This window comes from Geomicrobium sp. JCM 19037 (genome assembly GCF_000698105.1).
Taxonomy (GTDB): Bacteria; Bacillota; Bacilli; order Bacillales; family Marinococcaceae; genus Geomicrobium_A.
Window position 1 is genome coordinate 1 of record NZ_BAWZ01000006.1, and the last position, 57,671, is coordinate 57,671.

51 protein-coding genes, 10 pseudogenes and 1 other annotated feature (1 of these 62 running past the window's edge) are annotated in these 57,671 nt (G+C 44.3%); of the genes and pseudogenes, 45 read left to right on the top strand and 16 right to left on the bottom strand.

Going from position 1 to position 57,671, the window contains the following annotated elements:
- Positions 1–557: 557 nt before the first annotated feature.
- A pseudogene (locus tag JCM19037_RS29885) lies at positions 558–1,759 on the bottom strand (NAD(P)/FAD-dependent oxidoreductase).
- Positions 1,659–2,247 (bottom strand): annotated as a pseudogene (locus JCM19037_RS04755) (class I SAM-dependent methyltransferase). Before JCM19037_RS04755 ends, JCM19037_RS29885 begins: the two co-directional pseudogenes overlap by 101 nt.
- A gap of 104 nt (positions 2,248–2,351) precedes the next feature.
- Between JCM19037_RS04755 and JCM19037_RS04760 the strand changes: the two are divergent.
- A complete protein-coding gene (locus JCM19037_RS04760; RefSeq protein WP_307189729.1) occupies positions 2,352–3,521 on the top strand; it encodes an MFS transporter in 1,170 nt (389 codons plus the stop codon).
- A gap of 40 nt (positions 3,522–3,561) precedes the next feature.
- Here the strand turns inward: JCM19037_RS04760 and JCM19037_RS25510 are convergent, their stop codons facing one another.
- Entirely contained in the window at positions 3,562–3,699 is a 138-nt protein-coding gene (locus JCM19037_RS25510; protein ID WP_193744234.1) for a hypothetical protein, read from the bottom strand.
- 297 nt (positions 3,700–3,996) lie between these two features.
- Between JCM19037_RS25510 and leuS the strand changes: the two are divergent.
- From leuS to JCM19037_RS04780, 4 genes and pseudogenes are all read left to right on the top strand, one after another.
- Positions 3,997–6,413, top strand: a pseudogene (gene leuS / locus JCM19037_RS04765) (leucine--tRNA ligase).
- Between the two features lie 64 nt (positions 6,414–6,477).
- Entirely contained in the window at positions 6,478–7,023 is a 546-nt protein-coding gene (locus JCM19037_RS04770; protein WP_238544547.1) for a shikimate kinase, read from the top strand.
- A gap of 64 nt (positions 7,024–7,087) precedes the next feature.
- Positions 7,088–7,384 carry a hypothetical protein gene (locus JCM19037_RS04775; protein ID WP_238544548.1) on the top strand — a complete coding sequence of 99 codons (297 nt, stop codon included), beginning with the start codon at positions 7,088–7,090 and terminating at the stop codon, positions 7,382–7,384.
- Positions 7,385–7,506: 122 nt separating this feature from the next.
- Entirely contained in the window at positions 7,507–7,701 is a 195-nt protein-coding gene (locus JCM19037_RS04780; RefSeq protein ID WP_042398432.1) for a helix-turn-helix transcriptional regulator, read from the top strand.
- 1,632 nt (positions 7,702–9,333) lie between these two features.
- Here the strand turns inward: JCM19037_RS04780 and JCM19037_RS04785 are convergent.
- Positions 9,334–10,599 (bottom strand): annotated as a pseudogene (locus JCM19037_RS04785) (NAD(P)/FAD-dependent oxidoreductase).
- A 154-nt stretch (positions 10,600–10,753) separates the two neighbouring features.
- Between JCM19037_RS04785 and JCM19037_RS04790 the strand changes: the two are divergent.
- The 7 genes and pseudogenes from JCM19037_RS04790 to JCM19037_RS04810 all read left to right on the top strand — a co-directional run bounded on the left by JCM19037_RS04790 (position 10,754) and on the right by JCM19037_RS04810 (position 15,858).
- Positions 10,754–11,157: pseudogene (locus JCM19037_RS04790) on the top strand (secondary thiamine-phosphate synthase enzyme YjbQ).
- Positions 11,158–11,180: 23 nt separating this feature from the next.
- The gene (locus tag JCM19037_RS26725; RefSeq protein ID WP_152548945.1) at positions 11,181–11,531 is read left to right on the top strand and encodes a hypothetical protein; all 351 of its coding nucleotides are present in this window, start codon (positions 11,181–11,183) and stop codon (positions 11,529–11,531) included.
- 200 nt (positions 11,532–11,731) lie between these two features.
- Positions 11,732–12,934 carry a polysaccharide biosynthesis protein gene (locus JCM19037_RS04795; RefSeq protein WP_238544549.1) on the top strand — a complete coding sequence of 401 codons (1,203 nt, stop codon included), beginning with the start codon at positions 11,732–11,734 and terminating at the stop codon, positions 12,932–12,934.
- Positions 12,935–12,983: 49 nt separating this feature from the next.
- Entirely contained in the window at positions 12,984–13,349 is a 366-nt protein-coding gene (locus JCM19037_RS26730; RefSeq protein ID WP_238544550.1) for a polysaccharide biosynthesis C-terminal domain-containing protein, read from the top strand.
- 67 nt (positions 13,350–13,416) lie between these two features.
- Positions 13,417–14,583, top strand: coding sequence for a putative lipid II flippase FtsW (ftsW, locus tag JCM19037_RS04800; protein ID WP_042398433.1), 1,167 nt, complete (start codon positions 13,417–13,419; stop codon positions 14,581–14,583).
- An 11-nt stretch (positions 14,584–14,594) separates the two neighbouring features.
- Positions 14,595–15,257 (top strand): hypothetical protein, encoded by a 663-nt coding sequence (locus JCM19037_RS04805; protein WP_042398434.1) that lies wholly within the window; start codon positions 14,595–14,597, stop codon positions 15,255–15,257.
- Positions 15,244–15,858 carry a pseudouridine synthase gene (locus JCM19037_RS04810; protein ID WP_307189730.1) on the top strand — a complete coding sequence of 205 codons (615 nt, stop codon included), beginning with the start codon at positions 15,244–15,246 and terminating at the stop codon, positions 15,856–15,858. Before JCM19037_RS04805 ends, JCM19037_RS04810 begins: the two co-directional genes overlap by 14 nt.
- Before the next feature lie 171 nt (positions 15,859–16,029).
- On the opposite strand, the gene JCM19037_RS04815 is transcribed toward JCM19037_RS04810, so the two are convergent.
- Positions 16,030–16,245: a DeoR family transcriptional regulator gene (locus tag JCM19037_RS04815; RefSeq protein WP_042398435.1), complete on the bottom strand. Its 216-nt coding sequence runs from the start codon at positions 16,243–16,245 to the stop codon at positions 16,030–16,032.
- 195 nt (positions 16,246–16,440) lie between these two features.
- Positions 16,441–17,376: a cysteine synthase A gene (cysK, locus tag JCM19037_RS04820; RefSeq protein WP_042398436.1), complete on the bottom strand. Its 936-nt coding sequence runs from the start codon at positions 17,374–17,376 to the stop codon at positions 16,441–16,443.
- 303 nt (positions 17,377–17,679) lie between these two features.
- On the opposite strand from cysK, the gene thpR reads away from it, so the two are divergent.
- The 7 genes from thpR (at position 17,680) to trmB (ending at position 22,051) form a co-directional block, all read left to right on the top strand.
- The gene (thpR, locus tag JCM19037_RS04825; RefSeq protein ID WP_042398438.1) at positions 17,680–18,075 is read left to right on the top strand and encodes an RNA 2',3'-cyclic phosphodiesterase; all 396 of its coding nucleotides are present in this window, start codon (positions 17,680–17,682) and stop codon (positions 18,073–18,075) included.
- A gap of 132 nt (positions 18,076–18,207) precedes the next feature.
- Complete coding sequence (locus tag JCM19037_RS04830; protein WP_052363555.1) at positions 18,208–18,465, top strand: CidA/LrgA family protein; 258 nt, start codon at positions 18,208–18,210, stop codon at positions 18,463–18,465.
- Entirely contained in the window at positions 18,458–19,147 is a 690-nt protein-coding gene (locus JCM19037_RS04835) for an LrgB family protein (protein WP_042398443.1), read from the top strand. The genes JCM19037_RS04830 and JCM19037_RS04835 overlap by 8 nt, the downstream gene beginning before the upstream one ends.
- A 16-nt stretch (positions 19,148–19,163) precedes the next feature.
- Complete coding sequence (locus JCM19037_RS04840; protein ID WP_042398446.1) at positions 19,164–20,084, top strand: NERD domain-containing protein; 921 nt, start codon at positions 19,164–19,166, stop codon at positions 20,082–20,084.
- 305 nt (positions 20,085–20,389) lie between these two features.
- Positions 20,390–21,073, top strand: a complete 684-nt coding sequence (locus tag JCM19037_RS04845) for a phosphotransferase family protein (RefSeq protein WP_238544551.1) — start codon at positions 20,390–20,392, stop codon at positions 21,071–21,073.
- Positions 21,074–21,099: 26 nt separating this feature from the next.
- Entirely contained in the window at positions 21,100–21,225 is a 126-nt protein-coding gene (locus JCM19037_RS28210; protein WP_255357846.1) for a hypothetical protein, read from the top strand.
- 178 nt (positions 21,226–21,403) lie between these two features.
- On the top strand, positions 21,404–22,051 hold the full coding sequence (gene trmB / locus JCM19037_RS04850; protein WP_042398449.1) for a tRNA (guanosine(46)-N7)-methyltransferase TrmB: 648 nt from the start codon (positions 21,404–21,406) through the stop codon (positions 22,049–22,051).
- 56 nt (positions 22,052–22,107) lie between these two features.
- On the opposite strand, the gene JCM19037_RS04855 is transcribed toward trmB, so the two are convergent.
- Positions 22,108–22,416, bottom strand: coding sequence for a PepSY domain-containing protein (locus JCM19037_RS04855; protein WP_042398452.1), 309 nt, complete (start codon positions 22,414–22,416; stop codon positions 22,108–22,110).
- 209 nt (positions 22,417–22,625) lie between these two features.
- Between JCM19037_RS04855 and JCM19037_RS04860 the strand changes: the two genes are divergently transcribed.
- On the top strand, positions 22,626–23,699 hold the full coding sequence (locus JCM19037_RS04860; RefSeq protein WP_042398660.1) for a M42 family metallopeptidase: 1,074 nt from the start codon (positions 22,626–22,628) through the stop codon (positions 23,697–23,699).
- Here the strand turns inward: JCM19037_RS04860 and JCM19037_RS04865 are convergent, their stop codons facing one another.
- Positions 23,700–24,146: a YtoQ family protein gene (locus JCM19037_RS04865; RefSeq protein WP_042398455.1), complete on the bottom strand. Its 447-nt coding sequence runs from the start codon at positions 24,144–24,146 to the stop codon at positions 23,700–23,702. It abuts the gene before it with no gap.
- Between the two features lie 116 nt (positions 24,147–24,262).
- Between JCM19037_RS04865 and JCM19037_RS04870 the strand changes: the two genes are divergently transcribed.
- From JCM19037_RS04870 to JCM19037_RS04915, 11 genes and pseudogenes are all read left to right on the top strand, one after another.
- Positions 24,263–24,583: a thioredoxin family protein gene (locus JCM19037_RS04870; RefSeq protein ID WP_042398459.1), complete on the top strand. Its 321-nt coding sequence runs from the start codon at positions 24,263–24,265 to the stop codon at positions 24,581–24,583.
- A gap of 17 nt (positions 24,584–24,600) precedes the next feature.
- Positions 24,601–25,400, top strand: a pseudogene (locus tag JCM19037_RS24000) (DUF1444 family protein).
- 11 nt (positions 25,401–25,411) lie between these two features.
- Complete coding sequence (ytpR, locus tag JCM19037_RS04880) at positions 25,412–26,035, top strand: YtpR family tRNA-binding protein (protein ID WP_042398462.1); 624 nt, start codon at positions 25,412–25,414, stop codon at positions 26,033–26,035.
- A 787-nt stretch (positions 26,036–26,822) separates the two neighbouring features.
- Complete coding sequence (locus JCM19037_RS29145; RefSeq protein WP_052363558.1) at positions 26,823–28,628, top strand: DNA translocase FtsK; 1,806 nt, start codon at positions 26,823–26,825, stop codon at positions 28,626–28,628.
- Entirely contained in the window at positions 28,625–28,867 is a 243-nt protein-coding gene (locus JCM19037_RS29150; protein ID WP_052363559.1) for a DNA translocase FtsK, read from the top strand. The genes JCM19037_RS29145 and JCM19037_RS29150 overlap by 4 nt, the downstream gene beginning before the upstream one ends.
- Positions 28,868–28,983: 116 nt before the next feature.
- A pseudogene (locus JCM19037_RS04890) lies at positions 28,984–30,080 on the top strand (nicotinate phosphoribosyltransferase).
- Positions 30,081–30,297: 217 nt separating this feature from the next.
- The gene (murC, locus tag JCM19037_RS04895; protein ID WP_042398464.1) at positions 30,298–31,602 is read left to right on the top strand and encodes a UDP-N-acetylmuramate--L-alanine ligase; all 1,305 of its coding nucleotides are present in this window, start codon (positions 30,298–30,300) and stop codon (positions 31,600–31,602) included.
- A 152-nt stretch (positions 31,603–31,754) separates the two neighbouring features.
- Positions 31,755–32,177, top strand: coding sequence for a DUF948 domain-containing protein (locus JCM19037_RS04900; RefSeq protein WP_042398467.1), 423 nt, complete (start codon positions 31,755–31,757; stop codon positions 32,175–32,177).
- A gap of 31 nt (positions 32,178–32,208) precedes the next feature.
- Positions 32,209–32,640, top strand: a complete 432-nt coding sequence (locus tag JCM19037_RS04905) for a YtxH domain-containing protein (RefSeq protein WP_052363560.1) — start codon at positions 32,209–32,211, stop codon at positions 32,638–32,640.
- Between the two features lie 26 nt (positions 32,641–32,666).
- Positions 32,667–32,909 (top strand): monothiol bacilliredoxin BrxC family protein, encoded by a 243-nt coding sequence (locus JCM19037_RS04910; RefSeq protein WP_052363561.1) that lies wholly within the window; start codon positions 32,667–32,669, stop codon positions 32,907–32,909.
- Positions 32,910–33,223: 314 nt separating this feature from the next.
- Positions 33,224–34,321: a bifunctional 3-deoxy-7-phosphoheptulonate synthase/chorismate mutase gene (locus JCM19037_RS04915; RefSeq protein ID WP_042398472.1), complete on the top strand. Its 1,098-nt coding sequence runs from the start codon at positions 33,224–33,226 to the stop codon at positions 34,319–34,321.
- A gap of 42 nt (positions 34,322–34,363) precedes the next feature.
- On the opposite strand, the gene JCM19037_RS04920 is transcribed toward JCM19037_RS04915, so the two are convergent.
- On the bottom strand, positions 34,364–34,633 hold the full coding sequence (locus tag JCM19037_RS04920) for a hypothetical protein (protein WP_042398475.1): 270 nt from the start codon (positions 34,631–34,633) through the stop codon (positions 34,364–34,366).
- A 321-nt stretch (positions 34,634–34,954) separates the two neighbouring features.
- Here JCM19037_RS04920 and ccpA point away from each other — a divergent pair.
- The 3 genes and pseudogenes from ccpA to motS all read left to right on the top strand — a co-directional run bounded on the left by ccpA (position 34,955) and on the right by motS (position 37,519).
- Positions 34,955–35,951: pseudogene (gene ccpA, locus JCM19037_RS04925) on the top strand (catabolite control protein A).
- Between the two features lie 29 nt (positions 35,952–35,980).
- Positions 35,981–36,796, top strand: coding sequence for a flagellar motor protein MotP (gene motP, locus JCM19037_RS04930; RefSeq protein ID WP_042398478.1), 816 nt, complete (start codon positions 35,981–35,983; stop codon positions 36,794–36,796).
- Between the two features lie 30 nt (positions 36,797–36,826).
- The gene (gene motS / locus JCM19037_RS04935; RefSeq protein WP_238544552.1) at positions 36,827–37,519 is read left to right on the top strand and encodes a flagellar motor protein MotS; all 693 of its coding nucleotides are present in this window, start codon (positions 36,827–36,829) and stop codon (positions 37,517–37,519) included.
- Between the two features lie 11 nt (positions 37,520–37,530).
- Here the strand turns inward: motS and JCM19037_RS04940 are convergent, their stop codons facing one another.
- Genes JCM19037_RS04940 through JCM19037_RS04950 form a run of 3 tightly spaced genes read right to left on the bottom strand, consistent with a single transcriptional unit; the run spans position 37,531 to position 39,990 of the window.
- Complete coding sequence (locus JCM19037_RS04940) at positions 37,531–38,697, bottom strand: acetoin utilization protein AcuC (RefSeq protein WP_042398481.1); 1,167 nt, start codon at positions 38,695–38,697, stop codon at positions 37,531–37,533.
- Positions 38,645–39,337 (bottom strand): acetoin utilization AcuB family protein, encoded by a 693-nt coding sequence (locus JCM19037_RS04945; protein WP_042398484.1) that lies wholly within the window; start codon positions 39,335–39,337, stop codon positions 38,645–38,647. Before JCM19037_RS04945 ends, JCM19037_RS04940 begins: the two co-directional genes overlap by 53 nt.
- Before the next feature lie 20 nt (positions 39,338–39,357).
- Positions 39,358–39,990 (bottom strand): GNAT family N-acetyltransferase, encoded by a 633-nt coding sequence (locus tag JCM19037_RS04950; protein WP_042398485.1) that lies wholly within the window; start codon positions 39,988–39,990, stop codon positions 39,358–39,360.
- A 276-nt stretch (positions 39,991–40,266) separates the two neighbouring features.
- Between JCM19037_RS04950 and acsA the strand changes: the two are divergent.
- Positions 40,267–41,985: pseudogene (acsA, locus tag JCM19037_RS04955) on the top strand (acetate--CoA ligase).
- A 1,034-nt stretch (positions 41,986–43,019) separates the two neighbouring features.
- On the opposite strand, the gene JCM19037_RS04960 reads toward acsA, so the two are convergent.
- Together JCM19037_RS04960 and JCM19037_RS04965 are read right to left on the bottom strand one after the other, a co-directional pair.
- Positions 43,020–43,685 carry a hypothetical protein gene (locus JCM19037_RS04960; protein ID WP_042398487.1) on the bottom strand — a complete coding sequence of 222 codons (666 nt, stop codon included), beginning with the start codon at positions 43,683–43,685 and terminating at the stop codon, positions 43,020–43,022.
- A gap of 14 nt (positions 43,686–43,699) precedes the next feature.
- Complete coding sequence (locus JCM19037_RS04965) at positions 43,700–44,410, bottom strand: DUF5058 family protein (RefSeq protein WP_042398489.1); 711 nt, start codon at positions 44,408–44,410, stop codon at positions 43,700–43,702.
- 684 nt (positions 44,411–45,094) lie between these two features.
- Here JCM19037_RS04965 and sipW point away from each other — a divergent pair.
- The 6 genes from sipW (at position 45,095) to JCM19037_RS04985 (ending at position 50,729) form a co-directional block, all read left to right on the top strand.
- Positions 45,095–45,694, top strand: coding sequence for a signal peptidase I SipW (gene sipW, locus JCM19037_RS04970; protein WP_373900392.1), 600 nt, complete (start codon positions 45,095–45,097; stop codon positions 45,692–45,694).
- A 20-nt stretch (positions 45,695–45,714) separates the two neighbouring features.
- The gene (locus tag JCM19037_RS04975; protein WP_042398495.1) at positions 45,715–46,308 is read left to right on the top strand and encodes a CalY family protein; all 594 of its coding nucleotides are present in this window, start codon (positions 45,715–45,717) and stop codon (positions 46,306–46,308) included.
- 83 nt (positions 46,309–46,391) lie between these two features.
- A complete protein-coding gene (locus JCM19037_RS24915) occupies positions 46,392–47,132 on the top strand; it encodes a hypothetical protein (RefSeq protein ID WP_152548946.1) in 741 nt (246 codons plus the stop codon).
- A gap of 117 nt (positions 47,133–47,249) precedes the next feature.
- Complete coding sequence (locus JCM19037_RS24920; protein WP_152548947.1) at positions 47,250–48,272, top strand: hypothetical protein; 1,023 nt, start codon at positions 47,250–47,252, stop codon at positions 48,270–48,272.
- Between the two features lie 71 nt (positions 48,273–48,343).
- Entirely contained in the window at positions 48,344–48,589 is a 246-nt protein-coding gene (locus JCM19037_RS25515; RefSeq protein WP_373900418.1) for a hypothetical protein, read from the top strand.
- Between the two features lie 22 nt (positions 48,590–48,611).
- Positions 48,612–50,729 (top strand): Xaa-Pro dipeptidyl-peptidase, encoded by a 2,118-nt coding sequence (locus JCM19037_RS04985; protein ID WP_042398498.1) that lies wholly within the window; start codon positions 48,612–48,614, stop codon positions 50,727–50,729.
- A gap of 346 nt (positions 50,730–51,075) precedes the next feature.
- On the opposite strand, the gene JCM19037_RS04990 is transcribed toward JCM19037_RS04985, so the two are convergent.
- Positions 51,076–53,823: a transglycosylase domain-containing protein gene (locus JCM19037_RS04990; protein WP_052363563.1), complete on the bottom strand. Its 2,748-nt coding sequence runs from the start codon at positions 53,821–53,823 to the stop codon at positions 51,076–51,078.
- A gap of 293 nt (positions 53,824–54,116) precedes the next feature.
- Positions 54,117–54,311, top strand: a binding site (T-box leader).
- 47 nt (positions 54,312–54,358) lie between these two features.
- Between JCM19037_RS04990 and tyrS the strand changes: the two genes are divergently transcribed.
- The 4 genes from tyrS (at position 54,359) to JCM19037_RS28220 (ending at position 57,364) form a co-directional block, all read left to right on the top strand.
- Positions 54,359–55,600, top strand: coding sequence for a tyrosine--tRNA ligase (gene tyrS, locus JCM19037_RS04995; protein WP_042398501.1), 1,242 nt, complete (start codon positions 54,359–54,361; stop codon positions 55,598–55,600).
- Between the two features lie 91 nt (positions 55,601–55,691).
- Positions 55,692–56,333 (top strand): carboxymuconolactone decarboxylase family protein, encoded by a 642-nt coding sequence (locus JCM19037_RS05000; protein WP_042398503.1) that lies wholly within the window; start codon positions 55,692–55,694, stop codon positions 56,331–56,333.
- 108 nt (positions 56,334–56,441) lie between these two features.
- The gene (locus tag JCM19037_RS28215) at positions 56,442–56,792 is read left to right on the top strand and encodes a serine hydrolase (protein ID WP_255357847.1); all 351 of its coding nucleotides are present in this window, start codon (positions 56,442–56,444) and stop codon (positions 56,790–56,792) included.
- A 35-nt stretch (positions 56,793–56,827) separates the two neighbouring features.
- Entirely contained in the window at positions 56,828–57,364 is a 537-nt protein-coding gene (locus JCM19037_RS28220; protein ID WP_255357848.1) for a serine hydrolase, read from the top strand.
- A 104-nt stretch (positions 57,365–57,468) separates the two neighbouring features.
- Here the strand turns inward: JCM19037_RS28220 and rpsD are convergent.
- Positions 57,469–57,671: pseudogene (gene rpsD / locus JCM19037_RS05010) on the bottom strand (30S ribosomal protein S4); it runs 399 nt beyond the window's last position.

The following is a 57,671-nucleotide window of genomic DNA, read 5'->3' on the forward strand; positions in this document are numbered from 1 at the left end:
CGCGGAGGACCGGCCGAGCCTCCTCGGTCTTACGACCTGCGGGGTCTCGTCTCGGCCCTTCTTCCGCAGGCGTCACCGCCTTTCGTTCCAATCAACGGCACTGAATAGGCTACGTTTCTGAACTGGGGTTGCTCAATTTTGGCATTCAACTAAATCCATACACTTTGGAGGTCAATAGCAGTAGATGCCCATCATTGCTACGTCTATTGTAAACGATTAAGATCGATCTCAAAGCCGATGAACGTTAGGCTTTAACGGTTGGTCTACCATTCGTTCGTGAAGAAATTCTTTCGTTCAACTTATATAGATAGTGTGAACTTTAGGTTTTCCTGATTGCGTTATTAATAGTTGCTTTCCTCTACAGGCGGATGCTCATGGGGTGAATGTGATCACTCATAATCACTCTGCTTATTGTAGGTTGTGCACGTATTTGACATCGAAGTGCACACATTCGACAAAGACCCCCCCTAAGCCCCGATGAAAGAGAACTACCATGCCCTTGAGCAGTACTCTACGTTCTTCGTCTCCGGTAGCAAGGCTTGCTGCAGGAGATTGTATTATTGGCTCATCGTAGGCTTGAAATTGGGTGCGTACCGACTTGTATCAAGATCAGGAGCGTGACCTAATGCCATACTACTGAGTACAGTGCCTAAGTAAGGACCCATCGTTAGGCCTGTGGACCCGAGACCGTTTGCAAAAAGAATATGGGGGAAACTTGGAAACGGGCCAAACGCAGGCAAGAAGTTTTCTGTGTACGGGCGAAATCCTACACGCGTACCAACGACTTCAGTATCTGTCAAACTAGGAAACGATTCATAGCACTGTTCGAGAATGGTTTCAATTCCCTCACGTGTAGGCGTAGGATCGAATTGTTCGGTATCCGTATGTGTCGTCCCGACGATAATTTTCTTATTGCTAAACGGAACGATATATTGTGTTCCTTGTGGGATGAGCACCGGACTGTCTTTAGTAAACACGGGTGATGCCAAATGAATGATTTCAGCTTTTTGGTGAGAGACGACGGGTTGAAGGTTCAAGGTGTGTAACCATTCATTCGCCCACGCACCTGCTGTTAATACGATTTGGTCAGCTTCCAAACGCTCCCCATCGACAAATAATTCTCCAGACTCATTGATGGTTGCATTGGCATGAAGCATTGTGACGCCATTTGCTTCTGCTGTATTCTGAGATTGTTGACGAGTTTTTCGCCATCAACTCGCGCGCCGCCTTCGACATATAAGCCGTATGGTTCAACTGGTGTGACGGTTGTATAATCAGCAAAGTTATCACGGTCGAGAGGGATGAGCTCTCCGATTTCTGGTGCATCGAGACGTTTCTTCTTTGCACGCTCGAGCATTTGATCTCGTTTTTCTTTAGAGGGACTGAGGGCGATGGCGCCGCTACGATAAAACCCGGTGTCATCGTTACGAATCGAAGATAATTCTGCGACGAGTTTCGGATAATAGGCAGCGCCGTTTTTCACTAACGTGTACCAATCTTTATTTCGTCGTTGTGATAGCCAAGGACAAATGATGCCAGCCGCCGCTCGGGTTGCTTGTCCAGCATCTTGACGGTCAACAACGACAACATTTGCATCTGACTTTGACAACTCATAAGCAGTGCTCATGCCAAGTATGCCTCCACCAACGATGACAATTTTACGCATCGTTCTCTGCCCCTTTTCTTTTTTCAATCGCCAAAATAAACGGAGGGTCATTCGTGTGATTGATGAATTCGTATCGGGCGACAAGTGCTTCATGATGCGAGAGGGAGCATGTGAACTTCACCAATGCATCCCGTTCTTTCTTTCCTTCCTCATGACCGTAATAGACTACGATGATAATGACCGCGCCTCTTGGCATGACACTGAGCAACTGCCTGACGGACGTAATCGTAGATGATGGTGAAGTGACGATGGTTTTATCGCCGCCCGGCAAGTAACCGAGATTGAATATTGCTGCTTTTGGGCTGTGTCCATTTAGATAGGTCATTACATTGGCATGACTGTCCTGGATCAGTTCAACATTGCTATGATCAATCTGCCTGTCCTCAAGGCGTTTTTTTCGTGTGTTGGAGTGCTTCTTTTTGTATATCAAAACTGAGGACATACCCAGTATGTCCAACGACTTCTCGTAAAAATAATGTATCGTGACCGTTGCCGGCAGTGGCATCCATTGCCGTATCGCCTTCTGACAACGATTCTTCGAGTAGTGTGCGTACAAACGGTAAAATCTTAGGTACAGACAAAGTTTTTTTCCTCATTTCCTTATCATTGTTCGTCAATTAGTTTACCATGCGAGCATTGCCAGCTGCATTGAATTCGGTGTACACTGATGTTCGGTAGAAGGCAGGTGAGAACATTGCCAAAAATCATATGGCTATTAATTATCGGAATGAGTACGAACGTGATTGCCTCGTCATTTCTTTGGCCACTCAACACGATATACATTCATCAGCAATTAGGAGAGCCGCTCTCTGCAGCCGGGGTCGTTCTCATGATGTATGCAGGTGCTGGCGTCATTGGGAATATTATTGGCGGACGTTTGTTTGATCAGTTGGGTGGGTATAGGACACTCATCCTTGGGATGACGATCGCGTTAGTGAGCGCAGTTTGTTTAGCTTTTTTTCATGAATATTATCAATATATGGCCTTTTTAACAGGGATTGGTCTTGGGCACGGCATGATTGTTCCCGCCTTTTATTCTTTAGCAGGATCGTTATGGCCTGAGGGAGGTCGACGGCCGTTTAATGCGATGTACGTCGCCCAAAATGTAGGGGTTTCAGCAGGAACGGCTTTGGCAGGTGTTGTGGCTGCCTTTAATATTGAACTTATCTTTGCCGCGAACAGTTTTACATACTTGTTGTTGTTTTTATTTGCCGCGATCGCCTATCGAAATATTCAAGAGCGTTCCACGCAAGTGAAGTCACGAGAAAAAACGCCAGCTTTCAATGAGAAAAATATGAGAGCGCTAGTCATTTTGTCGGCAGGGTTCTTTATTTGTTGGCTTGCGTATGTTCAATGGTTATCAAACATCTCTGTACATATGCAAGACTTGAACATTGACTTGCGCAGCTACAGCATATTATGGACCATTAACGGGTTTTTAATCGTGCTCATGCAGCCATTAATGGCGATTGTCGTGAAAAAATGGGTGAAGACGTTAAAAGCTCAGTTGCTCGTAGGTGTAACGGTTTTTGCAGCTGCCTTTGCTGTACTGACAGGTGCAGAAGTATTTACCGGTTTTCTCGTTGCGATGCTTATTTTGACTGTTGGTGAACTTTTTGTTTGGCCTGCTGTGCCTACGATTGCCAATAAGATGGCACCAAAAGGTAGAGAAGGGTTTTATCAAGGAATTGTGAACAGTGTTGCGACCGGTGGACGAATGATCGGGCCGTTGTTCGGAGGAATCATTGCTGATTTGTATTCGATGCATATGGTGTTTGTAACGATCCTTTGCTTGTTTGTATTTGCGTTTATTGCATTCGCACTCTTTGATCGAAGCGTTGAGAAAGAGGGATGAAAAAGCGGCACCTTCGCTCTTAGTGAAGGTGCCGCAAACATTACTCATAGCGTGGCACTGGCTGTTTTCTTAAATAATCACGAATCGATTTTTTAAGCTTCCCAGTGAGTTTCTTTCGTTTATTCTGCTTTTTAGAATGAACGGCAGGTTCTCTGTCGTTTAAGATCTCGTGTACCACGTTGCACCCTCCTTCCAAGATCATGATTGCTTACGTATAGTATACGCTTATTTTCAATTTCATGCTCGTGGAATTTAAGAGCGGGTAACAAATGGCTAAACTGCCTGTCAGCCTTGACATTGACGAATTTCGAGCCTACAATGGCAATATCAAGAAATATGCAAAAGTAGCGATTTACCTGCTCAACAGTTGGAGCGGTGTATGCAAAATGTCTCCGAAGAGGGAGGCATTTTTCATTAAATCGAAAATGAAACCAAACATAAGTATTAATTGTTGTTTAAAAAGGAGGCGTCCTTTATGGCCTTTCCACATGACAAGATTGAGCAGAAGTGGCAAGCATATTGGGAGAATAACAAAACATTTAAAGCGGATACATCAAAAACGGATCAACCGAAATTTTACGCATTGGACATGTTTCCGTACCCATCCGGTGCAGGGTTGCACGTCGGTCATCCTGAAGGATATACAGCGACAGACATTCTTTCAAGAATGAAACGGATGCAAGGATACAATGTGCTTCATCCTATGGGCTGGGATGCATTTGGTCTTCCAGCAGAGCAATACGCATTGGATACGAACCAACACCCAAACACGTTTACCGAAAAAAACATCGGAACGTTCAAGCGTCAAATTAAAGAACTTGGGTTCTCTTATGATTGGGATCGCGAAATTAGCACGACCGATCCAGATTACTATAAATGGACACAATGGATCTTCATTCAACTGTACAAGCAAGGTCTTGCGTATGTCGATGAAGTAGCGGTGAATTGGTGTCCGGCATTAGGCACTGTTTTAGCGAACGAAGAAGTGATTGATGGGGTCAGTGAGCGCGGCGGACATCCTGTGGAAAGACGCCCGATGAAACAGTGGATGCTTCGGATTACAGAATATGCAGACCGGTTGCTTGACGATCTTGATGAGTTGGATTGGCCTGAGAGCATTAAAGATATGCAACGCAATTGGATTGGTAAATCAACGGGAGCAGAAGTGTCTTTTCATATTGAAGGTCATGAAGTGAACGTATTTACGACACGTCCAGATACACTATTTGGTGCAACGTACATGGTATTAGCACCGGAACATCCACTTGTAGATCAGGTGACGACAGCTGAGAAACGAGAAGCGGTGCAAAAGTATCAAAAACAAGTCGGAACGAAAAGTGATCTTGAACGTACAGATCTGGCAAAAGAGAAGTCTGGTGCGTTTACTGGAGCGTACGCAACAAACCCTGTGAATGGGGAGCGTATCCCTGTCTGGATTGCGGATTATGTGCTCATTAGTTACGGGACGGGAGCGGTAATGGCAGTTCCTGGCCACGATGAGAGGGATTTTGAGTTTGCAAAGACGTTCGACTTGCCGATTCGAGAAGTCGTTTCCGGAGGAGATCTCTCCGAGGAGGCATTTACCGGAGATGGTGAACATGTGAACTCTGAGTTTCTGAACGGACTCATGAAAGAAGAGGCGATTGAACAGATCGTCGCTTGGCTTGACGACAATGGTAAAGGTAAGAAACAAACGACGTATCGCCTTCGCGATTGGTTGTTCAGCCGCCAACGTTACTGGGGTGAGCCAATTCCAATGATTCATTGGGAAGATGGCAGTTTAACACCTGTCGCTGAGGAAGAACTGCCACTTACTTTGCCAGATTTGGATGAGTTCAAACCGTCAGGCACGGGTGAATCCCCGCTTGCCAATGCAAACGATTGGCTCGAAGTGACCGATCCGAATACCGGAATGAAAGGTCGTCGGGAAACGAACACGATGCCACAATGGGCAGGGAGCTGCTGGTATTATTTACGGTTCATCGACGCACATAATGAAGAAGCACTTGCTGACCCAGAATTGTTAAAACAATGGTTGCCTGTTGATATTTATATCGGCGGAGCAGAACACGCCGTTCTTCACTTGTTGTACGCTCGTTTTTGGCATAAAGTACTTTACGATATTGGGGTCGTGCCGACGAAGGAGCCTTTTCAAAGGCTTTACAACCAAGGATGATTCTTGGTATGAACAACGAGAAGATGAGTAAATCAAAAGGCAACGTCGTCAATCCAGATGATATCGTTGCTTCACATGGAGCAGATACATTACGTACGTACGAAATGTTTATGGGTCCGCTTGACGCATCCATCGCTTGGTCGACAAATGGCTTGGATGCATCACGCCGCTTCCTTGACCGGGTTTGGCGTTTACTCATTGAAGAAGATGGCACACTTACAAGTAAAGTTGTAGACGATGCGGGTACGGACCATCCGTTACTCACAACGTACCATCAAACGATCGATAAAGTGACTGTCGACATGACGCATTTGCGCTTTAACACAGCGATTAGTCAGCTCATGGTATTCATTAATGCGGCGTACAAAGAAGAGGCACTACCTCGAGTGGCGATTGAAGGCTTTGTGAAAATGCTCTCGCCAATTGCTCCGCACATTGCTGAAGAGTTATGGGAGAAGCTTGGGGGAACGACGACGATTACGTATGAAGCGTGGCCAGTTCTCGATGAGCGTTACCTCGTCCAAGATGAAGTAGAAATTGTCGTTCAAGTGAACGGCAAAGTAAGAGCGAAGCTCGTGATGGCTAAAGATGCGACGAAAGAACAAATGGAAGAGATTGCGCTGTCTGACGAGAAAGTAGCAGCGAATATTGAAGGAAAAACGATTCGAAAAGTCGTTGCGGTTCCTGGTAAACTCGTCAACGTTGTTGCAACGTAACGAAAAACCTGGTTGTCATTGTGACAGCCAGGTTTTTGTATACACGTAAGAAAGGGGGATAACGATGCAAAGAATCATACTCATCGGGCCGATCTGTAGTGGCAAAAGTTCGGTTGCAGATGAACTAACCAAACGATTAAACATGCCCCGGTGTGCCCTTGATGACGTTCGCTTCACGTATTACAAAGAGATGGGTTTTCGTGAAGATAAGCAAAAGCAGATCCATGAGCAAAAAGGATTTGCCGGAGTGCATGACTATTGGAAACCATTCGAAGCTCACGCTGTCGTAAGGACGCTCGATGACTACCCGTCTCACATTATTGATTTCGGAGCAGGACATTCTGTGTACGAGGACCGGAATTTGTTTAAGAAAGTACGTGAAGCTATGAAAGACGAGGCCCATGTCTTTTTACTACTTCCAAGTGCTGATGAGAATGAGTCGGTCGATGTGTTGAACGAAAGAGTGATGAATTTGACAACGGAGCAAGCCGTTCTGAACATCAATCGCCATTTCGTCCGCCATCCGTCCAACCGTAGGTTGCGACGCACACGGTGTATACGAAGTACAAAACGATTGCACAAGTGGCAGAGGAGATTACCGAGCTCATGAATATGAAATAACATGCTATACTAAAGTCTGTATAGTAGGATTGAACAATATAAGGGGGAAAACATTGCGATACGCACTTCATTTTCTCGTTGCTGTATTACTCACTGCATTTTCATACTATTCAGGTAGTCTGATCGTTACAGATGAGCATTTCGTTTGGCAGTCTCTCGTCATCGGTTTCACTGTTGTTTCTATGGGTGCATTGACTGAGAAGCTCGGTGCACCGATCTGGCTCATCGTCTTGATGCCATTCCCGATTGGTATGAGCTTGCTATTTATGTTTTTAGGAGAGTTGGTCGGGGTTTGGCCATTGCATATGCCGTTACGCTCACGATTTATACGATCCTTCATATGTTCGTAAGTTACTTGTTTCACTTTCATTCGCTCATCCCCGCTTGGAAGTTATCTAAACGTACGGTAAAGCCCGTTTGACAAAGAGCCCGTTATCTTATACGGTTTTTACAAAAAAGTAGGACTGAAACGATGGAAAACCGAATGAAAGAACTCCGGAAAGCGCAACGACTATCACAAGAAGGCGCCGCTAGTCTTCTCGGTGTATCTAGACAAACGATTATTTCTATTGAAAAAGGGGTGTATAACCCGTCGTTACCTCTTGCGTTTCAAATTGCTAAGCTGTTCGATAAGAAAATTGAAGAAGTGTTTCTATTTGAAGAATAGCCGCCAACGTGCGGGGATTGAAAGCCGATCATGATGTGGAAGATTACGATAATTTTTTGAGACGATAGTATAAGCGTATTAAACGATCGATAAATGGTTTCTTGATTTTGAGATTAAGGGGAGTAAAACGCGTAGCTAAAGGTCATAGAGAAATGGGTGTGACGATCATTTGTACTCACACATAGTCAAAAGCCATGTTGATACCCCTTAACAGGTGTTTAAGGTGATTTTGTTTCCAATCGATGGACGTTTCATTCCAAACAGACGTTTATGGAAGCAGATCGAGCGTTTTAAAGAAAATGAACGACAGTCTACTTCCATAGTTTTCTTCATTCTCACAATCATTCAGACGCTTTGCCGCGCTCACAATGAAAACGATGTCTGGGTATCATCATACGGTATAAAATTGCGAGACAGTCACTTAGCTATAGTCGAGGCAGTTTTTTGATTCAACATATGTAGATTGTTACGTCCGCAATCTAGATAGAATGAACTTAAGATTTTCCTGATTTGCGCTGTTGGGTGTTGGGTTGGAAGGGTAGCGCGGTGCTGGGTGCCATTTTGCTCGCAGTATGTTCCAACTGGAGCGCAGATTCAATGCCCATAAGCGAGCAACCTGTCGGCCCAGCAGGGCCGAAGCCAAATCCGACTCGGTTCGGCACGGTTCGCGCCGACGTCTTGTGGGTACTTCGGGGCGAGGGTGTACACATGACCCGGTGATCTGTTACCGAGTTTGCTCATTCTGTTACCTAGTTTAGGAGAATAAATCGCTTTTTCTGCGATTTTCGCCAACTTGAGAACAGTTCGGGCGCAACTCGAGCACAGTTTGTTTTCGCTTTCCACTGCAGGCGGATGCTTGCAGTCCAGACTATAAGTGCAACATCACCTCTCACTGCGCTCCGCTTGTGCTCGCTGTGTTTACTTTACAGTCCAGACTACAAGTGCAACATCGGTGATCAAAGTACGCCCACCGTGTTTTCTATGCACTCCAGAGCACAAGGGCAACATTACCTCGCCGCTTCGGTATGTGGAAAAGTCCAAATGCCTCATAAGTTCATATTTGTGACATTTGAGAAAGAAAAATCATGATTTTAAACGTGAATGTGCACATAAATGGTGTCAACTGTCACAAATATTGCGATTTGTGACAGTTGCGTGCCGAAAGTGCCCGGTTTGAAGGCTGGATTGTCACATACGTGACCAGCCGTCACATGCTTGTGCCAGGTGGTAAGCCTCGGTCACGACTTTTTACCCTTCGGCAAACGTTTCTCGTGTTGCCCGCAACCTTTGCAGTGACGAACAACGATCGACAACGAAGTTGTCGATGTGCAATGAGAAGAATTTCAACACGCACTATGCAAGCACTCACCCGCAAAGGCCCAACTCGGTCATCTGATTCAATGAATTTCTTTAGTTCACCCTATCTAGATCGCCAAAAACCAATATACCCCAATTTCCCGGTGCGTAGAATGTGGACTTTTCCTCGCTACACCGTCACGCTCGCAAAATGGGAGGTTTACTGAAAAACCGGATGTGTGTAAGAGCTCATCCGGTTTTTCAGTCGTCTCGGAGCTTCCCGTACGTGCCAAAGATGGTCATAACACTTCCTCGCCTAATTTGTTGTTAAATGGCTTAACTCGGTGTTTCATCATCTAATGCAGCGTTTTTACCTGCTGTATACCCTGTAGAGAATGCTACAGTAATATTAAAGCCACCTGTGTAGCCGTGAATGTCGAGTACCTCACCACAAAAGTATAAGCCTCGTTTCTTTTTGGAGGCCATCGTTTTCGGAACGATTTCTTTTATGGATACCCCTCCACCGGTGACAAAGGCTTTCTCGATGGAAAGTGTTCCGTTTGCTCGTAATGGAAATGCTTTAAATAGACGGGCAAGCTCTTCAAGCTGCACAGTCGTTACGTTGCGCAAAGGCATATCTTTGTCGACATTTCCATGCTCTAGAAGCAGTGCTAAGTAACGTTCAGGTGCGACGTTGCTCAGCGCATTTTTAATACTTTTTGCTCCGTCATCGCTTTTTCTTTGCTCAAAATGTTGTACGAGTTTGTGTACGCTCGTTTCTGGATACAAGTCAATCGTTAGTGTGACCGGGTTTTCGGGATGTTTCTTTCGTTCTTTCACGACGTATTGGCTACAGCGGAGTGCAATCGGTCCAGAGAGACCGAAGTGGGTGAAGAGCACGTCGCCTTCGTGCGTCACGATTGTTTTCTTCTTTTTGTTCCAAACCGTCATTTGAACATCTCGCAAAGATAAGCCTTGTACGGTCTTACTCTTAATGAACGGTTCGTTTAATGTAATCGGAACTTCAGTAGGATAGAGATCGGTGACGGTATGACCTGCAGCCTTCGCCCACGGGTAAGCATCACCTGTGCTTCCGGTGTGTGGCACACTTGTCCCCCCTGTAGCGACGATGACGGCATCGGCGTTGCTCTTGGCCGTTTTCTAACCGAATACCAGCAATTTGATCTGCTTGAATGATCAAACTTTTGACGCGTTGGTTCGTTTGAATCGTGACACCGAGCCGTTTAATCTCCCGAAGCAACGTTTCTACAACAGTTTGAGCTTTATCTGTAACCGGGAACATGCGCCCCATATCTTCCTCTTTTAAGCGGATGCCGAGGTTTTCAAAGTAAGCGATAATGTCCTCATTATTAAAGACGGAAAAGGGACTGTGCATAAATTTTCCGTTGCCGGGGATGAAAGATATGAGCTGCCCTAATTCCATACGGTTTGTCACATTGCACCTGCCACCTCCAGAGATGGCTAACTTGCGCCCGAGCTTCGTTCCTTTATCAACAATTGTTACATGTGCACCTTCAGTTGCAGCGGAGACTGCAGCCATTAATCCTGAAGCCCACCGCCGATAATGATGATTCTTTTCATACGTTTTCTCCTTTTTTATCTTGTCCTTCGTCATCATATCACAGCCGTTTTCCAATTCGCTACACAGCCTCACCCCGTACAATTGTTGAAAGTAGATACGTTTTTCACTTATTGTGGATGTAGATACGAACTGAAGAAGAGGTGAGAGAGGACGATGAAACGATTCTCCTATCAAACAGATAAGCATAGTGATATGATTGAAATTACCGATGATTTGCACGAATGGGTGCAATCCGAAGGATTTACAAACGGTGTGCTCACCGTATTTAACCTTCACACAACCGCTGGCATAACCATTAATGAAAATGCGACCCGGATGTAAAAACCGACTTTCTTCGCAGAATGAACGAAACGTTCCCTTGGCATGACGACAATGATCGTCACGGTGAAGGAAACAGCGCTGCCCATATGAAAGCGAGCACGGTCGGTGCGAGCGAGACCCTTCTTGTCGAAGGTGGCAAACTCGTTTTAGGGACGTGGCAAGGTGTTTATTTCTGTGAATTTGATGGACCGAGACGAGCACGAACAGTCGTCGCCTCGTTCCAAGCTGAACGCTAAATAATCGTAAGGAGAGGGATGACATGAGCAGGAGAGGTAGAGGTGGAGGTCGACCGAGAGCATCTTCAAGAAGACCGGGAGGAGCTAGAACAAACCGGCCATCTGGGAGAAATCGACCGAGAGCATCTAGTTCAGGTGGCGGTAATTTTAGAAAACAGAGCAACTCTTCAAGTGGAGGAGGTCGCGGAGGTTCGTTTCTCGGCGGCATGGCTGTAGGATCGATGATGGGAAGAAGACGAAGACGTGGTGGTGGCTATGGATACGGCAGAGGTCATGCCGGTGGATCTGGCGGACTAATGGGCATGATCGGTTGTTTCGGTATGCTTTTAGTCATCGGCGTTATCGCATTTATTTTGTATCTGTTACTCGGCTAATGGGAGAATAATCACAAGCAAAGTAGCAGTTCGGATAATGTTTCTAAAAATACTTGGTAACGTATTACGGAGAGGTTCAAGTAAGGGCAATAAGCTCTGTGGGGGACCTTGCCACGAATTTGGCAAGGTTCTTTTTTGTGAACGCTTCTACATATGGTAAAATGCGAGAGATGAGTAGGTGAAGGGTGCGTTGAAAAGGTATGGCAGAAAATAAACTCGTGCGCGGGACGATGATGTTAACAGGTGCAACTTTATTTTCCCGTGTGCTTGGACTTTTATACATATTTCCGTTTACGGCGATGGTCGGACAACAAGGGAATGCATTGTATTCCTATGGATATTTACCGTATACACTTTTATTAAGTCTCTCCACTTTAGGCATTCCGATGGCAGTGTCTAAATTTGTGGCGAAGTATCATGCGATGGGGGATTATAAGACAGGTCATCGGCTATTTCGGTCATCGCTTTTGGTGATGGCAATCACCGGCTTTTTATCATTTTTATTGTTATTTTTCTTAGCACCTTGGATTGCTGAAGGGGTATTGCCTAATAATGACCCGACGGGGAATCGGACCGAAGATGTGGTGTTCACAATCCGTATGGTGAGTATCGCGCTTATTATTATACCGATCATGGGTGTCATACGAGGGTACTTTCAAGGGTTTCAGTCGATGGGTCCTACAGCAATTTCTCAAGTCGTTGAACAGATCTTTAGAGTTAGTTTTATTCTTATCATTACGTTTCTTATTTTACAAGTTGGGGATGGCTCGATTGGGACGGCGGTAGGTTGGGCGACCTTTGGAGCATTTATTGGCGGGCTTGGTTCATTTCTCGTGCTCTTCTACTTTTGGCAGAAAAGAAAAGCAGGAATCTATGCCCAAATCAGCGAATCTAACACAGGAGCCGAGGAGCTTCCGCTACGAGGGATGTATAAGGAACTTATACGTTATGCGTTGCCTCTTTCGTTTGTAGGACTAGCGATTCCTCTTTATCAGCTTATAGACATGGCAACATTTAGCTCAGCGATGACGAATGGTTTTGGCGTGAGCGATGGGGAAGCTGAAACAGCCTTCGGGATCTTCGTAAGGACGAGCCATTCGGTAATTCTTATACCTGTAGCCGTCGCAACAGCGATGAGTGTGAATATCATCCCTGCGATTACCCGCTCGAATACAAAGGGCGCAATCGATGAAATGAAGTCCTACATTACGAAGAGTTTGCAACTCATTTTGTTTTTTACTGTTCCAGCAATGGTCGGTCTCATTCTTCTTTCCGAACCGGCGTTTGCGGCACTGTTCGGGATGGAAGACTACGTGCTCGGTGGCCACATTCTTGGAATGTATGCGCCAGCTGCTGTATTGTTCTCGTTGTTTGCCGTGACAGCTGCAATGCTTCAAGCATGAATCGGCAAAAGCAAGCCATTACAGGCTATTAATCGGCCTTGTACTGAAGTTGTCGTTAAACTATATACTCATTTCGTTATTTGGTCCCGGTGGGGCGGTATTTGCGACGTTAATCGGATATACAAGTGCGATTGTTTATAATATCATTGCGATCATTCGCCACACTGGTTATTCCATCATACCATTAGGAAAACCAGCACTACTCACAGTGGGAATCTCCTTTGTGATGGGGCTATCGGTATGGATTGTTCGTGAAGGAGGACTCGTTCTTTTTGATGCAACAACGCAACTTGGTCTCACATCTGTGTTGTTCTTCGGCGTTCTTACGGGTGGATTAGTGTTTATGATTCTCACGATTCGTTTAGGTTTAGCGGGTTCCGTACTTGGAGATCGTTTTAAGATGTTAAGAAACTGACATAACTGTGGTAGAAAAAGCATGCTAGAATGAAAGAATCATTTCCAAATATTAGGCAGGTGAGGATATGCTAGCACGGTTTCGAGCGTTTGACTGGATTTTTATTTGCACGGTTTTGGCACTTTCGGTATTCGGACTGCTCATGGTATATAGTGCTAGTTATCCTGCGGCAATAAACAGTGGCAGTCCGGCGACTTCTGTAGTCAGTCGGCAAGTTGTGTTTTTCTTTATCGGTATCGCGCTGTTTCTCATCGTCATGAATTTCCGTTATCAATTTTTCAAGCAATTAAGCCCGATTATTATTGTCGGTTCGTTAATTTTGCTTGTGCTTGTGCCGTTTATCGGTATTGAAGATAAAGGAGCAACCCGGTGGATATCCATTGCTGGCTTTACAATCCAGCCTTCGGAGTTCGTAAAGCTAGGTGTGGTGATTTACTTAGCAGCGGTGTATTCCAAAAAGCATCAATACATTAATCGTTTTGTAACCGGCGTACTGCCACCACTCGTCCTTGTCGTTTTCGTATTTACCCTCATTCTTGCGCAACCCGACCTCGGTACCGCAGTTACGATTTTACTCGTAACCGGAGTGATTATCTTTTTGTCGGGGGCAAGATTACGACACTTAATAATGCTTGGTACCTTATCGGCAGGTTCAGTTGCTTTTCTTGTGACCCAAGAGGAGTACAGAATGAACCGGATCCTTGCGTTCATGGACCCGTTTGCACACCAAGAAACTCATGGACATCAACTCATTCAATCGTACTATGCGATTGCCAACGGGGGTGTGACAGGGACGGGTTTTGGACAAAGTATACAAAAGCTCGGTTACTTACCAGAACCACATAATGACTTTATCTTGGCAATTATTGCTGAAGAAACCGGCATTTTTGGTGTAGGTTTTGTTATTCTTTGCTTCTTAATCATCGGTTTTCGAGGAGTCATTATCGGCAGTCGGTGTAAGACGATGTTTGGCTCATTGCTCGCGTATGGTTTTGTGTTCATGTTTATGTTCCAATTCATTTTTAACGCAGGCGCGGTTAGCGGCACGATGCCAATCACAGGAATTACGTTGCCATTTGTCAGTGCAGGAGGGTCATCCCTCATCGTTTCCTTTGTTGCAGCGGCAATTGTAGCGAACATATCAAGGCAAAATGCGAAAGAACGAGAACAAAGCATGGATGATGAAGTTCAACAAGACGATTCACAAGTGACGATGGCGAGTGGCCAACGTTAGGAGGGATCACAATGCTCGTCGTAGGTTTCGGAAAGCTAGGGCAGGCGATCGTTTCGGCACTTCACAATCACGGGGTCGAGGAAGTGAAGGTGTACAATCGGACGGTAAGCAAAGCAGCAGAAGTAGCGGGAGTTGCCGTCGTTAAACCCGAGCAGTTCTCTTACGAAAACCAAGTCATCATCGCCCTTCCGGCTCATGTATATGAGCCGTTTTTTTTGAAATATGCCAAAGCCTTCCCGGAGGATTGTCAGTTTTTTTATACGGCAACGAATCTAGATTTTAACGACGTCTCAGCTCTGTTAACAAAACAACAGCGGGCGACTTCAGTGAAGTTGCTGGGGCACGCGTATACGTTAGAGAGGGCGGGGACATTTGTCGTTTCGACGGAGGAGGATCGTCGATTATTCTCAAGCGTGACAAGCGGGGCGTTTTCAACCATCGTTGGTACAGAGTCGTCAGTTACAATGGCAAATACGATCGTGACGACAGAGACTTTGCGAGCCATTGTTTCAATTGAACAGCAATTAAAAGCGAAACATTTCGATGAACAAATGATCGAGCGAGCGATCAAGAGCATGATTCCAGGGATCGTTGAAGCCCATGTCACCGATACTCACGGTGGGTTTGCCCGTTCAATCATGGAACGTTGGGAGAATGAGAATGATGGAAAGTGAATGGCGACTAGATCGATGGTTGGCAAAAGCAGGCGTCGGCTCACGAAAAGATGTAAAAAAGCTGTTAAAGAAGAAACGTGTGAAACAAAATGGTCAGGTTGTGACTGATGCCTCGGCAAAAGTCCACATCGAACAAGATACGATTACTTTAGATGGGAACCCGATTACAGCGAACACGGGCCCGATTTATTTACTAATGAACAAGCAAAAAAATCGCGTGAGTGCGACGACAGACGCGGAGAATGTGACCGTACTAGCAGATGTGGAAGAACAGTTTCGTGCGGATTTATTTCCAGTCGGAAGGCTCGATAAAGATACGGAAGGGTTATTGTTGTTGACGAATGATGGAGACTTTGCTCATCGGCTTACATCACCGAAATATGAGATTGAAAAAGAATACGAAGTGACATTGGATGAGCTACCTGCAGATGAGGAATTACAAGCGTTGGAAAAAGGCATTCAGTTAAAAGATGGCACAGTTACAAAGCCAGCCAAACTCCAGCGGGATAACAAGTCCGATAAGCCGACAGTTACAATTACCCTTACCGAAGGGAAATATCATCAAGTGAAGCGGATGTTTGGGGCACTTGGGCGCGAGTAACGGAATTAAAGAGAATTCGAATCGGTTCGTTATCATTGGACGAAGACCTTAAACCAGGGGAGTACCGAGAGTTAACTACCGATGAACTCAAAAACCTATTTCGTTATATCCATTAAAAAAGACCAGCTCTTCGTCGAGGAGCTGGATTTTGTATGTTTACGTGTATGGTTTCTATGAGGCTTGACTTTTGCGACTTGAAGTCCATTTACCGCGACTCGGACTGTGAACAAGATTGTTATATTCCAAAACATTCAAGTCACGTTGTATCGTTCGCTGCGTAATTCCGAATTCATCAACCAGTTCTTGAGTTGTTACCGTGCCTTCTTTACGAATAAACAAGTAAATTGACTTAATTCTAATAAGCATCCGGTCGGTTGAAGATCGCAAATAACCACTCCCTCGATCAAGATGGAACCGGGGAAACGATGGATAATCTCTCTATATAATCCGTCGCAGGCACTAGACAATCGACTAGACCAATCTAAGCTTGTTGTATTCGTGTTGTGACAGGTCCGCGCAATGTCTGGTGTCCCTGATTCCTCCTCATTGTACTACACCCGTAAAGTAAGATCAAAAGAACTTTTACGCATCAAATTGAAACAAGTCGGTAGATAAATACCGCTCGCCTGTGTCGCAAGCAATGGCAACAACGACATCGCCTGGTAGCAAACGTTTCGCTAGTTCAATTGCCGCAAAACAAGCAGCACCAGACGACGGTCCAACAAGAATGCCTTCTTCTCGTGCCAGTTTGCGTACTGTATCGTAGGCATCTTCATCAGAAATGCGATCGATATCATTGTATACAGACTGATTTAAAATCGGAGGGACAAACCCAGGGGACGTTCCTACTAATTTGTGGGGTCCTGGTTTTCCACCAGAAAGTACCGGTGAGCCTTTCGGTTCGACAACACGTACAGTAAGGTCTGGATAGTATTCACGTAATGCTTCGCCCGTGCCCGTAATCGTGCCACCTGTTCCAGATGCCGCAACAAAACCTGCAAGCGGTTGGTTTAGTGAAGAAATCGCTTTATGAATTTCTTGAGCTGTCGTTTTACGGTGGGCATCAGGGTTTGCTTCATTTTCAAATTGCATCGGCATAAAGCTATTTGGAATTTCTTTCGTTAGTTCGTGCGCACGATCAATGGCTCCTGGCATCTTTTTGTCGCCAGGCGTGAGTACCACTTCAGCGCCGTATGCTTTAAGAAGGTTAATTCTCTCTTGGGACATCGTATCTGGCATCGTTAAAATGCAACGGTAGCCTCTCACAGCCGCATTCATCGCTAACCCGATTCCTGTATTTCCAGAAGTAGGTTCAATAATTGTTGTTTCAGATGTAATCTTGCCTGCTTGTTCGCCTTGGACAATCATCTCTCTTGCCGCTCGGTCCTTTACACTACCGCTTGGGTTTTGGTACTCAAGCTTTAAATACACATCTGCAGCAGCTTCTGGAACAATGCGGTTGAGCTTCACAAGGGGTGTATTGCCGACGAGTTCGTCAATTTGGTTATATACATGCATGATCTTCACTCCATATTCTAGTTAATGCTTATTAATCAGATCGTCTTTCTATTATAACGAAGAAGCCGAGTTCTTAAAAGAAGCACCTATTTCTAAATGCCAGGTTTTGAGATACGATAATGAAGAGAAGAGGGTTAAAACGGAGTGAACAAAAATGGAAACTCATTATTTTTTTGCAATCCCTATACCAAGGCCAATCGGTCAGAAAATCCAAACCGTGAGTGAGCAGCTAAACGTTGCGAAGTACTATCGCCAAGTTACCCACTGCCAAGATTATCATATTACCCTAAAGTTTTTAGGGGGATGACCGATACTCAGTTTAGAGATCTTCAAACCTTCACACAAAAAATCGCTGAAGAGGTGGCACCGTTTGACATCACGCTTTCACGAGTAGAGGCATTCGGAAACCGTGAAACACCACGTGTGTTATATGTCGGTGTTGATGGAGGATTGCCGCTCGTCAATTTGCAAAAAAACGTTGAGGCGCTTTCTGTTCAAGCAGGATTTCGAGCAGAGCAGCGGGCGTATACCCCGCATGTTACACTCGCCAAAAGATCCAACGGGTGCGCAAGCGATACACATTTGCATGACGAAACGGTTGCAGAACGTTGGACGGTGCCGGGGTTTTGTCTATATCGAGTAAATCACGGGCAAACCCCTCGTTATGAACAACTTCGTCAGTTTATCTTCACGGGATGAGGGAAGCACCATGAAGCGACATACAAAATTTATCGTGTTCTTGGCTCAACTCGTAGGGTTTTACGGCTTCATTTACTTGGAACGTGGGCAAGTCATTTTTTACCGTTACCCGTTCCAGGCAGTGTGATTGGCATGATTTTATTGCTACTTCTATTGTACACAGGAATCATCAAACTTCACTGGGTTGAACAAGGAGCAAGGATTTTAATTATGCATTTGCCGTTATTATTTTTGCCGATCATGGCTGGGCTTATCCAACATCAAGACTTGTTACAGCCGACCGGGTTCTTTATGTTACTTGCAACAGTTGTGAGCACATGGCTCGTTATGATTATCGCTGGGTTACTGAGCCGCAAAATGATGAAAAAAGGCGGCGAACAGTATGAATGAATGGCTAATCGCGATTATTTTTATACTGCTTACTGTCGGTATTTATATGCTAGCTAGAAAATTGCATGAAATGCATAGAGCGTTATACACGATGCCATTTATAACAGGTACAGTTTTTCTCGTCGTGTTACTCATTGTTTTTCAAATCCCATATGAAACCTATCAGATCGGTGGAGAGTGGCTAGAAATGTGGCTCGGACCAGCAATTGTAGCGTTAGCCGTGCCACTTTATAAAGAGAGACACACATTAAAGAAATACTTCCTGCCGATTATGGTTCCGGTGCTAACAGGTGCGGCTACAGGCGTTGTCAGCGTGTATGCATTTGCGGCAGTTGCCAGTATAGATCGATCGAGTATACATGCACTCGTGCCCAAGTCAGTCACCGCTCCGGTTGCGATGGACATCGCTGAGGCGCTACAAGCAGAGCCTTCTGTTGCTGCATTGTTTGTGCTTGTTGCCGGAGTGAGTGGTGTGTTGCTCTCTTCTGTAACCTTTCGAATGTTTAACATTGATCACCCGTTAGCTCGTGGAATTGCTTTAGGCGCTTCTGCACATGCCATCGGCACAGCAATTGCCATGGAAAAAGACTCACTTGAAGGGGCAGCAAGTTCCGTATCAATGACGATTAGTGCACTTCTTCTTTCAATGCTCACCCCCTTACTTGCTTTTATACTGATTTAAGACAGGAGAAATGGATATGGTTCACCTCATAAAGGTTCATGACTATGTCTCGCGGTATGAAAATGACATTCATCGATATCCCAATCAATTTACGCGACTGAAACGGGAAAAGTGGGAGAAGATGAAAAAGAATTGGCAGCAAGCAAATGCAGGAGGAAATGTGGAAGAAGACTGGTTTGAAGACACAAGCCCAAAGTTCTTTCGCCACCCATTCCAACGGTTGAGAAAATCAAATAAAGACAAACAGGCTGGGCGAGTGGTCACAGAGGACCCGGATCAATTGTATGCAAATAAAACCATCGAACAGCTGAAGAAGATGTTTCACTATGACGTCTTTCAAACGCAATTGAATTGGGCATCGTCTTCACTGTTCGGGGAATCTTACCTAGAAAGCAAATATCGTTTTGATACGCGGCTGCGCCAACTCATTCAAGATGTTCCCGACAATTTCTTGCTTTTGTATCATCCTGTATTGCGAGTGCAACGTGCAGAAGTTCAGCTCGATGTGATCTTACTTTCACCGACAGAGGTGTACGTTGTAAATTTCTTAGAGATGGAGAACAATGCGGTTGTTCGCGCCTCAAATGAGCGGTTTTGGCCAGTCGTGGGCAAGTATGCAAAAGCACAGCTGTTAAACCCAATGATTGCTCAGGAAAGGTCATTTTCAATCATTCGCTCGATCTTACAAAAAGAAGAGATTCAACCGAATATATCCATGCTATTAATCGCCCCAGATGGGTATATTGATGATCATCATGCACGTGCGGATTTAAAGAAAGTGGATCGGGCGAATTACAGCAGATGGTTATCGACACTACAAGCGCATCGCTCACCACTAAAAAAACAACAAATTGACGTTGCGCGCGCTTTGTTGAAGTATAGCAAAACGTCGCACATGCCGTACTCGAGACCGAGTGCAGAAGACGACGGTGAATAAGCTCCTATCGTGATAAACACAATTGACTGCCCTTTCGTTCATCTGCTATGATATACGTTGATTATCCTAACCGTAAAACGGTTAAGCGACCATGTGAATGCACACTGTTTGTCTAGTTCAGCAGTGTAATTGCTCTTGAATGCGCCACTGTAGAAAAATGTCGGCGCCTTATTTTTTCCCTTGTATGACCGGACATTTAACGTTCAAGTGTGTAATGACCATTACATCCTTCATACTTAGTAGATTTCTGATGACAAATGCTGAGCGTATTTAACAATGCTCAAATATTTAAAAGGATACCCGCCATGACACATTTCGATATGCAGACAAGAGTGAAAAGGAAAAAGTGGTTGGAAATGCTATTAGGCGCGGATTGGAATCTCGAGCCTGCTGGCGGTTCAACAGGGGAAGCATTTATTGCTCACGACGGTAGTCGTAAGCTTTTTTTGAAGTGCAACTCTTCACCGTTTTTAGCGGTTTTGTCGGCAGAGGGAATTGTTCCGAAACTGCTTTGGACAAAGCGCTTGGCAAACGGCGACGTGATTACTGCGCAACGCTGGGTTTACGGTCGCGAATTGTCAAGCACAGAGATGCAAAAACGAGAAGTTGCGGAACTTCTGCAACAAATCCATGCATCTTCGGATTTATTAGAGATGTTAAAACGGATTGAGAATCAAGTATCGACACCTGATGTATTACTCGGTAACCTAAAGAGAAAGGCCATCTTCCAAAACAACACACCATCTAGTTGGTTGCAAGACGCCTTTTTGTTTCTAGAAGAAAACAAGCATAAGATTGAACATGACGAGTTTGTCGTTTGTCACTGCGACTTGAATCATAACAATTGGATTATGGAAAAGGACGATTCGTTATTTCTAATTGACTGGGACGGAGCTTCTGTCGCCGACCCTGCACTTGATCTTAGTGTTCTTTTGCATTGGTACGTGCCAAAGAACAAATGGCTTGACTGGTTAAGTCACTATGGATAGAACTTGATGATTCGATAAAGAAACGAATGCATTGGTACATTGTGATGCATACGGTTGAGTATATTCTCGACTTGAACGAGAACGACCATGATGAAGTGAACAGCTGGAAGCGCTATTTAGCATCACTGCTCACACCCATTACGAATAAATAATACGAGAAGATAAATGTGTAAGAACTTTGGTAGAACAACCTAAAGCCCCGGGGGTGCTCTCGCTCTGCTGAGCTAGCATACCTCGGGGATCTTTCGTCATGAAGCCTACGACGAAACTGTTTGACGTGTGTTCCTCGAGAATATGAAATAACAGTAAGAAAAAGGGTGAAAGAAAGTCATGAGATTAAGAAAAAAGCCTGGGGCACTTGAGAAGCTAAGTGAACATCCTAGCATTGTCATTCCTGACCCAAAACAATACAAAGGGCGCTGGTTTGAGGCGTTTGAAGGAAGGAACGACCGAGAATTGCATGTGGAATTTGGCACAGGGAAAGGCCAATTTCTTCGCGACATGTCGGACCACTTTCCGGATGTCAATTATATCGGTGTAGAAAAGTATGAAAGTGTACTCGTCACAGCACTTGAGAAGAACATCGAAAATCATCGTGGTAAAGTGTGCTTTATTCATGGAGATGTTCGAGATGCAACAACCATTTTTGCGCCAGGTGAAATTGATCGAATCTACTTAAACTTTATGGATCCATGGCCAAAAGCTCGCCACAGTAAACGTCGGCTTACGCATAAGGATTTTTTGGAAATGTATCAAACGTTGCTGCATGAGAATGGAGAAATCCACCTCAAAACAGATAATGAAGGATTGTTTGAGTACTCGTTGCAGTCGTTTAGTGAGAACGGCTACCAATTAAAAAATATTCGAGTAAATTTACATCGAAACGAGCCTGAAGATAATGTTCGTACCGAATATGAGGAGAAGTTTTCAACGAAGGGACAACCGATTTTTCGAACAGAAGCTTTTCTTCCTAAATGAATAAAAATGGGCGGACTGTCACTTGTACCGTGACCGTCCGCCCATTTTTTCGTTCGTTATTGTTTTTCTAATTCAAGGATCGTACCCGTTTTAGCATCAACGACGAAATCCATTTGTTTCGTTTCACCTGCAGCTGTACTGGAGATTCCACCGCGATAAACATTATAGTCCAGCTCATTCTTCTCATAATGTTCTGGATTCATATGAATCCACGAACCGCTAATTGGAATGCGATGAGAGACGCTTTCCTTCACTTGTTTGAGTGCTTTTTCTGGAGAGACGGATTTGGCTGCGCAGGCTTCTTTCACTGCATATCCAGCGGCAAAACCTATCGCTGCTCCAACTAGTAGATCTTTCACCTTCATCTTCATCAACCGCCTTTTTACTTCATGATTAGTCTTAGTATATCGAGATCTCTTCGATTTGTCCAAGCGAACAAAATGTCCACGACTAGAATTTATCCGATCTTTTCGATACAATGAAACACGGATAAGTGTAGAGTGCATAAACACGGTTTGTGATTACATATGGAAAGGATGTGAAGGTCGGATCATTCGATGACCGGCTGAAAAAAATGAATAATGAGACGAAACAGATGTTTAAAACTTTGACTGAGATGGCAGGCCCTCCAGGCTTTGAGCATGACATTAGAAATTACATGAAAACGGAACTGTCTAAATACGCAGATGACGTCATTCAGGATAAACTGGGAAGCGTTTTTGGCGTGAAAAATGGAGAGAAAGACGCTCCGAAAGTAATGGTCGCGGGCCACATGGATGAAGTAGGTTTTATGGTGACTTCGATCTCAGAAAATGGCCTCATTCGCTTTCAAACGCTTGGTGGATGGTGGAGCCAAGTATTGCTCGCACAACAAGTACAAGTCATGACAGACAACGGACCGATTCCTGGTGTGATCGGTTCAACACCTCCACACCTTCTTGATGACCAAACGCGAAACAAACCGATGCCAATTAAAGAAATGTACATTGATATTGGTGCAGATGACCGTGACGACGCCAAACAGATTGGGGTTCGTCCAGGACAAGCAATCGTACCTGTTTGTGAATTTACGCCGATGGCAAACCCGAATAAAATTATGGCAAAAGCATGGGATAATCGCTACGGTGTTGGTTTGGCTCTCGAATTGATGAAAGAAGTGCAAAACGAGTCGTTGCCAAATACGTTATATTCTGGTGCAACCGTTCAAGAAGAAGTGGGACTCCGAGGGGCAGAGACTGCTGCAAATATGATTCAACCTGACCTCTTTTTTGCGTTAGATGCAAGCCCTGCCAACGATACATCCGGAAAGAAAGATCAGTTCGGTAAATTAGGTGAGGGAGCGCTGCTCCGGATCTATGACCGAACGATGATTACACACCGAGGGATGCGCGAGTGGATTTTAGATACGGCAGAAACTGAAAGCATCCCATATCAGTACTTTATTTCTCCAGGTGGGACGGACGCCGGGAAAGTGCATACGTCAAATGAAGGTGTACCGTCAGCCGTTGTTGGGGTATGTTCACGCTACATTCATACGGGTGCATCAATCTTAAACGTGAAAGATTATGAAGCCGCGAAGGCACTCATTACTACGCTCGTAAGAAAAGCGGATCGCTCCACAGTGAAGACCATCCGCTCAAATGTATAACTATTCCGTTTCAAAAATATAAGTCAACGCTTGCAATGCTTGATCGATCGTCTCAACAACGAGTTGCGATTGATTTGCCATCTCTTTTGATGGATGGTGCAAAGACTCTGGTCGGACAAGAATGACAGGCAGATTCATGGCGGCAGCTTGTCCGACGTCCATCGCAGCATTCCATTGTTTATAGTCTTCACCAAACAAGGCAATGACAACGTCAGACTTGTTTAAGAGAACTCTCGTACGCAAGTTATTTACTGCTGATGCGGCTTCATCTTTTAACACAGGGTTTGGCTGCTCACCGAGAATTTCTTCTCCGATGTTATCGGAGCGATCGTGGTGGGTCATCGGTTCAAAGAATGTGAGCGGAAGATTCTTTTCGATTGCCTTTTTCTTCACTTGTTCACGCCAGTCATCATGAATCTGACCGGCTAGGTATACATTTAGTTCCATTGCAATTCACCTCTTGTCTATAATCATCGGCTTACATGTTATACTATATCCCCGACTTTTAAAAGAAATAAACGATCATCCAACAATCGAATGAAAGCCATTAAGGAGGCAATACTATGAGAAAAGTCGATCAGAAAGAAACGTTTGAACAAGCGATTCAAGGAGAACGAGTGATCGTGATGTTTAGTGCGGATTGGTGTCCGGATTGCCATGTCATTGAGCCCGCATTGCCTCGGATTGAAGCGGACTATCCCGAAATTGACTTTATTCATGCCGACCGAGACGCATTAATTGACGTGTGTCAGCAATATGATATCTTTGGAATTCCGAGCTTTATCGGGTTTAAACACGGAAAAGAAGTCGATCGGTTTGTGGATAAAAACCGTAAAACCGAAGAAGAAGTGACAAACTTTATCGACGGTTATTTGGAGAAGTAAAAGCAGGAGGAATACCGATGTCAAACGCTCAGTCGAAATTGATCAAACAACTAAAAAACCGCTTTGAGACATTTGATGTGTCTGTCGATGAGGAAAACGAACAGATGCGCATCACTCATCCACGTTTAGATTCAGGCCTAAACCTCGATCTCGCTCGTCTTGAAACGAAATTTAACCAAAAAGGCGTTTCGGGACTCGAAGAGACGTTCAACTTTGTGGAAACTTCATTTCAAGCTATGGAGAAGAAAAAGGAGCTCAGAGGCAGTTACAATCAATCTATCCAGTCATTCGCTCCACGTCTTTTCCAGTAGAAACGAAAGAAGGTAAGACGCTCGTCTACGATGACCACACAGCGGAAACAAGAGTCTATTACGCACTTGACCAAGGCAATACGTATGCGCTTATCGATGACGGTCTCCTTGAGGAACAAGCCATTCAAAAGCAAGAAATAAAAGAAGCGGCAACGTTTAACCTTCGCGCTTTGCCAACGAGTGTGAAAGTGGATGAAGTCGCAGGCAATCGCTTTTATTTCATGAATACGAATGATGGGTATGATGCGAGCCGAATCCTTAATGAGGCATGGCTAAAACAGATAGCGAGTGAAATGACAGGAGAAGCCGTTTTTAGTGTTCCACATCAAGATGTGTTAATTGCTGGAGACATACAGAATGATCAAGGCTATGACGTACTCGGGCAGATGACGTTTCAATTTTTTAATGATGGAAGAGTACCGGTGACAGCACTTCCTTTTGCGTATCGGGATGGTGTGTTGGAGCCGATCTTTATATTGGCACGTAAAAAACCAAAAGGTGACTAAAGGAGTTCATGATGAACGTATTTTATAATGAGAAGGGCATGGGAGATGTTCTGCTCGTCACGCTAAAAGAGATTGCAATGGAGCAACGTGAAGTTGAGCGTAAAGGAGACATTGCGCGCTTATTTCATGTTGAGAGCGGCGAAACCGTCGGCTACCACTTATTTAACGTCAATCAATATGGTGGATATAAAAAGACAGGGATGCTCTCCGTTGATGATGAGCTGATCGAGCTAATGAACCGTATCTTTAAGGAGAATGATTGGGACCATGAATTTCGTGCACCCACGTCATCTTCTTTCGTCGTAGGGCATGTGGATGAGATTGATCGTCACCCTAACGCCGATAAACTGAACGTATGCCAAGTGAATGTCGGTCATGAACAGCTTCAAATCGTATGTGGCGCTAAAAATGTTGACGAAGGACAGCGAGTCGTCGTTGCGCTTCCAGGTGCATACATGCCGAGTGGCATGAAGATCCGCCCGTCAAAACTTCGTGGAGAACCGTCAAATGGTATGATCTGCTCAATTAAAGAGCTTGCCATACCGATGCCTCAAGAAGAGCCAGGTATTCTCGTCTTATCCGATGAGTACGAGATTGGTGAAGACTTTTTGGCGAAATATCATCAAAATGTTTAAGCTTGAGCACAATGTTTGAATACGAATCGTACGACACTCCAAACGGTACCGTTTGGAGTGTTTTTTTCGGCAATTTTCACGCCTAGGCGAATGTTGCTTTAAAGTGGCCGTTAAATAAGCTCGAAAGAGTGATTGCATGATCACGGCATGACGTAAGGCGAGATTATGTCGGCGTTTATCGTAAAGGACCGTCCACGTCATCGGACCCAGAGAGGATTCTTTTCATTCAATTGAGATTATAATCATACGCCAACCCTCTCGTAAGGGGTTGTTAGTATCGGTAAATGAGCAAGGAGATCGCCATTTTATCTAAGGTGATCACATAGGAATGACTTTCACTCACTTTTTTATTCAGTCTTCGATAAATCTTTCATTTGGAGGTGTTCGGAACCGATTTGCTTCTGTAAAATGGAACTTGATCCATAATTTGATAGATAGCAGGTGAATAATGATGCCAAAAGAAAAAATTCGGCAGCATTTTAAATAAAATGAATCAATACTTTTTCGGCAATGACGATCGATTGCAAAAGCAAGAGGATCGAACACCCCCCACTCGTCAGGCTGCTGTACGTAAGCCGATGAACAACAAGGATGTGCAGGAGACGAAGGCGAAGGTCATTCATAAATACCCGAAAAATGGAGAATTCCGCTTTCCGGTGGACATGGATGAGCGGCACGTTAAAAAAGAGACGCCAACCCGAATGCAGCGGCGTGAGCGCCTGAGAAAAAGCAACATCGAAAAGAACGAGAAACGACGAGGCGTAAAGAGCAGAACGAACAAAAGGAAGTGCCGAAAAAACAATACTTCAACAATCCGCATTTTTCTGTGCAAAACATTCCATCACCGGTGTATGGGTTTACGAGAGATCGGACATACAAAAGCGAGCCGCCCGAGCCGTCAGAGGAACTCACGCTCAGCAATCTTTCACAAAAACTGGCAGGAGACGTTCCTCCACCAGCAATGCAAATGGAAGATACACCCCCCGTACAGCAGGAAGTCGATGAAACGATGGACGAAGGTGCGAGTATTGAGCAACCATTTGGCGATGAAAATGCAGAGGAAGCGACCGAGCCAGTAGTCACAGAACCCACCTCACTTGAAGAGGACTCGTTACAACCAATGGAGCCGGTCGCACGAGAGGAAGGTCGCGGGCAAGAAGAAGTCGCTGCAACAGCAGCCCTTGACCGTGCTGAAGAAGATCAAGAAGAGATGAAGCGACAAGAACATTCGAAGAAAAGACGCTCGTTTGCCAAGCGGACCGAGTCGAAAAAACCGTCTTCCCTCGTTCCATATAATGTGATGATGACCCCCGCTGATCGTGCTCGGCAAATGAACCGCCCGGCGTACGAACGAAAAAAAGAAGCGATGAAGGAGAAGCCTGTTGAGGACCAAGCCGTTCACCAACCGGCTGCAACGACTGAACCTAGAGATGTAACACTTCCTCCTGTTGAATTATTAAGTGAACCTGCGCTGCGTCTCGAAGGAAGTGAGAATGACCTAGCAGCTCAACGAGAACAGCTCGAAGCAACGTTGAAACACTTTCACGTCGATGCCCGTGTAACGGATGTGACCGAAGGTCCGTCTGTCGTTCGGTTTGAAGTACAACCTGCCCCAGGCGTAAAAGTGAATAAAGTGACGAATTTGACCGATGACTTGAAACTAGCGATGGCAGCGATTGATCTTAGAATGGAAGCACCGATTCCTGGGAAAAACGCCATCGGTATTGAGGTTCCAAAGCAAAATCGTTCCCCTGTCGTCTTACGTGAAATTCTTGAAACAGATGAATTTCGCCAACATCCGAGTCCGCTCGCTGTTGCTCTCGGGCTTGATATTACTGGTCATCCGTCCGTCATTGATTTAAATGCGATGCCACATGGATTAATTGCCGGTTCTACAGGCTCTGGCAAAAGTGTGTGCATTAACTCAATTTTACTCAGTTTGTTATACAAATCTTCACCTGATGAAGTGAAGCTATTGTTAATTGATCCGAAAGTCGTTGAACTCGCTTTCTACGAAAATATTCCTCACTTGGCGGCCCCGGTTGTCACGGATCCGAAAGAGGCAACGATGACGCTCAAGTGGAGTGTTCAAGAGATGGAAAGGCGTTATCAATTATTTGCGAGCGCTGGCGTTCGTGATATTAAAGGATACAATCGAAAAGAAGATAAGGAGGAGCACTTGCCGTATCTCGTCATCGTTATCGATGAGCTTGCCGATTTAATGATGATTGCTCCCCAAGATGTAGAGGAGAGCATTTGCCGGATTGCCCAAAAAGCAAGAGCTTGTGGTATTCATTTACTCGTTGCTACCCAGCGCCCGTCCGTCGACGTTATTACGGGGTTAATTAAAGCGAATATCCCGACACGTGCCGCTTTTGCCGTTTCTTCCATGGCGGATTCCAGAACGATTCTAGACGCTGGTGGTGCAGAACGGTTAATCGGTCGGGGGGATATGCTGTTCAGTGAAAACGGCGCATCGCGTTTCGTTCGCCTGCAAGGCACATATGTTGCAGATGAGGAAATCGAACGCGTTACAGCTACTGGAAAGATCGAGCAAAACCTGAGTATTTGTTTAATAAGGAAGAGCTCGTGAAACAAGAACCGGCTCACCATAGCTCGGATGAACTTTTAGAAGAAGTGAGTTACTTTGTCGTTCATCAAGGAAGTGCATCCACATCAATGATTCAGCGCCGCTACCATATTGGGTACAACCGTGCGGCACGATTAATGGATATGTTGGAAGAGCGTGGCATTGTATCTGAAGCCGTTGGAACGAAGCCACGACACGTACTCGTTTCAGAAGAATCATTAGAAGAAATTTATGGAGCGTAATGGTAGAGATTTTTTCAATCTGGTGCTTCTCTTGTGAAAAAAGGCACAATCTACTATCATGAAACATACATGTAATTCATTTCTGTTATTTTTGTGCAAGGAGACGAAACGTGACAATGAAGGAAATTGAATTAAAACTACAAGGTCAAATCAAACGATTAACAAATCGAACATTTAAGTTTGACGAACGTGTTGGCGATGGTTGGTTTTCAGCAGTCTATTTTTTAAAGACGAGAGAAATTGTTCGTAAATATAAACCCGATCATATTGTGACGATGCAATTTTTCCAGAAGAGTCACGCGGTGCTCTGCGGAACCGATGAAGCGATTGCACTCGTTCAAACGTTTGCAGACAACCCAGATGAGCTTGAGATCCATTCATTAAAAGACGGTGATAAGATTGAGCCGTTTGAAACAGTCATGACCATTAAAGGCCGTTATCATGACTTTGGCTTTTTAGAAGGGGTGATTGATGGGATTTTTTCCCGTCGAACATCGGTTGCAACAAATGTGTATGAAGTCGTGAGAGCGGCGCGGTCTTCTGGAGAGCAAAAGCCGGTCATTTTTATGGGGGACCGCGATGATCATTCACACAACAAGCTGGGGATGGATATGCGGCGTTTATCGGGGGTTCGAAAGCACAAGCAACCCATGCCATGAATGAATGGTGGGGCAAAGAAGGCATGGGAACGATGCCTCATGCTCTTATCCAGTTGTTTAATGGTGATCTTGTTGCTGCAAGTCATGCGTATCGGGAAATGTTTCCTGATGATCAACTGATGGCGCTTGTGGATTACAACAATGATGCGATTACCGACGCACTTCGGGTGGCCCGGGAGTTCGGTGATGACCTGAATGCCGTTCGGATCGACACATCCAATTCAATGGTCGATCAATTCTTTTGTCGAAATCCAGAAAAGATGGGCGACTTTGATCCAACGGGTGTGAACGCCCCGCTCGTTATCGCACTTCGAGAAGCATTGGACAATGAAGGATTCCAGCATGTTCGTATATCTGTAAGTGGTGGATTTACAGCAGAGAGAATCGAGGCGTATGAAAAGGCGGGTGTACCTGTGGATATGTACGGAGTTGGACGCAGTCTGCTCTCTAAAAATATCGGCTTTACGGGTGACAATGTTTTGCTAAATGGACATCATGAAGCAAAGGCTGGAAGGAAGTTACGGGAGAACTCGAGATTGGAACGAATTGAATAAATCCTGAAGTGACCAATCTCCAATTCGTGTCTGCTACATAAGATAGTCAATAATTCACGGATGTTGCAGAGCGACGATTCCTACTTGAGGTATATTTTGTTCTTGAGATTGTTTTTGCTATAATATATGCGCGAAAGAAACCATGATGAATAAATGATTGGATAGAATCATCTACTCACTCTGGCTGGGGATGGGTCAAGTTTGGAGGTCCGGAGTCATGACAAGTTACCATTTTATCGGTATAAAGGGATCTGGCATGAGCGCGCTTGCACAAATCCTGCACGACATGGATGAAGATGTGCAAGGTTCTGATGTGGACCAATATTTTTTCACGCAACATCCGCTTGAAGAGCGCGGAATTCCCATTTTATCTTTTGAAAAAGACAATGTTTCCCCCGATCATAAAATTGTCGCATCAGCGGCATATAACGCAGATAATGAAGAGATACAAGCCGCAACTGATCGTGGTCTTGATGTGCATCGCTATCCGACGTTTCTTGGGGAATTTGCCTCGCAATTTACATCTATTGCGGTGTCAGGGGCCCACGGGAAAACAACAACGACAGGTTTGTTGTCACATGTTCTCGGTGCTTATCGCCCGACATCTTATCTAATTGGAGATGGCACAGGCAAAGGGGAAAAAGACAGTACGTTCTTTGTGTTTGAAGCTTGCGAATATCGCCGACATTTCTTGAATTACCACCCTGATTATTGCTTGATGATCAATATCGATTTTGATCATCCCGATTACTTCAAAAATATTGAAGACGTCGTAAGTGCATTTGATGAGATGGCGTCCCAAGTAAACAAAGCAATTATTGCATGTGGTGACGATGAATACTTGCAAACGCTAAACGCCCCCGTACCGATTGTTTATTACGGGATAGAAGGAAAACATGACTTCAATGCCGAAAATATAACAACAGACGAATCGGGCACGCACTTCGATGTGACCATCCGAGGTGATTACTATGAACGATTCAGTATTCCAGGCTACGGTAACCATCACGTATTAAACGCACTTGCAGTCATTGCGTTATGCCATTATGAAGAAGTGCCGGCGAGTGTAATGAAAGAGCGCTTGGCGACGTTCCCTGGTGTGAAGCGAAGATTCACCGAAAAAGAGTGGGGAACGCAAACGCTCATCGATGATTATGCGCATCATCCAACCGAGATCAAAGCGACAATTGCATCTGCGAAAGCGAAATATCCGAATCGAGAGGTTGTTGCTGTCTTCCAGCCGCACACGTTCACACGTACGTTTGCTTTTCTCCAAGAGTTTGCAGATGCCCTTTCTCAAGCTGATTCCGTGTATTTGTGTGATATTTTCGGTTCAACTCGGGAAAAACAAGGAACATTAACCGTAGAAGATTTGCAACAGCGAGTTGATGGGTCAGTGTTACTTTCAGAAAAAGATATTTCTCCTTTGAACGATCACGAAAACAGCGTGATTCTCTTTATGGGAGCAGGGGATGTATCGAAATATCAAAAAGCATACGAACGAGAATTTCCAAAACCATAATCAGTTTTATATAGGCAGTCATTAGTGGCTGCCTCTTTTACATCACTGTTTATTTTATGTAAAATATGGACAAACTCGGTTTCTAAAGAGAAGAAGTTTGCGTTTGAAAGTATCTATTCGTGGGAAATGATTGTTATAGGAGGTGAGTGTGGGTGACTGCAGTTTACATAAGTGTTGTGATTGTAGCCGTGGCAATCGTTGTTCTTATCTTTTACCTTATTCAAACACTTAAGTCCGTTCAGGGGGTGGTTGAGCAATTAGGCAAAACAACCAGTGCGGCCGAACAACAGCTGCAAGGAATTATGACAGAAGTTGATCACTTAATGAAAACATCCAACCGTCTTGCTGAAGATTTAGAAGGAAAGGCAGAGTCATTGGATGGGTTGTTTCATACCGCTGATGAGGTAGGGAAAATCTCAGAACGATTAAATGAATCACTTCAAACGATTACGAAGAAAGCGTCACATGAAGCTGAGAAAAGCGCACCACAAGTAACTCAATTTATGCAATGGGGCAATGCCGCAATGGATTTGTATTCCAAATGGCAAAACCGTAAACATTCAGGGAACACATGAGCAAAGAATACTAATTTAGGAGGAAATGAACATGAGTGATATGAATACAAAAGATTTTCTTATTGGAACATTGATTGGTGGAATTGTAGGAGCGTCAGCAGCATTGTTGTTCGCACCTAAATCAGGAAAAGAACTTCGTGAAGACATTACTGAAGGTGCGGCAACGGCAAAAGATAAAACATACGAGTTCACAAATGCTGCATATGAAAAAGGAAGCGACATTGCGAACACTGCCATTGATAACACGAAAAACGTGGCAAAAAGCGTTTCTGATCAATCTTCACAAGTGGTTGATAAGATCAAAGATGCAACGGGTCAGTTGAAAGACGATGCAAGTGCAGCGAAGAAATCTGCTGAAGAGCTTGCCGATGATCTATCTCAAGAACTAAAGAATTCTGGGGAAGAAATCGAAGATTCCGTTAAAGAAGAAGTGGCTAACCTTAAAGACAAAGTGAAAAACTAAATCATTTCTTTAGTTAGGAGTTCGACATGCAACAGATTCATGAAGAACAACAAATCGTAGATGCACTTGAATCAAATGATCGTGTTTTGCTGTTTAAAAATAGTACAACATGCCCGATCAGTTCAGCTGCTTTTGAAGAACTTCGAGCATTTGATCAAGAGAATAGCACAGTGCCAATTTTGTATTTGAATGTCCAAGAGTCACGGGAGCTTTCGAACTACGTTGCGAAAGAGTGGCGAGTAAAGCATGAATCTCTCAAGCACTTTTGATTAATAAAGAAAGTGCAGAGTGGTTCAAGTCCCATAACAACATTACGAAGACGAGTCTTGAAGAGGCTGTCAATTAAATAAACGGGTATAGGGAATGCCTCCCTATGCCCGTTTATTTGTCCGTAGTGGAAGGCGTAAGAGCACGAAACTACTCGTATCTGCATATTGTTTGGAGGAAGAAGTATGTGCAATTTCACTTTAGTGCTTAAAAGCGTTTAATCAACAAAGAAAAAGTTCGTGACAACTGGTGAACCATCAGTTATAATGACTCTAATTCATTATAAAAGTTGAATATAGAAATAGGAGAGGATCATATGAGTAACGAAGAACTGGAACAGCTAAGATCAGACCTCGATGCGAAAAACATGGAGCTCCTGAAGTTATTGAATGAGCGTGGAGCGATTGTTAAACAAATTGGTGAAGTGAAAAGCAAGTCAGGGACGAAACGGTTTGATCCGATTCGTGAGCGGAAGATGCTTGACCTAATCTCAGAAGAAAACTCAGGGCCATTCCAAACGGCGACGCTTCAGCACCTTTTCAAGCAAGTGTTCAAAGCAAGTCTTGAGCTGATGGGTGAAGATGAGCAGAAATCGTTGCTCGTATCAAGAAAGCGCCAGCCGAATAATACAGTTGTTCACGCGAAAGATATTGCGATTGGCGACGGTGTCCAAAAACTGATTGCCGGACCGTGTTCTGTTGAGAGTGAAGAGCAAGTGTTTACTGTCGCAAGAGCGTTAAAAGACCAAGGTGTACGTTTGTTACGAGGAGGAGCGTTCAAACCGAGAACATCCCCATATGACTTCCAAGGGCTTGGCCTTGAAGGATTGAAGATCCTTAAAAAGGCGGGCGATGAATTTGACATGGCCGTGATTAGTGAAATTGTCACACCAAAAGATGTGGAGACGTCACTCGACTATGTTGATGTCATTCAGATTGGTGCACGGAACATGCATAACTTTGAATTGCTAAAAGAAGTTGGAATGACGAACAAGCCAGTCTTACTAAAGCGTGGATTATCCGCGACAATCTCAGAATTCATACATGCGGCGGAATACGTGCTTTCAAGAGGAAACACGAACTTGATGCTCTGTGAGCGAGGCATCCGCACATATGAAACCGCGACGAGAAATACGCTAGACATTTCAGCAATTCCAATCCTTAAGCAAGAAACTCACTTGCCAGTGCTTGCAGATGTGACTCATTCAACAGGGAGAAGAGATCTGCTCCTTCCAACAGCGAAAGCCGCGCTCGCAATTGGTGCAGATGCAGTTATGGCGGAAGTACACCCAGACCCGGCTGTCGCATTGTCTGATTCTGCACAGCAGATGGATATACCCACATTCAATGAGTTTGTTGGGACTCTAAGAAGCTCCAACCTTTTAAATGATATAAACAAAGCAGCAACCCGCTAATAAAAAGTGCAAGTGCTCGGTTTGTGAGCACTTGCACTTTTTTTATGAATAATTCTTCTTACGATAAGCGGCCATGAAGATGCCGACAATTCCAGTAATGATATACAGAATTAAGTAGATCCATGTACTTACATTTCCAAAGGACATGCCGTTAATAAAAACAATAAACAAGTGAAACAGTGTAAAAATAACAACACCGACAATCCATTTTATGTTTCGATTGTTTAAGGAGTTTCCGACGACAAAACCAATGAGAAATGTAATAAGTGGATTAAAAACAGTAAACAGTACAACCGGTGGAATGGAAATCACCTCTTTTGTTAATCAATCACATTCTCTATCATATCAGAAACGATATAGAAAAATACTTGTTTTACTGAAAAACAAACAGAGGGAAATAAAATTGTCAAAATATCGGTGAATTTAAGCGTCATGGACGTGCTTTTCAAGGAAAAAGGTTTGCAAATAAGGCGTATCGGAAACAATAAGCACAGGTCTGCATACAAATCAGGATTAAACATATGATTTTTCGTGTCGATATAAAGGAAGAAGCAATTGCAGACCTCCAGCAGTTATCGTATGATAGCAATAGCCTATGAAAACGTCATGAAAGCGAATAGAGGAGGTCTTTCCGTGAGTACAACAATTTATGATGTTGCAGCTGAAGCAGGGGTCTCCATGGCTACTGTGTCACGTGTAGTAAATGGAAATCCAAATGTGAAGCCAGCAACAAGAAAGAAAGTTTTAGATGCAATAGAGAAATTAGAATACCGCCCGAATGCAGTTGCTAGAGGGTTAGCTAGTAAAAGAACAACGACCGTTGGTGTCATTATTCCGGATATTTCGAGCATCTTCTTTTCTGAGTTGGCAAGAGGAATTGAAGATATTGCCACGATGTATAAATATAACATCATTTTATGTAATTCGGATAATAACAAAGAAAAAGAGATTCATCTTGTGAATACGTTGCTAGAGAAGCAAGTTGATGGCATCTTATTTATGGGTGGCGAAGTTACACCTGAACACGCCGAACACTTGAACCGTTCACACGTACCTGTAGTACTTGCGGCTACGTATCATGAGGACGGCGACTTTCCGTCAGTAAACATTGATTATAAACAAGCAGCACATGACGCCATTTCCATGCTAATTGAAAAAGGTCACACTCGCATCGGGATGGTATCGGGCTCTCTTGAAGACCCTGTGAACGGCTATCAGAAGTTTAAAGGCTACAAAGATGCGTTGGCGTCAGGAGGACAAACGTTTGATGAGTCCTCATTGCGATCGCTGATTATACGTATGATTCAGCGATGGAAGCAGTCAGCCAGCTCTTAGATGAAGGGGACAAGCCAACAGCGATTTTCTCAGCAACCGATGAAATGGCTCTAGGAGTTATCCATGGTTTACAAGATCGTGGGCTAAGCGTTCCGGATGATGTAGAAGTAGTTGGGTTTGATAATACGCGTCTAGCACGATGGTCAGACCGACGCTTACAACGGTTGTTCAACCGATGTATGATATTGGCGCTGTCTCCATGCGTCTGCTCACGAAATTTATGAATAAAGAAGACGTGGCCGAAGAGATTGTCGTCTTACCGCACAGTTTAGAATACCGGAATTCGACGAAATAAAACGGACATAAATAGGGGGCTTTTCTTATATGAAGAAGGTAGACATATTAACGCCAATTGGAATACTCATCGGTTTGTTGGTTGTAACGATGGCGATTTACACCATCACCGGTTTGAGTGGTGTCGTACTCTTTATACAGTTGGCCTCCGTATTTATCGTCTTTGGAGGAATCATGGCCGCATTACTCGTCAATTTTTCTTGGCAGGAGTTGAAACGATTACCTGCCATAATGCGGCAAGGGTTTCGACGAGAAGAGATGGAGTTGCATGAACTAAACGAAACGTTTGTCGATCTTTCAACAAAGGCAAGGCGAGAAGGGCTACTTGCTCTGGACATACATATGGATAATGAAGTCGATCACCCATTTATTAGAAAGGGTGTAAGCCTAGCGGTTGACGGCATTGAACCAGAGATCATCCAAGACATCATGATGGCAGAGGTAATCTCTATGGAAGAGCGGCACCGAAGAGGTCGTCGAATTCTAGAAAAAGCAGGAGAGTATGCACCTGCATGGGGGATGGTCGGAACGATTGTAGCGCTTGTCATCATGCTTAATGATATGGATGACCCTGCGGCTCTTGGCCCGAGCATGGCCCTAGCGATGCTCACGACATTATACGGATCACTTGCTGCGAACCTTTTCTTCAATCCAATTGCAAGCAAATTGGAAATGAAAACAGAATTAGAAGTTTTTGAAAAAGAGATTATTATCGAAGGTGTTATCGGTGTACAATCAGGACAAAATCCTAAGATTCTTGAAGAAAAGCTACAAGCATTTGTAAGGAAAGAAAAGCAGCGAGTGGAGAAACTGAAAGACGCCGGAGCGATAGCAAATGAGGCGTAGAAGTAAATCGACGACGGATCAATCCAAAAGTTGGCTAGTGACCTTTACGGATATGTACTCATCATTCTCGTGTTTTTCATCATGTTGTTTTCCATCTCAGTCGTGGATGCTCAGAGGTTCCAAGCATTGACGGACTCTTTGCAAGGCAACAACATTCTCGATGACCTTTCGTCAGTGACCGATTATGAATTAGAGAATTTCGATCCTGCCGATGATCAAGATGTAGACGAAGATACAGATCCTCTTACGGAAGTGAAAGAATATATTGATCAGTACCTCATTGATCACGATCTTGAGGATATGATTACAGCGACGAGAGAGGAACAAGGAATCGTTCTTGTTCTTCAAGAGCAGTTGCTTTTTAATACGGGTGAAGCGTATATTCTTGAAGATGCTGAGCCGTTTTTGGATGAGATGGCGATGATTCTTGAAGGCATTCCTGATCACCAAATCGAAGTCGAAGGACACACAGACCACCGCCCAATCCAAACGTATCGCTATCCATCGAATTGGGAACTATCTGCAGCGCGAGCGAGTAGTGTCATCCGCTACTTAATTGATGGTGGGGACTCCCTTCAGGAAGATCGTTTCTTGGCCAAAGGATATGCAGATACGAGACCGATGGTACCGAATGATTCCCGTGAGAACATGCAAGAGAATCGACGAGTTGTCGTAATGATCTCTGACCCTGAATTTGATGAAGAAGGAACAGAAAACACATGAGCCGAAGTGCTTCATGTGTTTTCTCGTATATAATAGAGTGCTTTTTCCAAAGTATTGCCATTCTTTTCATTAATAGCTTCTCTTCTAGGAATATGAGGGTGATCCACTTCTCTTTCCAACCACGTAGAAGGTAATGTATAGCTTTTGGCGGCCTGTTTCCAGTGATCGCGCCACTTGCTCGGGATCGGTTCATTCACGACGTCCATCCGCTCGTTCATTTCGAGCCAAACAAGTGACCAAGCGAGAGGAACGACACGAAACCAATCATATCCGCCCCCACCAACAGCAACCCAGCGACCTTCGCAATATTCATGAGCAAGACGGTGGGCGAGCTTAGGAATTTCGTGAAATGTTCTCATCGTTGTTGATAAATGGGTAAGTGGATCAAAGTGATGCGCATCAGCGCCATTTTGTGTCAAGATGACGTCAGGTTTAAAAAAAGCACATGCTTCTGAGACAGCGGTTTCATAACAATGAAGAAATGATTCGTCTTCTGTAAAGGCGTCCAAAGGAATGTTTAAGGAATATCCATATCCGTACCCGTTGCCTTTTTCGGTTATTGCCCCAGTTCCTGGAAACAGATACCTTCCGGTTTCATGAATGGACACGGTCATCACATTAGGATCATCATAAAATGCCCACTGTACGCCGTCACCGTGATGAGCATCGGTATCAATATACAAAACCCGCGCATCATAATGTTTGCGAATGTAATGAATCGCAATGGCTGTATCATTATACACACAAAACCCAGACGCTTTGCCCCGGAATCCATGGTGTAAACCTCCACCGAGGTGAGCAGCGTGCAATGTCCGTCCTTCCATGACCTCTTTTGCGGCTTGGATGGTACCGCCGACGAGTTGCGCTGAAGCTTCGTGCATATTGTAGAAAACCGGTGTATCTTCTGTGCCAAGACCGTACTTGTTAAGAGAACCATCCGACATTTTCCCGTGTCCGGCTAGTGTGACTGCTTCTACAAAGTCTGGATCATGAAACAAGAGCAAATCTTCGTCTGTTGCGCTAGCTGGATGGACAATTTGATCAATGGACAATGTGTCTAGTGACCGAAGCAGGTCGACGGTCATTTCTAATCGTAATGGACTAAAAGGGTGATTCTCATTGAACTTATATTGAAGCTGTTTTTCGTTTAATACAAACGTCGCGTGTGATGTTTTCATTGCTCAAACCCTGGTACCGACGGCTAATAAGCTCGTACCCTTTTTCTTGAAGCTCATGGATTGCAGGTCTTGGATCCATCGTTTGAATGCGAAATGTCAGCACTTTATCAGCAGTTTCTTTATGAGGGTATACGAGGACACTCGTAATGTTCACCCCATGTTTATGAAATATGCCCGAAGCTTCTGCGAGCTTGCCGCTCAAATCAGAAACTTTAATTTCTAACTGGGTGCTTGGTTGGTCTGCCCCTGTTAGGCGTACGAGTGTATCGAGGAGGTCTCTGCCTGTGATCATACCCACGAGCTTGTTGCCGAGGGTTACTGGCGCTGCACTAATTTGTTGTTCACTTAGCATCGAGGCAATGTCTTCAACAAAATCGAGGGGATGTGCCGTATACACATCCCGTTTCATGATGTGTACGAGTGGCGTTGATAATATGTCTTCACTCGGCTGTTGTTGTAATATGGAATGCTTGCTATCACGAATGTCACGATCTGAAACGATGCCGATTAAAGCCTTGTTAGCATCGACAATCGGGATGTGGCGAATGCGCTTGGATTCCATGAGTTCGACAGCCTGTTCAATTGAATCTTTCGCATGGAGTGTATGGATGGTTGTTCTCATCATATCTTCTACAAGCATTGTTGCACCTCACTTCTCAATTAGTACATAAACCGGTTCACAAAGCGGATGTTATCAAATTCTTGCACATCTTCCATAGGAACGCGAGAGCCTATTCGTACCATTAAACAGTTTGCTGGGTGTGAACTGATCTCAGGGTCATCGGTTGCCATCCAATATAACCCACCAGAGTTCATCATTTTCTCCATTAGCTTTCGGTATTCCCATACAGACAGTCCAGTTGACTTTAAGTCCCAATGCCAATAGTACTCGGTCGTAATAATGATGTAATCTTCCATGGCATCGTCTCTCATAGACAATTGAATAAGTTTACTGCCAACTTTGCCGCCGCGATACTCGTAAGCGACTTCAACAGCGCCGAGCTCTAACAGATTATCAAGTGGACTTTCAGACCAACGTTCAAGAGGGTCTGGATATACGTACGTAACATACCCGACAACCATGCCGTCATCGACGGCGACGATAATCCTTCCTTCCGGTAGGTCTGCGATGCTTGCAAGTGCTTTTTGCTGGTCTTCTGGCGGCCTGAAAGCAACAAGTCCAGGGTGAAACTGATAATCTAATACGGCCTGGCTTGAAATGGGGCCTTCCAACAAAATCGTTTTGTTGTTAACGATGAGTTCTTCACGGTCGTAGGTTTTTGAGTGCTTCATTCCATCACCTTTTAGGGTAAGCGTTACAAACAGTATACTATATTTACGTGTTAAAAATGGGTGATAACCACTCAAAATAAAGGCAGTTTTTTTAAACTTTTTCGTCAACAACACCCGTAATGAGAGAAATATGACAAATTCTCAACAGTTTCAAATTGATTCAAGTATGAATTGTGCGTATAATATAACACATCATATGCCACTCGTAACGATTCGAGGGAGTCATGATCGCAATAAGGCATGGAGTAAACTAAGCAATAGAAAGGGAGATCGTTGATGGAACTGCAAACGCTTCCACCTAAAGGTGGCAATCCAAATCTAGAAAACTATGAAGACGCAGCAAGAGAATTTGATTGGTCAAAAGCAGAAGAAGCCTTTTCTTTTCATAAGACCGGAAATGTTAATTTAGCTTATGAGGCGATTGACCGCCATGCCGAAGATGCAAAAACGAAAGATAAGATCGCACTTTTTTACAGCGATGCAAAACGAGATGAGTCGTATACATTTGAAGATATGAAACGAATGACAAACCGGGCAGCGAATGTGTTTAAAGAAGCAGGTATTCAAAAGGGTGACCGGGTGTTTATTTTCATGTCTCGTTCTCCAGAATTGTATTTTGCCGCACTTGGAGCCATTAAGGTTGGGGCCATAATTGGACCTTTGTTTGAAGCATTTATGGAAGGTGCGGTTAGAGATCGGTTGGAAAATAGTGACGCAAAAGCAATCGTGACAACACCGGAGCTAATTGAGCGTGTGCCTGTTGATGAGCTACCAGCATTAGAAACCGTATTTATGCAAGGTGACGATGTGAGCGAAGAAGGTGCGGTCATTGATTTTAAGAAAAGTATGGATCGTGCTAGTGAAGAGCTCGAAATCACTTGGGTAGATAAAGAAGATGGCTTGATTCTTCATTACACATCAGGGTCTACGGGCATGCCTAAAGGGGTATTACACGTTCACGGGGCGATGCTGCAACACTATCAAACGGCCAAATGGTACTCGACCTAAAAGAAGATGATGTATACTGGTGTACCGCAGATCCTGGCTGGGTTACAGGTACTTCATATGGCATCTTCGGTCCGTGGTTAAACGGAATCACCAATGTTGTTCGAGGTGGTCGGTTTAGCCAGAAGATTGGTACGGGACGATTGAAAAGTACAACGTGACCGTTTGGTACAGCGCACCGACGGCATTTCGAATGCTGATGAGCGCTGGCGAAGATGTTGTAAAGAAATTTGATTTATCTAGCTTGCGACACATTTTGAGTGTAGGTGAGCCACTGAATGCCGAAGTCGTTCGTTGGGGAGATGAAGTGTTTGAGTTACGCATCCATGATACGTGGTGGATGACAGAAACGGGTGGGATGATGATTGCCAACTATCCAGCAATGACGATCAAGCCAGGCTCAATGGGTAAACCATTCCCTGGTTTGAAAGCAGCCATTATTGATGATCAAGGAAATGAATTGCCTCCGAATCGCATGGGCAACTTGGCCATTGAAAAAGGTTGGCCTTCGATGATGCGCTCGATTTGGAAAAACGAAGAGAAGTATGAAAGCTACTTTGAAATTGAAGGATGGTATGTATCCGGAGATTCCGCTTACATGGATGAAGACGGATACTTCTGGTTCCAAGGCCGAGTGGATGATGTCATTATGACTTCAGGTGAACGCGTTGGTCCGTTTGAAGTAGAAAGCAAACTCGTTGAACATCCAGCCGTCGCAGAAGCAGGGTCATTGGAAAGCCAGATCCTGTTCGTGGAGAAATCATTAAAGCATTTGTTGCCTTACGCTCAGGTTATGATGTGAGTGATGAATTGAAAGAAGACATTCGTGTTTTCGTAAAGAAAGGTCTCGCCGCACACGCTGCACCTCGCGAAATAGAATTTCGTGATAAGTTACCAAAAACAAGAAGTGGAAAGATTATGCGCCGCGTCTTGAAAGCTTGGGAGCTTGATTTACCAACCGGTGATCTTTCAACAATGGATGATGATTAAGATGTATTCGAGGGGGCTGTCTCAAAAGCCTCAAAAGTAAAATCGGAGTACAGATCGTTTTTGATCTGTACTCCGATTTTTGTATGAAGCGTTTTGTAGGGAACGGCCCGCCATCATCTTCAAATTGTGGACCAGTCCGACTGATGGGAACGAATGGGTGTGACTCCTGCGGATCCAGTGCCTGAACGAGCCTAGCAGGTTAAACGAAAGAAATTCATGGGATGCTAGCATGAAGAGAATCCATCGTAATTTCATACGAATGGACCGTTATGACTAAAGTGGAATCACTATAAGGGCGTTTATACCGGGTGGTGCAGGGCGTGGTTCGCATTGTGCGCGCAAGTCTTCATTTTCTGCGATCAAGTTTGCTTTCTTTGGCGATTTTAGCACTTATTTCGTAAAACTTGCGCGCAGTTTGTTCCACCTGGAGCGAAGATTGGACTAAACCTAACATTTTGGAACCGTTCGGCCCCAGTGGGGCCGAACCGAAATCGGTCTCGATTCGGCGCGATTTGCGCAGACAGAATTTTCAGTTTTAAAAACGGTGTTCGGGGCAGGGCGTACGACTCAATGAACATCGCTTTGGAACTAGATTGCCGTGCATTTTATTTAAAGTGCTGAATTTGATTCCATTAAAAGATTTTTGGATGTAGATGCCGATCGATTGGAATTAGAAATAGGCAAAACGGTCACCAATGAGTGAATCTGATTCCAATCGGTGGCGCTTTGGAACTAGGTTGCCTGTTCCGCGCACAAAACCGTTCATCTCAGAAGAAATCTTACCATAGAAGCTCCTATATTTAGATTTCTCTCAGGGTGTTGCTAATCCTGCCAAAGAAACTGAAAATCTCACCATAGAGCAAACAATGGTAAGGTTTTAGTTAAATCGGCTTACTAAATGAAAAAATCCTACCATAGCCATTACGAATCTGCCTACGTAAAAGCGCTAAGATACTAAAAAGCGTAGCACTTTCGTTCACACCAACGATCCCGACCAGACCTATTTCGACAAGTCAATTTCCAAAATCTCATTATCAGATTTGTAATGATGAATCGTTTGCTCGTTTGTCTTTCCTTTTCTCTAGGTAGATGACAAAGAAAACGGTGACGAGTACTGAGATGAGAATATTCAACAAATCGAAGATCGGTAAGTAATAGACGATCACACCAATAATCAGTGCGAGTAAACCATACAACGGTCGTTTATAGGCAAATTGACCAAGAACGGCTCCGAAGATTGCAGGCAGAACATAAAGGAACGCCGTCTCAACAGCAGGTGGCAAAATGGAAATAAGAAAAGAGCCAGTAATAACCGTCGTTGCGATGATGAACATGTTTACAAGGCAAGCAACGGCGATGCCGATTGTACCTGCAATTTCCGCCTTATCAGACCCGGTCTCAGCGTTCACTGCACTTTGTGCAGCTGTGGAGCAAGGCAAGCACAAATTCGCGATATTGCCTTGCATAAATGCAAGGTACGTCCCAGATACTCCGAGTGTTGGATAATAGGTAATCGGCTCTAATGCCCACATAATTCCAATGAAACTTGCATAACCAATAATTCCAGCGATGATAACGTCCCATCCAGGGTGTGCGCCGACGACGAATGATAGATAGAAAGGTGCCAGAAATGTCGCGATAATCATACTAAGCAGTGTCACACGCCCCCAAAAATGTGATCGGCTATGAAAAACTTTCATCGTATACCCCTCCGTTATAATAGTGTCGTCACATAACCAACGGTCATTCCGATGATAAGCGAAAAACCAAGTGCCCATTCTTTCAACCACAGTTTCCCAACTCGATCGGCAACGATCATGATGATGACCATAGCTCCAGCTGCTGAGAGTGCTGTTAGCGCATGGTTCATGCTCTGGACCATTTCCTCTGTTGTCAAGAAGCCGAATACACCGAGCAACGCTCCTAAAGAAACGAGAGACATCATTTTTGTACTTGTCTTCGAAACTTTCTCCTGAATTTTCCCTAAGGATTTCGTAAATAGCAATGTAAATAAGAGCCAACCGGTTCCACCGAGACACATCGTCCAGACGACAGAGGTTAACGCTTCATATGAAAAATTTTCGCCGCCTAATTGTACTCCATACGTACTTGCGCCAATTCCAGCGGCAGCTGTTTCAGTCGCTTCCGAACCAATAATTCCGATTCTCATCAGTGTAAGTGGAGACCCAATTAATGTAATGATTGCAATGACAACAATTGCGATGCCAAGTGATGGACCTACACCGCTAATCAGTCCAGTCTTCGCTGCGCTTCGCATATCTTTGGATTGCAACCCGACGGCTTTACCGGCTTGAACGGATATGAGTAAAAACATGATTGCTTGAAAAATAACGAGAGCGACGACGATAAATGCAATGAGCAAAGTACAGTGCTGTTCGCTAACTCCATCGTTTCTTGCATGCACCGATCCCATTCCTTTCTTTAGAAATGATTGATTTTTAATTATCTGAATATAATGCTGTATCATACACTTTCATAGAGGAAGAGTAAATAAAAGGAAAGGTAGATCATTATTTTGTTCGTAATTATCAAGATCTAAGACTATAAGCCATATTTACTTTTTTGTAGCAATCGATTCGTCAAGACGATCAAAATGAATAGAAGTCGAATGGGTTAGCGGGGTTAAGCGAATGCTCTTGATATGTGTATTTGAATAAAAGTATAGATGATCTATTTTTACACCTTAAACAATCAAACAATAGAACCTATTTTAAGGACAGGCTATCAATCATCAATAGGGAATTTTGTTCAGTTTTTTAATAATCATACGAGAGATTTTCGTTTTAGAATAAATACCTAATTTTTAAAATTTTGTTATTAGTGTTACGATCTGTTTACCAAAAGATAAAAAAAGTAATAATTAGTAAAGTAATCAATGATAATGTGGTGATTCAAGTGATGTTCATGCGTAAGAGTAATTCTGTTGTAAAGGGATGTATTTTTTTAAGTTTATTTATTTACATATTATTTTTTATTTTCTATCTTTTATTTTCTCCTACTTTTGCAACATTTGAAGACCGAATTGAAGTAGAGATTGAGTTCTCAATTCAAGGTGAAGAAGTGAAATAAATGGATAGGTGGGATGCTTGTGTTGGCACGTATTGGAAAGTGGACGAGCAGTTTGATTACAGGAATGATGTTTGTATTGTTACTCGCTACACTATTTACGGTCATTACTTCACATGCGTCAGAAGGCGAACCGTCGCTATTCGGATATGAGATTAAGACCGTTTTGTCTGGATCGATGGAGCCGGGCATCCAAACCGGTTCGATTATCGCCATTGAGCAACAAGAAATAACGACGAACTTTAACAGAGGAGATGTCGTGACATTTTTTGGGCCTGAGGGGGTACTTGTCACCCACCGTGTTCACGAAGTCATTGATAACGGTCAAAGCTATATTACAAAAGGGGATAACAACAATGCTCCAGATACGTCCCCAGTGATGGCGGAAGATATTGTCGGAAAATATACTGGGTTTACGGTTCCATTTATCGGTTCTGTCATTATGTTTGCCACATCTGAGTTAGGAGCCGTGCTGTTGTTGATTGTTCCAGGTGTGCTATGTGTCATTTACTCAATAATCATTATTTTTAAGGCGTTAGATCAAGTTGATCAGATGGCTAAAGGTAATGCTGATGTAACCCCTTCGGTGTCTACGTCTGAACATGAGACGTTACATAAATAAATCTCTAGGAGGAAGCAATCATGACGGTAAAAAAACAGCTTGGGATGGGAGTTGCAACTGCAGCTCTTGGGTTGACGCTAATCGGTGGTGGAACGTATGCATTTTTTAGCGACAGTGTCACAACGAACAACACGTTTGCAGCGGGTACGTTAGATTTAACTGCAGAGCCTACGGAAGTGATTAATGTGGATAACATTAAGCCTGGAGATTCTATGATTCGAGACTTTGAGTTAGGCAATGATGGGTCATTAGACATTGGACTCGTCACGTTAGAGACGGATTATCGCGTGATTGATGCACAAGGAAACAACACAGATGATTTTGGAAACTTTATTGAGGTGGAATTTTTATACAATGTGGACAATCTCGATGAAGTGATCTACCAAACGACACTTAGCGAGCTACAAGACATGTCACCGGAAGCCATTAGTGAAAACATCTTCTATCCTGAATTAGGAGATCAAGGACTACCTGTTGGTGAAACGCATGACCTCGTTGTCCAATTTAATTTCTTATCAGATGTAGAAGAAGATTTAAATCAGTTCCAAGGAGATTCATTACAACTCGAATGGACATTTGTGGCAACACAAACGACGGGCGACGATAACCGTTAATTTAACTTCACTTATCATTCATTTGGCCCTCGTGATTAATCAATGTCACAGGGCTTTATTCAAACAGTAAAGGAGGGGCAATATTGAAGAAAATAATCGTTTCTGCAGCACTAGTGGTAAGTTTACACGTTCCGAATTTTGTGCAGGCCAGTGAAGGTTTGAGTGAATTTCCAAATCCAACAGACGAAGAGTCCTGGCAGTTACCAAGAGACATGACGTGGGATGATTATAAACCAGTCCCTGGCATTGACTGGCATAACCCTGAGGTGGAAGCAGATCGAGAAATACGTGGCGCTTTAATTTTAGTTGATTTTCCAGATCAAGAGTTTATTTTGACAAACGAGCAAGGGAGTGACCCAGCTGGAAATCCTATTGGCGCAAGCGAGATTTCCGAAGAAGAGCTTGGGCAATGGTGGGTCGACTTTTTGAACACACCCCAAGACTTAAATAATGGACGTACCGTAGATGAGTTTTGGCGTGAAAACTCGTATGGGAAATGGAGTGTTGAACTCGATGCGTTCGGAGTCTATACAATGGATCATAAAGAGTTTCAATACGGATTGAATGAATTTGGTCAGCAGCAACATTTACCTGAAGGATATGGACCCCAGCGTCTCGTTCCTGATGCACAAGCTGCTGCTCGTGAGGATCTTGAGGCATCAGGTGAGGATTATGACTTTGAGTTCATCATTCATGCAGGTTATGATGAATCCGCACTTTGGCAAGAGTTTGGTGAGATGATGTTTGAAACAGCACAAGATGTGAGCGATGAATTTGGCTCACCGTTCGAGGATCATCCAACTATACGACGACGCGTTATGTAGATTGGACGTCTTGGTTTGCAGCGAGAAGCATCTGGTCACATGCGTACCGGGGAGGGTCTGTACAAGCGGAAAATAGTGTCAGTCGGTGTTTGCTCATGAGTTTGGCCATATCGAAGGTTGGGAGATAACTATAACAACCCGTATGCAAACCCAGTGTCTAGGTCTTATTCAGGACCGTGGGAATTAATGAGCCGAGGCGCATTTAATGGACCAGGTGGTCCGCACACACGGTGGATGATCCCAGCAGTTGAAGGGTCTAGTTCGCCGTCTCACCACATGTTACGGAATAAAATTAAGCAAGATTTCGTGACGGAAGGTGAAGAGTATTTGCAAATTGATCGCGATGACCTCAAGGACGGTCCAGTCTTTGAAAACATTTTGACAAGAGCCGTTCCAACGGGTGAGAAATTTGGGCGGGATGACTATATCGGCATCAACATTACGATGGACGAAGACAAAACGCCTAGAAATTATTTGGAAGATGACTGGCGTGCCGATATGCAACAAGGGGAAGATTGGTACGATAATTACACGTTAGAAGTCGTTGACCAAGTCGGTTTTGATTCATTTCAAATGGACTCCGGTGTGTTGGTAGCAAAAACGAAGGATGAAGAGCGAGCACCATTTATTTGGGTCGTTGATGCACATCCGGAAGATATTCAAGAGGTCGATTTTGTTCGACCGAACGGCACCATTCAAATGTTGTCCAAAGGGGATTATCAGCAGTTAGCGGATGCATTATTCAAAGCAGGCACCGGCGAAGGTGTTGTAAGTGAATATGTGGATGAACATAATCGCCTCCATTTTTATGTATTGGACAAGCATTATGATGATGTTGGTGCTTTATCTTATCGTACGGCCGTTCGTCATCTTGATTATGGCGGGGATTACACGAGAGAAATGAATGCGACTCATCAAACCATTGACCATGCTTCACCTGGGAACATTGAAACCCACACATTTACGGTTACAAATGATGGAGAAGCGACAGACCTTTACCGGTTGAATGTCGATGTCGATGAAGAAGTTGAATATACGTTCGACCATCACGTCATTGAAGTGGATGCTGGTGAAACTGTGGAAGTACCCCTTTACGTTCGGTTCCAGAGGAGATTGATGCTGCCATTGAATATACGTTAACCATTGCTTCAGAAACAGATGCAGACGTCGTCGAATCAATCCAACAAGATATTGGTGTATCAGCCAGTACAATTTTAGCATTGGTTGATGAGTTAGAAGAATCCGCTTTTCATTCCGAACAAGCTTACCGGATCGCGAGAACTCATATGACCGCAGTTACTCACTTTGAGAATCGCTCGAACAGCACGAAAGTTGTGGAGCATACGAGAGGCTTTCAAGCGTTGATCGCGCACCAAATGAATCAAGGAAATCTTGAAGAAACGGCTTTCGAGCGACTTGATCGGTTATCAGAAACGTTAATTACTAGATGGGAATAGATAAAGATTGGAGACATGATCTATGAAACTACGAAAAGCAACGCTTGCTGCTCTTGTAACTCTCCCAGCTCTATATCATCTTCACGAGACAGCAATCGCAGAAACGGCGGTATCTGATCATGTAATTGACGAGGGTGTATCCCAGCCGGTCTTCTCTTATGAAGATGCGATCAGAGAAACCATTTATGTGGAAACGGATTTAGACACAGATGGTGATGGTAAAAACGACCGAATCGCTGCCGATATTATCCGTCCCGCTGAAAGTGAAGAAGGATTAGAAGTACCTGTCATCATGGTCGCTAGTCCATACAACGAAAACATGGGTCGCGGTGAGGAGTCGCAGTTAAAAGAGTATATTGATGGCAAGCCGGTTTCATTTCCGTTATTTTATGACAACTATTTTGTTCCGCGTGGCTACGCCGTTGTACACGTTGATATGATTGGGACAAGCCTTTCGGACGGTTGTCCAACGACAGGAGGGTATGAAGAAACTGAAAGTGTAACGGCCGTCATTGATTGGTTGAATGATAATGCGGATGGTTATGACATTCATGATGAAACCGCAGTTGCAGATTGGAGCACTGGCAAAGTAGGGATGTATGGGAAGTCATACGATGGTACACTTGCAAATGCAGCAGCAGCAACAAATGTCGAAGGGCTTGAAACCATTATTCCTGTTACGGCAATCAGTAGCTGGTACGACTACTATCGTGCAAATGGCAGCATCTACTATTTGAATGGACCGAACGGTTTGGCCAATCGCGTGGTGAACTCAGAACGTAGGGGAGCTTGTCAGTTTGTATTCAATGGCATGAGGGATTTAATGGACGACGAATTTGGTGATTATAATGAATTTTGGGAAGAAAGAAATTACGTACCAGATGCGGATAACGTTACAGCGAGTGTTTTTCTCATCCATGGTCTGAATGATCTGAATGTAAAAACGAATCATTTCGGACAATGGTGGGAACAATTAGAGGAACATGATGTAGATCGGAAAATATGGTTGGCGCAAACGGCTCATGCTGAACCTTTCGATTATCGGCGAGATGAGTGGGTAAGCACCGTCCATAGATGGTTTGACCATGAGCTTTTAGGTATTGATAATGGCATAATGGACGAGCCGATGGCTGATGTAGAGCATGCAGCCAATGAATGGACGACGTATGACTCGTGGCCAGAAAGTAGTACAGAAGATGTAAAGCTAACGATTGGACAAGGTGATGAGCACGGTCATTTGACCGATGTGCCGGTTCCATCAGGAGAAGAGCTTAGTTTTCGCAACCTTCCACTAACGGAGAGGCAACTTGCCGAAGATCCTTTAGCCGATCATGACCATCGTCTTGCATTTTTATCACCTGAGCTTGAAGAGGAAGTTCGAATAAGTGGAACTCCAGAAATTGAACTGACAGCTTCGGTAAATGGAGAAAGAGTAAACCTTTCTGCACTTATCGTTGATTATGGAACCGATGAACGGCTGGATCATCGGAGTGGTTCTAGCGGTATGCAAATGATTGATGAGCAAACATGTTGGGGCGAAAGTTCTGAACATGACAGCGCTTGTTACTATGAACATGATTTGCTTACTCACGTGCAAGATTATGAAATTGTGTCCAGAGGATGGATGGATGCAAGAAATTATGAATCGGTTTGGGAAAGTCAATCGCTCGTTCCAGGTGAAACGTATTCGTTTAATTGGAACACGATGACTCATGATTACGTGTTTAAGCCAGGACACCGGATTGGTGTTATTATTTCAGGCAGTAACCGCACACATACACGCGCTGAACATAGCGATGTTGAGGTAACAGTAGATTTGAGTGAAAGCCTCATTTCATTGCCAGTTGTTGGCGGTAGTGACTCCATTGATTTTGGTTTAAGTGTAGAGAGTCTCATTGAACAAGTAGAGCAATTCAACCTTGAAGGCGCATTTTCTAATGAACGATCTGTACGCCAATTGCTTACACATCTGACCGCAGTCAAACATTTTGAAAAGCGAGAAGACCGCGAGCGAGCAGTGCAGCACCTCGGTTCATTCCACCATCTACTACAAGGGCAACTCAACAATGGGGTCATTAATGAACAAACGTATGACGATTTAATCGCTCATACCAACGCTTTGCAATACAAATGGGAATAACAGATGGTCGCCGGCCTTACGCCGGCGGCTTTTCGTGTGAGAAAGTGTAAGAATTACATATGAGGAATGTTCATTGAGCGAGAGTATACCGTGATGAGGAGTTGTTGTACTGTCGTCGGAGCAGGTTAAAACTAAAATATCGGAGAGTGAGTATATGTTAGAGCTTAGACCAAAAAAATACACATTGGTACAATTTCTCGTTTCTATGGGAGGATCTTCAACAATATACACGTCGTAAAACAAAAATCTCACCATAGATCGTTCTATGGTGAGATTTTCGTCCCGCCCCTGCCACGCCCCGCGGGCGTGGCGGGATAAGCTGACCCCGAGGGTAGACTTGCCTCGTTTAAGAATCGTCTTCACCTTCTGGTGGGTCGTTTTCTTCTGGCGGTGGGGTTTCATTATCCTCACCGTCTTCTTGCTCATCAGGCTGTTCGTTATCCTGGTCAGAACTCCCGTTGTTTTCACCTTCGCCAGTTGGGTCACTTTCTTCTGGCTCTTGACCTTCAGTAGGGTCTTCTTCTGGCTCTTCAGGTGTTGGAGCGCTTTCGGTCGGGTTCGACGGGTTCGATTCTCGGCCCATCGTGTCAACTGCGGCTACGTAGTAGCCTTGGGCAGGGTTAATGCCAGAAAAGCTCGTCGACGTATTTCCTTTCACTGAACCAACGAGACTGCCTGCTGCTGTATATACACGGTAACCGACGATGTCGCCATCAGAATGTTGCGCCCAGCTGATTGTTCCGCCACTTGATGACACTCCAGAAACTGCAGCTGGAGTATGGTCAAGTGCAGGGGCGTTTCGGTCAGGTACTAAATTCCCGGACAAACTGTCTGGCAAATAATCTTGGATATTCACACCGTCGAAGAACGTTGAGTTTACGGAAAAACCGGTGTCCGTAAATTCGGCAGGTGTTTGTTCATACGCAAGATAACTTTGACCACTAATCGTTACGTAGCGTGCGCCTTCTAGTGAGTCATCGGTTTGAGATGGCAAGTAGTTGCTATTAAACAAATCGGTATTCACAAGTCCAGCGTCGTAACAACTTTGGGAAGGAAGTAATCCGCTCACGCCACAAATTGACTGTCGTACAATTCCTTCGGGTTGCTCGAACCGTGAATCTGTCAAGACGACGTCACTGTTTGTTTCCACAGTGCGATTCATAAGCGTTGCCCAAAGCTGTTGTTGACGTTGACTGTATTCGCCTTGGAGCGGTTGGTTATCTCCGTAGCCGATCCATAAGCCGAAGCTCACTTTCGGGTTCATGCCGACGAACCAATAGTCACGCGCACCTTGCGACGTCCCGGTTTTTCCGGCCCAATCCCCACCGAAGTTTAACAGGCTAGGAATGCGTGATGCAGTTCCGTTTGAGAGGACATCTCGCATCATATCAATGGAAAGGTACGCCGTTTGCGGGGAGAACACGTCAACTTGATTGTGTTCATGCTCATAGATCACTTCACCCGTATGCGTCTCAATCCGCTCAATCATATACGATTCATTCCGCGTACCACCGGTCGCAAGCGTCGATAATGCGTTCGTATTTTCTTCAACCGTTGCATCAAAAGAACCGAGTGCGAACGACTCCGCAGCATAGTCAAGGTGCGGGGTGTAGCCAAGTTTTATCATATCATCGTACAAATCTTCTTCTGGCACTTGCCAAAATGTCCGTACCGATGGGGTGTTTCGTGAGTTCGTAATCGTATCTCGCACGGAAGGGATACCGGCGTAAGAACTACCAAAGTTACTTACGGGGTCTTGATCTCCCCCACGGTAATTCGTTGGCACATCGGGAACGACGATGCCCGGTTGCACAACCCCGCGCTCCATCGCAGATCCGAACGGCATGAGCGGCTTAATCGTTGAGCCTACGGATCGGCCTTCACCTGTCGTAGCGTGGTTCCATGATTCTTTTTCAAAGTCACGTCCACCGATAAAGCTTAAAATCGCTCCTGTTTCATTATCTTGTAACAAACCGCCCACCTGTTCAGGTTGTCCGTCATTCGTATTCGGACCGAACAAGTCACTGTTGGCGATCGTGTCTTCCATCGTGTCATAAATGTCTTTATGAATGGTAGTATGAATGCGGTATCCGCCAAGACGAAGTTCTGTACTTGCGCGCTCGGTGTATTGTTGGACGGTTTGTGCACGGTCTTCGTCTTCCATGTCGCTCAAGTCAACCCCGTCTTTGTCCAATAAATAATCTCTAAGAATGGGGACGGCTCTGCGTTCTGTTTCGTTCGTAACGTACGGATAACTTTCAAAGCTATTTTCTGGTGCATAATCCGTAATGTCTTCCATTAGGTCGTACTCTCGAGCTGCTTCGTACTCTTCCTCGGTAATCGTTCCAGAGTCTAACATCCGGTAAAGGACGATATTCTTTCGTTGCATTCCAGCAGTCAAGTCCTCTTTCAAATCCCCATCGGACGTGAAGGGAGTGTATGAAAAAGGATTTTGTGGAATGCCGGCAATATACGCAGCTTGAGGTAACGAAAGTTCCGATGCCTCGACATCAAAAATTCCATTTGCTGCAGCCTGAATGCCTGCAATTTGCGTACCGGCCGCATTTCTGCCGAATGGTACGATGTTTAAGTATGCTTCAAGAATTTCATCTTTGTCCATATAATTCTCTAAACGCATCGCAATTAAGATCTCTCTTGCCTTGCGGTCAAAAGAAACTTCGTTAGATAGCATTTGGTTTTTCACAATTTGTTGGGTGAGCGTACTTCCTCCCGTTTGCATGCCTGTGTCGACAAACTCTTGAAACACTGCGCGCATAACAGCTTTTGGAACGATGCCGTTATGTTCAAAGAAATATTCGTCTTCTGTCGCAATTAACGCGTCTTTCACGTGCGTAGACACTTCGTCCAAGCTTACTTCTCTTCGCTCAAGAATTGAAGGAAGTTCGCCTAAATATACGTCATCGGCGAAGTAAACGACACTTGTTTCTTCATAATTGTAGATGTCTGCACGAATTTCTTCTTGTGTATATTCCGGCTCATCTTCTACTAAAGAAACGAAGTAGCCAGCACCGGCTGCGCCGACAAATGTCTTCCGAGCAAGATCGTCACGCTTAAAAGAATGAGAATGTTCCAAGCGACAAGGCTTGTAATATTTAACCCTTGTACATAGCGATTGTTTTGTATGAAATCAGCCCAGCGGTTAAACCTCTGTAATATATTTTTCATCGTTCACCCCCTAAGAAGATCACGCATATTATAGCATACTTTGTTATAGACTAAAGAACCGCTATCCAGGTTATTCGTGATGAATATGTACAATTCCTCTTCTGACCTTTCGTTCTTACGTGTAGGTTGCCTTATCGATCGGGTTTACATACAGTTGACAGTGAACAATTGGCATGGTATAAAAAGATCATTGTCAATATAGGTAACGCGATGATGGCAACGAAGTAATTTCTTGTGTACAGGTTCAGAGAGTCGACGGTCGCTGCAAGTCGATCCGGCGCAAGAGATGAATTACATTGCTTGAGCTTTCTAGGAAACGTATACTCTGCGTTAAAGAGCCGAGTGGAGAGCGGAAGTTCTCAACAAGGGTGGTACCGCGATACGTTCGTCCCTTTTTAGGAGGGGCTTTTTTTTATGGACAAAAATAATAGGAGGACGAAGATATGACAAGCGAATGGACATTAACAACAGAACAAAAGGAAGAAGCGAATCGCCAAGTCGAGGCGCTTATGAGAGGTGTTGTGGAGATTGTGCCTGAAGAGGCGTTCCGAGGGAAAATTGAGAAATCAATTGCAACAGGTAAACCGCTCAACATTAAGCTAGGCATGGACCCTTCGGCCCCGGACGTGCACATTGGCCACACCGTCGTTCTTCATAAGCTTCGCCAATTCCAAGAATTTGGACATCACGTACAAATGCTTATCGGCGACTTTACAGGTAGAATTGGTGACCCAAGTGGTAAATCAGAAACGAGAAAAGTATTAACGAGTGAACAAGTAGCTGAAAACGCCAAAACGTACGTCGAGCAGTACGGCAAAGTGTTGGATATGGACAAAGCAACGCTCTACTACAATTCGGAATGGTTAAGCCAGCTAAACTTTGAAGATGTCATCAACTTAGCTGGGAATTTAACAGTGGCAAGAATGCTTGAACGTGAAGATTTCAATAACCGGTACAAGAACAACCAACCAATTTCCATACATGAGTTCTTCTATCCATTAATGCAAGGCTATGATTCGGTGGCGATGGATACCGATATTGAGGTTGGGGGTACTGACCAAACGTTTAACCTTATGATGGGACGCCAGCTTCAAGATGCGTACGGGAAAGATAAGCAAGTTGCCCTAACGCTTCCGCTCATTGAAGGGTTGGACGGTGTGCGTAAAATGTCGAAGTCATTAAACAACTACATTGGAATCGATGAAGAACCGAATGAGATTTTTGGTAAATCAATGAGCATTCCTGATGAGCTGATGGTGAAGTATTACAAACTGGCAACCGATATTCCGATGGAAGAGGTTGAAGCTTTGGAGAAAGGACTTGGTGAGGGTAGCATTCACCCAAGAGATGCCAAACAACGACTTGGCCGCCGTTTTGTTGAAATGTACCACGGGGAAGCTGCAGCTGCCGAAGCTGAAAAGTACTTCCAGACGGTGTTTACGAAACGTGCACTTCCTGAGGATTTGCCGGTCGTTGAGTGGAAAGGTGAGCCGATCGTGTCCATTATTGATTTGCTCGTTGAGCTGGAATTACAACCGTCGAAAGGTGAAGCACGGCGCATGATTAAAAATGGCGGTGTGAAAATTGATGAGCAAAAAGTCGAAGACATTCATGCAGAGATTACAATTGCAGACGATATGATCGTGCAAGTCGGCAAACGGAAGTTTGCTCAACTTAAGAAATGACCAAAAAAGATGGGGAGCATCCCCATCTTTTTTCTTGCTAAACGAACGTCTCTATGGAAGAATAAAGCGAAATAGGTGAGGAGGAGCGGTGATGTATAACAAAGCGTATTCAAGCCGATTGGAAGAATTCAAATCGTTAGCTCCAGAAGCCTTTGCTGCCTTCATCGCATTCGACAACGAAGCGCTCGCGCCAGGAAAGTTGCAGCCAAAGTTGAAGGAATTGATTGCTGTAGCGGTTGCGCATACGACCGGGTGTCCGTATTGCATTGAGTTACATGTCAATCAAGCGAAGAAACAAGGGGCAAAGAAAGAAGAAGTGGCAGAAGCCATCATGGTGGCGACCGCTTTAAAAGCGGGATCAGCGATCGCGCATAGTGTCAATGCATGGAATGCTTATGATGGAAACGGCGCAGATGAATTGTACAAATCTTCTTACTTCAATCGCTTAGAGGAATTGAAAACGTATAATGAAGAAGTTTTTCAGAAATTTCTTTCGTTTGATCAAGCAGCTCTTCAAACAGGTACATTAACGGTGAAAGAAAAAGAACTCATCGCTATTGCCGTCGCACACACGACAGGTTGTCCATATTGCATTGAGCTGCACACAGCAGCCGTAAAAGTTGCAGGAGCAAGCCGCGAAGAAGTTGCCGAGTCTGTACTTGTTGCAACAGCTCTAAAAGCTGAGTCTGCCCTTGCCCACGGAGTGAACGCACTAAATGCCTACGATCAGTAAACGAGGAGGTGACAATCGAATGAGTTTAATGTGAATCATTTTGCTTCATCTACTCTAACTTGATTTGAGTGTCGAGAAACGAATCACTTAATCTTAAGGAGGAGAATGATGAAACAGAATAAGCAAATCGAGCGATTACTGAACGTTCAACGAGATGTGAATTTTTCTGGAGTGATATTCATAAAGGAATACGACGGTGTGTTCGAGCAAGCGTTCGGTTATGCCAACCAGGCCGAACAGATAAGAAACAATCCAAGTACGCGGTTTGGCATCGCATCTGGAGCAAAGGTATTCACGAGCGCAGCCATTTGCAGACTCGTTGAAGAAGGTAAACTTTCATTTAATACGCGTTTACAGCAATGTGTAGACATCTCATTCCCACACTTTCATGAGGACATTACGATACATCATTTGCTTACGCATACGTCAGGCATTCCCGATTATTTTGATGAAGAATGATGGATGATTTTTCTGCATTGTGGGATGAAAAGCCGATGTACAGCATGAGGGAAGGCAAGGATTTTTTGCCAATGTTTCAACACGAACCGATGAAGTTCCATCCTGGTGAACGGTTTCATTATAATAACGCAGGTTATATTGTGCTAGGTCAAATCGTTGAGGCGGTATCGGGACGACCGTTTGACCGATTTGTTGAAGAAGAAATCTTTCAAAAGGTGGGCATGGACAAGTCAGGTTATTTTCAACTTGATCAGTTGCCTGAACAGACTGCGCACGGGTATATCGAAAGCAATCAAACGAATCAATATTGCATTCCGATAAAAGGTGGGGCAGATGGGGGTGTGTTTGTCACCGTAACTGACGTGGAAATGTTTTGGCGGAGTGTCGATAAAGCTGAACTTTTCTCAGAAAAGATGACGGAACAATTTTTACGTCCGAGAGTTCACGTAAATGATACTGTCTTCTATAGTTATTCAGGATATACAATTGAAAGAGAAGACAGTTCAAGAAAACATCTACTCGTCGGGTACGACCGGGTGTTTGCTTTCGGGCTTCGTTTGAACCTCCTGTAGTCGTGTTGTTGTCGTGTGCTCAAATCAAAGTGAGGGCGCAGATGAAATGATCGAAGCGATTGGATAATAAAAACCCCCTCTTTATAAAGAGGGGGTTTAGTGTATTAACGAGAGTACCACTCAACGATAAGCGCTTCGGTAATTTCTGAAGAAAGTTCAGAACGCTCTGGAAGGCGTGTGAACGTAACTTCATACTTCTCGCCGTCTACACTGACATATTCAGGTGTGAAGGCAAGGGATTCGCGAGCTTCAGCAATCGAGTTCATGTTGCGTGACTTCTCACGTACACCGATTACTTGTCCTGGCT

What these genes read in the sequence shown, in the direction of transcription:
- JCM19037_RS04915 (WP_042398472.1), top strand. Translation starts at nt 33,224, where the DNA reads ATGAGTAACGAAGAACTGGAACAGCTAAGATCAGACCTCGATGCGAAA.
- JCM19037_RS04905 (WP_052363560.1), top strand. Translation starts at nt 32,209, where the DNA reads ATGAGTGATATGAATACAAAAGATTTTCTTATTGGAACATTGATTGGT.
- JCM19037_RS04835 (WP_042398443.1), top strand. Translation starts at nt 18,458, where the DNA reads ATGAATGAATGGCTAATCGCGATTATTTTTATACTGCTTACTGTCGGT.
- tyrS (WP_042398501.1), top strand. Translation starts at nt 54,359, where the DNA reads ATGACAAGCGAATGGACATTAACAACAGAACAAAAGGAAGAAGCGAAT.
- JCM19037_RS28210 (WP_255357846.1), top strand. Translation starts at nt 21,100, where the DNA reads ATGCATTGGTACATTGTGATGCATACGGTTGAGTATATTCTCGACTTG.
- JCM19037_RS04840 (WP_042398446.1), top strand. Translation starts at nt 19,164, where the DNA reads ATGGTTCACCTCATAAAGGTTCATGACTATGTCTCGCGGTATGAAAAT.
- JCM19037_RS04770 (WP_238544547.1), top strand. Translation starts at nt 6,478, where the DNA reads ATGCAAAGAATCATACTCATCGGGCCGATCTGTAGTGGCAAAAGTTCG.
- JCM19037_RS04860 (WP_042398660.1), top strand. Translation starts at nt 22,626, where the DNA reads ATGAATAATGAGACGAAACAGATGTTTAAAACTTTGACTGAGATGGCA.
- JCM19037_RS26725 (WP_152548945.1), top strand. Translation starts at nt 11,181, where the DNA reads ATGAGCAGGAGAGGTAGAGGTGGAGGTCGACCGAGAGCATCTTCAAGA.
- JCM19037_RS28220 (WP_255357848.1), top strand. Translation starts at nt 56,828, where the DNA reads ATGTACAGCATGAGGGAAGGCAAGGATTTTTTGCCAATGTTTCAACAC.
- ftsW (WP_042398433.1), top strand. Translation starts at nt 13,417, where the DNA reads ATGCTAGCACGGTTTCGAGCGTTTGACTGGATTTTTATTTGCACGGTT.
- JCM19037_RS04855 (WP_042398452.1), bottom strand. Translation starts at nt 22,416, where the DNA reads ATGAAGGTGAAAGATCTACTAGTTGGAGCAGCGATAGGTTTTGCCGCT.
- JCM19037_RS04810 (WP_307189730.1), top strand. Translation starts at nt 15,244, where the DNA reads ATGATGGAAAGTGAATGGCGACTAGATCGATGGTTGGCAAAAGCAGGC.
- cysK (WP_042398436.1), bottom strand. Translation starts at nt 17,376, where the DNA reads ATGCATGTATATAACCAAATTGACGAACTCGTCGGCAATACACCCCTT.
- JCM19037_RS04870 (WP_042398459.1), top strand. Translation starts at nt 24,263, where the DNA reads ATGAGAAAAGTCGATCAGAAAGAAACGTTTGAACAAGCGATTCAAGGA.
- JCM19037_RS04985 (WP_042398498.1), top strand. Translation starts at nt 48,612, where the DNA reads ATGAAACTACGAAAAGCAACGCTTGCTGCTCTTGTAACTCTCCCAGCT.
- JCM19037_RS04780 (WP_042398432.1), top strand. Translation starts at nt 7,507, where the DNA reads ATGGAAAACCGAATGAAAGAACTCCGGAAAGCGCAACGACTATCACAA.
- trmB (WP_042398449.1), top strand. Translation starts at nt 21,404, where the DNA reads ATGAGATTAAGAAAAAAGCCTGGGGCACTTGAGAAGCTAAGTGAACAT.
- JCM19037_RS04845 (WP_238544551.1), top strand. Translation starts at nt 20,390, where the DNA reads ATGACACATTTCGATATGCAGACAAGAGTGAAAAGGAAAAAGTGGTTG.
- JCM19037_RS05000 (WP_042398503.1), top strand. Translation starts at nt 55,692, where the DNA reads ATGTATAACAAAGCGTATTCAAGCCGATTGGAAGAATTCAAATCGTTA.
- motP (WP_042398478.1), top strand. Translation starts at nt 35,981, where the DNA reads ATGAAGAAGGTAGACATATTAACGCCAATTGGAATACTCATCGGTTTG.
- JCM19037_RS04940 (WP_042398481.1), bottom strand. Translation starts at nt 38,697, where the DNA reads ATGAAAACATCACACGCGACGTTTGTATTAAACGAAAAACAGCTTCAA.
- JCM19037_RS04865 (WP_042398455.1), bottom strand. Translation starts at nt 24,146, where the DNA reads ATGGAACTAAATGTATACCTAGCCGGTCAGATTCATGATGACTGGCGT.
- ytpR (WP_042398462.1), top strand. Translation starts at nt 25,412, where the DNA reads ATGAACGTATTTTATAATGAGAAGGGCATGGGAGATGTTCTGCTCGTC.
- murC (WP_042398464.1), top strand. Translation starts at nt 30,298, where the DNA reads ATGACAAGTTACCATTTTATCGGTATAAAGGGATCTGGCATGAGCGCG.
- JCM19037_RS04950 (WP_042398485.1), bottom strand. Translation starts at nt 39,990, where the DNA reads ATGAAGCACTCAAAAACCTACGACCGTGAAGAACTCATCGTTAACAAC.
- JCM19037_RS04830 (WP_052363555.1), top strand. Translation starts at nt 18,208, where the DNA reads ATGATTTTATTGCTACTTCTATTGTACACAGGAATCATCAAACTTCAC.
- JCM19037_RS04910 (WP_052363561.1), top strand. Translation starts at nt 32,667, where the DNA reads ATGCAACAGATTCATGAAGAACAACAAATCGTAGATGCACTTGAATCA.
- JCM19037_RS04805 (WP_042398434.1), top strand. Translation starts at nt 14,595, where the DNA reads ATGCTCGTCGTAGGTTTCGGAAAGCTAGGGCAGGCGATCGTTTCGGCA.
- JCM19037_RS04960 (WP_042398487.1), bottom strand. Translation starts at nt 43,685, where the DNA reads ATGAAAGTTTTTCATAGCCGATCACATTTTTGGGGGCGTGTGACACTG.
- JCM19037_RS28215 (WP_255357847.1), top strand. Translation starts at nt 56,442, where the DNA reads ATGAAACAGAATAAGCAAATCGAGCGATTACTGAACGTTCAACGAGAT.
- JCM19037_RS04945 (WP_042398484.1), bottom strand. Translation starts at nt 39,337, where the DNA reads ATGCTTGTAGAAGATATGATGAGAACAACCATCCATACACTCCATGCG.
- JCM19037_RS04975 (WP_042398495.1), top strand. Translation starts at nt 45,715, where the DNA reads ATGACGGTAAAAAAACAGCTTGGGATGGGAGTTGCAACTGCAGCTCTT.
- thpR (WP_042398438.1), top strand. Translation starts at nt 17,680, where the DNA reads ATGACCGATACTCAGTTTAGAGATCTTCAAACCTTCACACAAAAAATC.
- JCM19037_RS04795 (WP_238544549.1), top strand. Translation starts at nt 11,732, where the DNA reads ATGGCAGAAAATAAACTCGTGCGCGGGACGATGATGTTAACAGGTGCA.